This window comes from Pseudoalteromonas luteoviolacea (genome assembly GCF_001750165.1).
GTDB classification, from domain to species: Bacteria; Pseudomonadota; Gammaproteobacteria; order Enterobacterales; family Alteromonadaceae; genus Pseudoalteromonas; species Pseudoalteromonas luteoviolacea_G.
The window spans coordinates 4,780,172-4,837,842 of record NZ_CP015411.1 but is presented as its reverse complement, the minus strand read 5'-3'; the positions used below and the strand labels follow the sequence as shown (position 1 = coordinate 4,837,842).

Annotated in this window: 54 protein-coding genes and 2 tRNA genes; 19 read left to right on the top strand and 37 right to left on the bottom strand. The window is 43.9% G+C overall.

Annotated elements, in window-relative coordinates; all coding sequences use genetic code 11:
- Positions 1-18 precede the first annotated feature (18 nt).
- Genes S4054249_RS20570 through S4054249_RS20560 form a run of 3 tightly spaced genes read left to right on the top strand, consistent with a single transcriptional unit; the run spans position 19 to position 4,428 of the window.
- Entirely contained in the window at positions 19-1,278 is a 1,260-nt protein-coding gene (locus tag S4054249_RS20570; protein ID WP_046354864.1) for an efflux RND transporter periplasmic adaptor subunit, read from the top strand.
- Between the two features lie 22 nt (positions 1,279-1,300).
- Complete coding sequence (locus S4054249_RS20565; protein ID WP_046354865.1) at positions 1,301-2,002, top strand: ABC transporter ATP-binding protein; 702 nt, start codon at positions 1,301-1,303, stop codon at positions 2,000-2,002.
- A gap of 14 nt (positions 2,003-2,016) precedes the next feature.
- Entirely contained in the window at positions 2,017-4,428 is a 2,412-nt protein-coding gene (locus S4054249_RS20560; protein ID WP_046354866.1) for an ABC transporter permease, read from the top strand.
- 36 nt (positions 4,429-4,464) lie between these two features.
- Here S4054249_RS20560 and S4054249_RS20555 read toward each other — a convergent pair whose 3' ends face one another.
- Positions 4,465-5,364 (bottom strand): aspartyl protease family protein, encoded by a 900-nt coding sequence (locus S4054249_RS20555; protein ID WP_046354867.1) that lies wholly within the window; start codon positions 5,362-5,364, stop codon positions 4,465-4,467.
- Between the two features lie 256 nt (positions 5,365-5,620).
- Between S4054249_RS20555 and S4054249_RS20550 the strand changes: the two genes are divergently transcribed.
- From S4054249_RS20550 to S4054249_RS27190, 5 genes are all read left to right on the top strand, one after another.
- Positions 5,621-6,397 (top strand): DeoR/GlpR family DNA-binding transcription regulator, encoded by a 777-nt coding sequence (locus tag S4054249_RS20550; RefSeq protein ID WP_046354868.1) that lies wholly within the window; start codon positions 5,621-5,623, stop codon positions 6,395-6,397.
- A 30-nt stretch (positions 6,398-6,427) separates the two neighbouring features.
- Positions 6,428-8,248 (top strand): glutamine--fructose-6-phosphate transaminase (isomerizing), encoded by a 1,821-nt coding sequence (glmS, locus tag S4054249_RS20545; RefSeq protein WP_046354869.1) that lies wholly within the window; start codon positions 6,428-6,430, stop codon positions 8,246-8,248.
- A gap of 414 nt (positions 8,249-8,662) precedes the next feature.
- Positions 8,663-8,950: a helix-turn-helix transcriptional regulator gene (locus S4054249_RS20535; protein WP_046354871.1), complete on the top strand. Its 288-nt coding sequence runs from the start codon at positions 8,663-8,665 to the stop codon at positions 8,948-8,950.
- Between the two features lie 4 nt (positions 8,951-8,954).
- Positions 8,955-9,497, top strand: a complete 543-nt coding sequence (locus S4054249_RS20530) for a hypothetical protein (protein WP_230851894.1) — start codon at positions 8,955-8,957, stop codon at positions 9,495-9,497.
- Positions 9,498-9,637: 140 nt separating this feature from the next.
- Positions 9,638-9,769: a hypothetical protein gene (locus S4054249_RS27190; RefSeq protein WP_256370538.1), complete on the top strand. Its 132-nt coding sequence runs from the start codon at positions 9,638-9,640 to the stop codon at positions 9,767-9,769.
- A gap of 445 nt (positions 9,770-10,214) precedes the next feature.
- On the opposite strand, the gene S4054249_RS27025 is transcribed toward S4054249_RS27190, so the two are convergent.
- The 5 genes from S4054249_RS27025 to S4054249_RS20505 form a co-directional block, all read right to left on the bottom strand.
- On the bottom strand, positions 10,215-11,855 hold the full coding sequence (locus tag S4054249_RS27025) for a hypothetical protein (protein ID WP_052960871.1): 1,641 nt from the start codon (positions 11,853-11,855) through the stop codon (positions 10,215-10,217).
- A gap of 551 nt (positions 11,856-12,406) precedes the next feature.
- On the bottom strand, positions 12,407-12,760 hold the full coding sequence (locus S4054249_RS20520) for a hypothetical protein (protein ID WP_046354872.1): 354 nt from the start codon (positions 12,758-12,760) through the stop codon (positions 12,407-12,409).
- A gap of 113 nt (positions 12,761-12,873) precedes the next feature.
- Positions 12,874-13,002 (bottom strand): hypothetical protein, encoded by a 129-nt coding sequence (locus tag S4054249_RS27185; protein WP_256370537.1) that lies wholly within the window; start codon positions 13,000-13,002, stop codon positions 12,874-12,876.
- Positions 13,003-13,996: 994 nt separating this feature from the next.
- Positions 13,997-14,581 carry a hypothetical protein gene (locus tag S4054249_RS20510; RefSeq protein ID WP_046354874.1) on the bottom strand — a complete coding sequence of 195 codons (585 nt, stop codon included), beginning with the start codon at positions 14,579-14,581 and terminating at the stop codon, positions 13,997-13,999.
- Between the two features lie 607 nt (positions 14,582-15,188).
- Entirely contained in the window at positions 15,189-15,437 is a 249-nt protein-coding gene (locus tag S4054249_RS20505; RefSeq protein ID WP_046354875.1) for a helix-turn-helix domain-containing protein, read from the bottom strand.
- Between the two features lie 278 nt (positions 15,438-15,715).
- Between S4054249_RS20505 and S4054249_RS20500 the strand changes: the two genes are divergently transcribed.
- Positions 15,716-15,994 carry a helix-turn-helix domain-containing protein gene (locus tag S4054249_RS20500; RefSeq protein ID WP_046354876.1) on the top strand — a complete coding sequence of 93 codons (279 nt, stop codon included), beginning with the start codon at positions 15,716-15,718 and terminating at the stop codon, positions 15,992-15,994.
- An 85-nt stretch (positions 15,995-16,079) separates the two neighbouring features.
- Here the strand turns inward: S4054249_RS20500 and S4054249_RS20495 are convergent, their stop codons facing one another.
- The 15 genes from S4054249_RS20495 to S4054249_RS20430 form a co-directional block, all read right to left on the bottom strand.
- The gene (locus tag S4054249_RS20495) at positions 16,080-16,904 is read right to left on the bottom strand and encodes an energy transducer TonB (protein WP_046354877.1); all 825 of its coding nucleotides are present in this window, start codon (positions 16,902-16,904) and stop codon (positions 16,080-16,082) included.
- Positions 16,905-17,324 carry a biopolymer transporter ExbD gene (locus S4054249_RS20490; RefSeq protein ID WP_046354878.1) on the bottom strand — a complete coding sequence of 140 codons (420 nt, stop codon included), beginning with the start codon at positions 17,322-17,324 and terminating at the stop codon, positions 16,905-16,907.
- A 1-nt stretch (position 17,325) separates the two neighbouring features.
- Positions 17,326-18,036: a tonB-system energizer ExbB gene (gene exbB, locus S4054249_RS20485; protein WP_080928286.1), complete on the bottom strand. Its 711-nt coding sequence runs from the start codon at positions 18,034-18,036 to the stop codon at positions 17,326-17,328.
- A gap of 138 nt (positions 18,037-18,174) precedes the next feature.
- Positions 18,175-18,369: a hypothetical protein gene (locus S4054249_RS27020; RefSeq protein WP_155401345.1), complete on the bottom strand. Its 195-nt coding sequence runs from the start codon at positions 18,367-18,369 to the stop codon at positions 18,175-18,177.
- A 286-nt stretch (positions 18,370-18,655) separates the two neighbouring features.
- Positions 18,656-19,939, bottom strand: coding sequence for an HlyD family type I secretion periplasmic adaptor subunit (locus S4054249_RS20480; protein WP_046354879.1), 1,284 nt, complete (start codon positions 19,937-19,939; stop codon positions 18,656-18,658).
- The gene (locus S4054249_RS20475; RefSeq protein ID WP_046354880.1) at positions 19,936-21,645 is read right to left on the bottom strand and encodes a type I secretion system permease/ATPase; all 1,710 of its coding nucleotides are present in this window, start codon (positions 21,643-21,645) and stop codon (positions 19,936-19,938) included. The genes S4054249_RS20480 and S4054249_RS20475 overlap by 4 nt, the downstream gene beginning before the upstream one ends.
- Positions 21,645-23,537 carry a choice-of-anchor tandem repeat GloVer-containing protein gene (locus tag S4054249_RS20470; protein ID WP_052960872.1) on the bottom strand — a complete coding sequence of 631 codons (1,893 nt, stop codon included), beginning with the start codon at positions 23,535-23,537 and terminating at the stop codon, positions 21,645-21,647. Before S4054249_RS20470 ends, S4054249_RS20475 begins: the two co-directional genes overlap by 1 nt.
- A 55-nt stretch (positions 23,538-23,592) precedes the next feature.
- Positions 23,593-24,210 carry a heme acquisition protein HasA gene (locus tag S4054249_RS20465; protein ID WP_046354881.1) on the bottom strand — a complete coding sequence of 206 codons (618 nt, stop codon included), beginning with the start codon at positions 24,208-24,210 and terminating at the stop codon, positions 23,593-23,595.
- Positions 24,211-24,339: 129 nt separating this feature from the next.
- Positions 24,340-26,268 carry a hypothetical protein gene (locus S4054249_RS26825; protein WP_063881447.1) on the bottom strand — a complete coding sequence of 643 codons (1,929 nt, stop codon included), beginning with the start codon at positions 26,266-26,268 and terminating at the stop codon, positions 24,340-24,342.
- Positions 26,269-26,289: 21 nt separating this feature from the next.
- Positions 26,290-28,797: a TonB-dependent receptor gene (locus S4054249_RS20455; protein ID WP_052960873.1), complete on the bottom strand. Its 2,508-nt coding sequence runs from the start codon at positions 28,795-28,797 to the stop codon at positions 26,290-26,292.
- A 111-nt stretch (positions 28,798-28,908) separates the two neighbouring features.
- The gene (locus S4054249_RS20450; RefSeq protein WP_046354882.1) at positions 28,909-29,871 is read right to left on the bottom strand and encodes a FecR family protein; all 963 of its coding nucleotides are present in this window, start codon (positions 29,869-29,871) and stop codon (positions 28,909-28,911) included.
- A gap of 15 nt (positions 29,872-29,886) precedes the next feature.
- Positions 29,887-30,390: a sigma-70 family RNA polymerase sigma factor gene (locus tag S4054249_RS20445; RefSeq protein ID WP_052960874.1), complete on the bottom strand. Its 504-nt coding sequence runs from the start codon at positions 30,388-30,390 to the stop codon at positions 29,887-29,889.
- A 472-nt stretch (positions 30,391-30,862) separates the two neighbouring features.
- Positions 30,863-31,393, bottom strand: a complete 531-nt coding sequence (locus S4054249_RS20440) for a TlpA disulfide reductase family protein (protein WP_046354884.1) — start codon at positions 31,391-31,393, stop codon at positions 30,863-30,865.
- A gap of 170 nt (positions 31,394-31,563) precedes the next feature.
- Positions 31,564-32,058: a YbaN family protein gene (locus S4054249_RS20435; protein ID WP_052960875.1), complete on the bottom strand. Its 495-nt coding sequence runs from the start codon at positions 32,056-32,058 to the stop codon at positions 31,564-31,566.
- Entirely contained in the window at positions 32,048-32,740 is a 693-nt protein-coding gene (locus S4054249_RS20430) for a biliverdin-producing heme oxygenase (protein WP_052960876.1), read from the bottom strand. Before S4054249_RS20430 ends, S4054249_RS20435 begins: the two co-directional genes overlap by 11 nt.
- Positions 32,741-32,956: 216 nt before the next feature.
- Between S4054249_RS20430 and S4054249_RS20425 the strand changes: the two genes are divergently transcribed.
- The 3 genes from S4054249_RS20425 (at position 32,957) to S4054249_RS20415 (ending at position 36,739) form a co-directional block, all read left to right on the top strand.
- Positions 32,957-34,144: a cellulase family glycosylhydrolase gene (locus S4054249_RS20425; protein ID WP_046354885.1), complete on the top strand. Its 1,188-nt coding sequence runs from the start codon at positions 32,957-32,959 to the stop codon at positions 34,142-34,144.
- 254 nt (positions 34,145-34,398) lie between these two features.
- On the top strand, positions 34,399-36,417 hold the full coding sequence (locus S4054249_RS20420) for a methyl-accepting chemotaxis protein (RefSeq protein ID WP_230851892.1): 2,019 nt from the start codon (positions 34,399-34,401) through the stop codon (positions 36,415-36,417).
- Between the two features lie 103 nt (positions 36,418-36,520).
- Positions 36,521-36,739 carry a TIGR02450 family Trp-rich protein gene (locus S4054249_RS20415; RefSeq protein ID WP_046354886.1) on the top strand — a complete coding sequence of 73 codons (219 nt, stop codon included), beginning with the start codon at positions 36,521-36,523 and terminating at the stop codon, positions 36,737-36,739.
- Between the two features lie 2 nt (positions 36,740-36,741).
- On the opposite strand, the gene S4054249_RS20410 is transcribed toward S4054249_RS20415, so the two are convergent.
- Positions 36,742-37,938: a helix-turn-helix domain-containing protein gene (locus tag S4054249_RS20410; protein ID WP_052960877.1), complete on the bottom strand. Its 1,197-nt coding sequence runs from the start codon at positions 37,936-37,938 to the stop codon at positions 36,742-36,744.
- A gap of 190 nt (positions 37,939-38,128) precedes the next feature.
- Between S4054249_RS20410 and S4054249_RS20405 the strand changes: the two genes are divergently transcribed.
- Together S4054249_RS20405 and S4054249_RS20400 are read left to right on the top strand one after the other, a co-directional pair.
- Positions 38,129-38,842, top strand: a complete 714-nt coding sequence (locus S4054249_RS20405; RefSeq protein ID WP_046354887.1) for a DUF2306 domain-containing protein — start codon at positions 38,129-38,131, stop codon at positions 38,840-38,842.
- Between the two features lie 161 nt (positions 38,843-39,003).
- The gene (locus S4054249_RS20400) at positions 39,004-39,816 is read left to right on the top strand and encodes an SDR family NAD(P)-dependent oxidoreductase (protein WP_046354888.1); all 813 of its coding nucleotides are present in this window, start codon (positions 39,004-39,006) and stop codon (positions 39,814-39,816) included.
- Here S4054249_RS20400 and S4054249_RS20395 read toward each other — a convergent pair.
- On the bottom strand, positions 39,813-40,703 hold the full coding sequence (locus S4054249_RS20395; RefSeq protein ID WP_046354889.1) for a LysR family transcriptional regulator: 891 nt from the start codon (positions 40,701-40,703) through the stop codon (positions 39,813-39,815). The genes S4054249_RS20400 and S4054249_RS20395 overlap by 4 nt on opposite strands.
- Before the next feature lie 98 nt (positions 40,704-40,801).
- On the opposite strand from S4054249_RS20395, the gene S4054249_RS20390 reads away from it, so the two are divergent.
- Positions 40,802-41,794, top strand: coding sequence for a zinc-dependent alcohol dehydrogenase family protein (locus S4054249_RS20390; protein WP_046354890.1), 993 nt, complete (start codon positions 40,802-40,804; stop codon positions 41,792-41,794).
- A gap of 316 nt (positions 41,795-42,110) precedes the next feature.
- Here the strand turns inward: S4054249_RS20390 and S4054249_RS20385 are convergent, their stop codons facing one another.
- From S4054249_RS20385 to S4054249_RS26670, 5 genes are all read right to left on the bottom strand, one after another.
- On the bottom strand, positions 42,111-42,494 hold the full coding sequence (locus S4054249_RS20385) for a hypothetical protein (protein WP_046354891.1): 384 nt from the start codon (positions 42,492-42,494) through the stop codon (positions 42,111-42,113).
- Positions 42,491-43,087 (bottom strand): hypothetical protein, encoded by a 597-nt coding sequence (locus tag S4054249_RS20380; RefSeq protein ID WP_052960878.1) that lies wholly within the window; start codon positions 43,085-43,087, stop codon positions 42,491-42,493. The genes S4054249_RS20385 and S4054249_RS20380 overlap by 4 nt, the downstream gene beginning before the upstream one ends.
- Positions 43,088-43,277: 190 nt before the next feature.
- On the bottom strand, positions 43,278-44,654 hold the full coding sequence (locus S4054249_RS20375; protein WP_046354892.1) for a class II fumarate hydratase: 1,377 nt from the start codon (positions 44,652-44,654) through the stop codon (positions 43,278-43,280).
- Between the two features lie 8 nt (positions 44,655-44,662).
- A complete protein-coding gene (locus S4054249_RS20370; protein WP_046354893.1) occupies positions 44,663-45,034 on the bottom strand; it encodes a hypothetical protein in 372 nt (123 codons plus the stop codon).
- Between the two features lie 95 nt (positions 45,035-45,129).
- On the bottom strand, positions 45,130-45,300 hold the full coding sequence (locus S4054249_RS26670) for a hypothetical protein (protein WP_155401346.1): 171 nt from the start codon (positions 45,298-45,300) through the stop codon (positions 45,130-45,132).
- 197 nt (positions 45,301-45,497) lie between these two features.
- Between S4054249_RS26670 and S4054249_RS20365 the strand changes: the two genes are divergently transcribed.
- Positions 45,498-46,088: a DUF938 domain-containing protein gene (locus tag S4054249_RS20365; RefSeq protein ID WP_046354894.1), complete on the top strand. Its 591-nt coding sequence runs from the start codon at positions 45,498-45,500 to the stop codon at positions 46,086-46,088.
- On the opposite strand, the gene S4054249_RS20360 is transcribed toward S4054249_RS20365, so the two are convergent.
- Genes S4054249_RS20360 through S4054249_RS20345 form a run of 4 tightly spaced genes read right to left on the bottom strand, consistent with a single transcriptional unit; the run spans position 46,068 to position 51,694 of the window.
- Positions 46,068-47,219: a GNAT family N-acetyltransferase gene (locus tag S4054249_RS20360; protein ID WP_145925093.1), complete on the bottom strand. Its 1,152-nt coding sequence runs from the start codon at positions 47,217-47,219 to the stop codon at positions 46,068-46,070. The two genes, S4054249_RS20365 and S4054249_RS20360, sit on opposite strands and share 21 nt — an antisense overlap.
- Entirely contained in the window at positions 47,215-48,486 is a 1,272-nt protein-coding gene (locus tag S4054249_RS20355) for an alpha/beta hydrolase (protein WP_046354896.1), read from the bottom strand. Before S4054249_RS20355 ends, S4054249_RS20360 begins: the two co-directional genes overlap by 5 nt.
- Positions 48,462-51,212 (bottom strand): ATP-binding protein, encoded by a 2,751-nt coding sequence (locus S4054249_RS20350; protein WP_046354897.1) that lies wholly within the window; start codon positions 51,210-51,212, stop codon positions 48,462-48,464. Before S4054249_RS20350 ends, S4054249_RS20355 begins: the two co-directional genes overlap by 25 nt.
- Positions 51,213-51,232: 20 nt before the next feature.
- Complete coding sequence (locus S4054249_RS20345) at positions 51,233-51,694, bottom strand: Lrp/AsnC family transcriptional regulator (RefSeq protein WP_046354898.1); 462 nt, start codon at positions 51,692-51,694, stop codon at positions 51,233-51,235.
- 137 nt (positions 51,695-51,831) lie between these two features.
- Here S4054249_RS20345 and S4054249_RS20340 point away from each other — a divergent pair, with 137 nt between their 5' ends.
- Both S4054249_RS20340 and S4054249_RS20335 read left to right on the top strand, forming a co-directional pair.
- Complete coding sequence (locus tag S4054249_RS20340; RefSeq protein WP_046354899.1) at positions 51,832-53,025, top strand: PrnB family protein; 1,194 nt, start codon at positions 51,832-51,834, stop codon at positions 53,023-53,025.
- On the top strand, positions 53,015-54,124 hold the full coding sequence (locus S4054249_RS20335) for an aminotransferase class V-fold PLP-dependent enzyme (RefSeq protein WP_046354900.1): 1,110 nt from the start codon (positions 53,015-53,017) through the stop codon (positions 54,122-54,124). The genes S4054249_RS20340 and S4054249_RS20335 overlap by 11 nt, the downstream gene beginning before the upstream one ends.
- Here S4054249_RS20335 and S4054249_RS20330 read toward each other — a convergent pair.
- The 4 genes from S4054249_RS20330 to S4054249_RS26665 form a co-directional block, all read right to left on the bottom strand.
- A complete protein-coding gene (locus S4054249_RS20330; protein ID WP_046354958.1) occupies positions 54,113-54,865 on the bottom strand; it encodes an MBL fold metallo-hydrolase in 753 nt (250 codons plus the stop codon). The two genes, S4054249_RS20335 and S4054249_RS20330, sit on opposite strands and share 12 nt — an antisense overlap.
- 155 nt (positions 54,866-55,020) lie before the next feature.
- Positions 55,021-55,113, bottom strand: a tRNA-Ser gene (locus S4054249_RS20325).
- Between the two features lie 18 nt (positions 55,114-55,131).
- Positions 55,132-55,222 (bottom strand) — tRNA-Ser (locus S4054249_RS20320).
- Between the two features lie 200 nt (positions 55,223-55,422).
- Positions 55,423-55,572 (bottom strand): hypothetical protein, encoded by a 150-nt coding sequence (locus tag S4054249_RS26665; protein ID WP_155401347.1) that lies wholly within the window; start codon positions 55,570-55,572, stop codon positions 55,423-55,425.
- Positions 55,573-55,859: 287 nt separating this feature from the next.
- On the opposite strand from S4054249_RS26665, the gene S4054249_RS20315 reads away from it, so the two are divergent.
- Positions 55,860-56,702, top strand: a complete 843-nt coding sequence (locus S4054249_RS20315) for a diacylglycerol/lipid kinase family protein (protein ID WP_155401348.1) — start codon at positions 55,860-55,862, stop codon at positions 56,700-56,702.
- Here S4054249_RS20315 and S4054249_RS20310 read toward each other — a convergent pair.
- Complete coding sequence (locus S4054249_RS20310; protein WP_046354902.1) at positions 56,677-57,603, bottom strand: DMT family transporter; 927 nt, start codon at positions 57,601-57,603, stop codon at positions 56,677-56,679. The genes S4054249_RS20315 and S4054249_RS20310 overlap by 26 nt on opposite strands.
- Positions 57,604-57,671: the final 68 nt, after the last annotated feature.

Below are 57,671 nucleotides of genomic sequence, written 5' to 3'. Positions count from 1 at the left end.
GCCAAAGGAGCTGATACCATGGACAAAAAAATAACTAGAACAACACCTCGCCGATTTGTAAAACCTGCTTTGGCAACCGCTGTTGCACTGCTGATCGGGTTTGGTGCTTACAGCATGACTTTCTCAGCCGAGCAGGGCCAATCTCAAACGGTGAACCTTGCAGGGTTAACGGTTAGCAGTGTTGTCAGTGGTGAGTTTAAAAATGCCCTGAGTGTGCGTGGTCAAGTGGTTCCCAAAACCACCATTTTTTTGGACACGGTATCGGGTGGCCGTGTTGAAGCGAGGCTGATTGAACAGGGCACATTCGTAGAAAAAGGTCAGCCGTTGGTACAGCTGTCAAACACCAATTTGCAATTGGATGTTATGAGTCGCGAAGCCCAGGTGACTGAGCAATTAAATTTCTTGCGTAACACGCAAATGGCCATGACAACGAATGCACTGAACTTAGAACGTGATTTGTTAGACATTGAGTTAAAAATTAGTCACTTAGAGCGAAAGTTAATACAGTCAGAAGCGCTGTTGAAAAAAGGACTCGTGAGTCAGGAAGAGGTGGATGAAATACGTGAAAATTTGCAGTACAACCGCGACATACATAGCCTGACAATTGAGCGTCAAAAGCAAGAAAATAGTATTCGTAAAGTGCAATTGGCTCAGCTAGAAGACAGTGCTGAGATGTTGCAAAGTAATCTGGAGTTTGCACGTAAAAATCTTGAAAGTTTGCAAGTGACAGCGCCAGTATCTGGGTACTTGAGTGAGCTAGATGTGCAAGTTGGAGAATCGAAACAAGCAGGCACTCGCCTTGGTCAAATTGATATCCCTGATGAATATAAGTTGTCCGTGAGTTTGGATGAGTTTTATTTAAATCAAGTATCTTTAGGCATGATGATGGAGATCACACATGGAGGGCAAACGCTGCGCGCAGCAGTGACAAAAATAGACAGCCGAGTAACCAATGCGCAATTTCAAATTGAAGCTGAATTACCGGCAGGCACACAAGGCATTAAACGCGGTCAGGGTCTAGATGCACAATTGATGTTTAGTAATGAACAAACGCAGGCAACATTATTACCGCGCGGTGCTTTTTTTAGTACCAGTGGGGGGCATTGGGTATTCGTAGTTGGCAATGACGGTAAGCAAGCGCAACGCAAAACGGTTCGGCTGGGCAAGAAAAACCAGCATTATTACGAAGTATTGTCAGGGCTTGCACCTGGTGATCGCGTGATCACTTCTCACTATGGCAATTTTGATAACGCCCATGTTTTAAAGCTAAGTAACTAATAAAAATATAAAGGACAGTACAATGATAAAGCTCTCTCAATTACACCGTGTATTTAGAACTCATGATGTGGAAACAACAGCGCTGGATAATATTAATATAACGGTAAACAACGGTGAATTCGTTGCGATTATGGGCCCTTCAGGGTGTGGAAAATCGACTTTGCTTTCTATTTTGGGGCTATTGGATGGTCCCTCTAGTGGCAGTTATGTATTCGATGGAACAGAAGTGGCTGGCTTTACTGAACAGCAAATGGCGACGCTGAGAAAAGCGGCGATTGGCTTTGTTTTTCAGAGTTTTAACCTCATAGATGAACTGACCGTATTCGAAAACGTGGCGCTGCCTTTACAATATCAAAACGTCTCAAAATCTGAGCGAAAGCAACGGGTTGAAGCAATTTTAAAACGCGTGGGTATCGATCATCGAGCTGACCACTTGCCTCAGCAGTTGTCTGGTGGTCAACAGCAGCGTGTAGCTGTGGCCCGAGCATTGGTGATTAATCCCAAACTGATTTTAGCCGATGAACCGACAGGGAACTTGGACTCGAAAAATTCACAAGAAGTCATGACGATGTTACGTGAGCTAAACCGGGAAGGCACAACCGTGATCATGGTGACGCATTCTGAGTCTGAAGGTGAGTATGCCGACAGAGTGATCCGCTTGCTCGATGGTCGAGTTTTGGTTGATAAGGCCAGTCAAGTGACTCAATCAAGTCATGTTGCTTAAGCGAAGGAGGTTTTATGTTTTCAAGTTATATCACTACTGCGCTGCGTGCTTTTGCCAAACATAAACAGCATTTTGCATTGAATGTAATTGGTCTAAGTATCGGTTTAGCTGCTGCGATTATCGTCGCTTTATTTGCGGCATATGAAATGTCTTTTGATCATCAACACCCAAATGCAGAACGGGTTTACCGTGTCCACACTGACTACCGTAGCTGGGGCTTACAGCTCATTGGTAATGCAAGATCACAGCACCCAATACAAATGATGCAGCAGAGCCAAGTAGAAGATGTATTAGTGCTTGCTGATGCTGAGAGCCTTGAATATAACGGTGGCTCTTTGCCGCTGACTGTCAAGTTGGCTGATAGGCAAGTGCAATTGCCTGACTTTTATGCTGCAAGTAGCAATTTACAGGATTTTGTTTCGCTGAATGTCCTGTCAGGCTCGATACAGACGGCGGTTACAGCGCCAAACCATCTGGCAATAAGCCAAAGTACAGCGGTCCGCTTATTTGGTCATGACAATGTGGTGGGAGAGCGCTTGATCCATGATGCTGGCACTTATACCGTTGCAGGGGTGTTTGCTGACTTGCCTGATAATACCCATTTTTACTTCCATACGTTGACCGCAATTCCCGCCAATGCACAAAATAATGTCAGTGGCTATGTGTATATGCGAATGGTGCCAAATGCCAATGTCGATGATATTCAAGATGACTTAAATCAATTGTTTACAGAGCATTCTACTGGTCGTGATAAGACGCTTTCTCTGCATTTGATCCCCTTGCTAGATGTTCATTTTAATAGCCGAGGTCCTTTTGAAATGAAGCAAGGGGGCTCACAGCAAGTAATGATGGTGAGTGTTGCTTTAGCTTTGATATTACTGCTGGTGGCAAGTACCAATTTTATCAATTTAAATATCGCTGCGGCAGCTAAGCGCGCAAAAGAAGTGGGTGTACGAAAAGCACTAGGCGCCAGTCGTTTTCAGCTTATCCAGCAATTTTTAACCGAAGCGCTGCTGGTTGTTGGCTTTGCTGGGCTAATTGCGATGGCGCTTGTCGAGTTGTCATTGCCTGCGGTAAACCAGCTCTTAGACAGGTCCCTGAGCTTGAGCTTTTCAATGTGGTTTTTAGGCGCCGTTGTTGGGGTTGTTATATTAGTTGGCGTGTTATCAGGCCTTTATCCTGCGCTGTTTATTTCTTCATTTAGTGCAAAACGCGTATTAAGTGGTGATTTACAACGAGGCCAAACCGCAATTTGGGTGCGTAAATTAACTCTATATTTCCAAAGTGTGCTCTCAATTGCACTGATCATTTCTGCTGTTGTGATTTATAAGCAAATGGCTTTGGTTAATACGTTAGATGTCGGGTATGCAAAAACAGACAGGTTATTGGTCCAGGACTTACCCGCAGAGTTGATATATAAAGCAGATAATAATCGCCTATTTGCAAGTATACGCACGCTACCGGGCGTATCATCAGTGACAGTGAGTAATACTAACCTCACTGTAGATATGAATGCGGGCTTACATCTTACTTGGCCAAATGGAGAGCAACTACACGGTACACAACCAACAGTTTCAACCGGTTATCATGCAGCAGAAACATTGGGATTAACGCTGATTGCTGGGCGTGATTTTTCGCCACAATTTGGTACAGACTGGTTTCGTCGTGACGAACAAGATATTCACCGTTATTCGGTATTAGTATCTGAAAGTTATATGAAAATGGCGGGGTATCATGATCCTGAAGAGGTGATTGGTAAGCAGGCTACATCGCACAATGGTCGCACACAAGTGACCATTGTGGGAGTTGTTGCTGATGTTAAAATCGGCTCTGCTAAGCAGCAAGCATTGCCAATTTCTTTTCGTGCTGGTGTCATTAGCCGCCCATTTGCTGACATTGTTGTGAAGTTGGATGGGACGATGCCTGTAGAAGAGGTGTCTGAGCAAATCAGAAGTTTAGTTGTAAACCAATTGAAATTACATGAAGTATCAATTACTCGCATTGAAGATGAATACGAGCGAGCACATATGAGTGAGCGGCGTATACAGCAGTTGGTGCTATTTTTCAGTGCCTTGGCTGTAGCATTGACCTGCTTAGGGGTATTAGGCTTGGCGTCATTCTCGGTATTGCGCAGACAAAAGGAAGTGGCTGTACGTAAAGTATTGGGGGCATCGCGCACGAGTATTGTAAATTTATTGGCAAAGGAATACGTGGTGCTGATTGCCGCCGCGGTATTACTGGCTTTTCCACTGAGTTACTGGGTCTTGGATGGGTGGTTAAATCACTTTAATGAACGTATTTCTCAGGCGCTTTGGGTGTATTTATTCAGTGCGGGTTTTGTGGCGCTAAGTACTTGGTTGACTGTTGCTCTGTTGGCTTTTAGGGCTGCGACAATACGACCGTCTTTGATTTTACGTTACGAATAACCTAATAAAGCCAGCGCCGAGCGCTGGCTCTGAGGTTTAAAGTTTCTTCTCTGGCACACCCACATGTAGGTTGCCGTTTTTTAAATCCATGGTCATGACAAAATGTTTGAACACGTCATAACCTACGATGCCGCTTACTCTCACACCTCTAATCTTACTTTTAGTATGGCGGTATTGGCTAGAGACATTGACCTTACTGCCTTCTGCAGGAAACGCCACATGCACGTTAGAGAGTGTAAATGGGCCAAATTTGACTTCTTGAGCTTTTACATTTTCCATTTTCTCTGTGGTATTGGCTCCTGCAAAATAGCTTTTTGGATTTTGTTTCTTTAACCAGCCAAAGCTTTTTGCAATGCGGCGTTCGATTAGCATTCCACCTGTAAAACCGGTATCGAGTAGCACCCACATCGATTTATTTTCTAATGTAACTTTCACGATAGGTTGTTTAGATCCTTTTTGCAGTTTGAAATCGATATTTTCATACTCTTTAATATTGAGGTGGTCATGCGTAAGTAGGCGCATGCGCTTATTTGGATAATCTATTTGTGTATTAAAGAGCTTAAAAAAACCTTGGCCAAACAACACGGCATTGTTAGGCATACTGACATCCAGTGAAGGTAGCCTTTCTAGGTGTGTGTCTATACCAAAAAATGAGACCGGTACTTTTTGATAGATTTTGTTGCGCTTTGTTTCAAATGCCCCTTCTATTTCAATATTACCGGTGTGGTTATATTTAAGGTTATGCTTGGCGACAAAATTTTCGTTAATGGCGTTAGTGTTTGCGCCTGTGTCTAAAACGGCGTAGCTGTCTATGTTGGAAACTTTGACTGGAATTGTGATCAGCCCATTTTGATAGGTGAAATCTAACCAAGGAGATACCGCAGCGTAGGAAAGGGGGCTAAATAGCAGCCCAGCAACTAGTGTCATAAATTTCATAAAATCAGGCTTAATTGTGTTATATGTTCTTTGTTTCTATTTTAGGCAATTTAAACGTGTGTCGCAATGTGGTTTTGTAGGTTTTGTGTAAGATTACCATGCTAATTTAAATCCTTTTTAATATTTTGTTATGATTATGGAGTAGGAAATGTGGACGCAAGCTGTAAATTATTTAGCCAAATTTACACTTGAACAATCTTCAATGTTTCGACTAGAATACACATAAATTTCGAATCGAAACTTATGTGAAAGATAAATGACAAAACGTAACACTCAACAGCGCCGCCACACCATAGTTAGTCGAGTAAATAGCGAAGGTGAGGTTAGCGTAGAGGCGCTGGCTGCTGAGTTCGAAACATCAGAAGTTACGATTCGAAAGGATTTAACCGCTCTTGAAAAAAGCGGCCTATTGTTGCGCCGTTATGGCGGTGCAGTTGCGCTGCCAAAAGAGATTGTTGCAACGGGGATAGATAAGCAAGACCCGCTGCGCAAAGTCGCCATAGCCAGCGCCGCCGCGGCTTTGATCCGTGACCATAATCGCATCATTATCGACAGTGGCAGAACAACCGCTGCCATGATCCCAGAGCTTGCGACCAAGCGGGGGTTGGTGGTGATGACCAATGCCATCAATATTGCTAACCGCTTATTGTCACTTGAGAATGAACCTACCTTATTGATGACCGGAGGGACATGGGATCCGCATTCTGAGTCCTTTCAAGGCCAAGTTGCTGAACAAGTGCTACGCTCTTATGACTTTGATCAACTGTTTATTGGTGCCGATGGCATTGATGTGGCGAGGGGAACCACCACTTTCAATGAGTTGATAGGGTTGAGTAAGGTGATGGCAGAGGCCGCAAGAGAAGTCATAGTACTGGTTGAGTCTGAAAAAATTGGTCGCAAAATTCCAAATTTAGAGCTGCCATGGCAGCAAGTCACCACCTTGATCACCGACAACAACTTGGCACCTGAGATGCGCCAAGCGATCGAGGCACATGGCGTAAACGTGATCTGTGCAGAGATCACACAAGAGTAAACACACAAACGTGCAACGAATGGAGAGATTATGTGTGGCATCGTAGGAGCTGTGGCAGAGCGCCCAGTTAACCGAATTTTAATTGAAGGTTTAAAACGTCTTGAATACCGTGGCTATGATTCAGCCGGTGTCGCACTGAGCAGTGCAGGCACACTAAACACGGTTAAAGCAGTAGGTAAAGTGGCTAATTTAGCCAGTGCACTTGAACGTGCAGAAGTTAAAGGTACAACGGGTATTGCGCACACGCGCTGGGCTACACATGGTGGTGTAACCGAAGCGAATGCTCACCCACATTTATCTAATGAGCAAATTGCCCTCGTGCATAATGGCATCATTGAGAACCATGAAGCATTGCGTCACGCATTAAAAGAAGATGGCTACACGTTCTTATCGGATACAGATACAGAAGTGATGGTGCACCTTATCCATCAACTTCGTCAGCAGCATGGTAGCTTGCTTGAGTCAGTACAAGCAGCGACTAAGCAGCTTGAAGGGGCGTACGGTACGGTTGTTTTTGATAAAGAGAATGACAATGAAGTCATCGTGGCCCGCTCAGGCAGCCCGTTGGTGATTGGTCTCGGCTTGGGTGAAAACTTCATTGCCTCTGATCAGCTTGCATTATTGCCTGTGACACGCAGTTTTATCTTCCTAGAAGAAGGTGATGTTGCACGTATTACCCGCGATACAGTTGAGATTTTTGATGTGAATGGCAATCCGGTTGAACGTGAAATCGTCGAGTCGAACATCACGCAAGATGCCTCAGGCAAAGGCGAATACCGCCATTACATGCTAAAAGAAATTTACGAGCAACCACTGGCTGTACGCAACACGTTGGAAGGGCGTCTTGAAAACGATCGTGTGACCGTGGATGCGTTTGGTGACAGTGCAAACCAAATCTTTAAAGATGTGAAGCATGTGCAGATCATTGCCTGTGGTACGTCTTATCACTCAGGTATGGTTGCGCGTTACTGGCTTGAGCAATTGGCAGGGGTAAGTTGTAATGTCGAAATTGCCTCAGAATTCCGTTATCGTGAGTCGTTTGTACACGAAAATAGCTTATTAGTAACGATCTCTCAATCTGGTGAAACAGCGGATACGTTAGCGGCATTACGCTTAGCAAAAGAGCAAGGTTACATGGCATCTATGACCATTTGTAACGTACCTGGCTCTTCACTGGTACGTGAGTCTGATTTGGCGTTTATGACCAAAGCGGGCGCTGAGATAGGCGTTGCTTCAACCAAAGCCTTTACAACGCAACTTGTTGGCTTATTAATGCTAACAGCCTCTATCGCGCAAGAAAAAGGTCGCGATCAGAGCGTGATTGTTAATGCCATTAAGACCTTGCCTAACAAGTTAGAAGAAGCGCTAAGCATGGCTGAAGGCATTGAAGCATTGGCAGAAGAGTTTGCAGACAAGCACCATTCATTATTCCTTGGCCGTGGTTCACAATACCCAATTGCAATGGAAGGCGCACTTAAGCTGAAAGAGATCTCTTATATTCATGCAGAAGCTTATGCAGCTGGTGAGTTAAAACATGGTCCACTGGCGCTGATTGACGCAGATATGCCAATCATTGTTGTGGCACCAAACAATGAGCTACTCGAAAAGCTGAAGTCTAATGTCGAAGAAGTACGTGCGCGCGGCGGCATCATCTATGTATTCGCTGATAAAGACTCTGCATTTGCATCAGATGATACGATGCGTGTCATGAACGTAAACCACGTTGAAGACATCATTGCGCCAGTTGTCTATACAATCCCGTTACAGCTGTTGTCGTACTATGTGGCAGTGATTAAAGGCACCGATGTTGACCAACCGCGTAACCTAGCAAAATCGGTCACGGTTGAGTAATCGGGTTAAAAGAGTTTGATAAAGGTGTGGCTTAGGAATAAAGATATACCTACTCTAAAAACATAATCAAGCCTAATCTTGAGAGCTTATTCTTTCATTGAGTAAGCTCTTTTTTAATAGTGCACATAATGTTGCAGTTACCATCAGCAGCATTGATATTTTCATAAAGAGTTCCATCCATTTTGGCCTACATTTGTTCGCCAGAATCACACCTTTTAGCCAGTGGTAGTTTTGCTTTTTTTTGCATCCCTCACTTGACTCAAACTTACTGTTGGGCTTTACCATAATACATTTTTATTATTTTATGAACGTATTTATAAATTGCTAATTTAAAAGGTTTTTTGTTAAGGTTATGTTGATTTTTAAAATGGGTACTGATAACTTTATGCCATGTATTAAGGAGGAGAAAATAATGTGGTATCTAGTTCACGAAGGATAAAAACTGAAAACTTTAGAGCCTATGTCCAGCGTTCAATGCGGCGTTTAAGGAAAGAAAAAAAATGGACTCAGGAGCAGCTTGGAAAGAAGCTTGGTGTCGACCAAGCGACCATCTCAAATTATGAGTCGGGTAAAACGGATATGACATATATTCATCTCTTTGAGCTATTTTTAATTTTTGGAAAGGACTTTTCGAGCGTATTTCAAATGTCAAATCCATCCAGTGTTGAATCTCAAACAGATATAAAGCAAGAAAAGGAGTAAGGTGATGATGAAAGAAATATATGCAATTGTAGACTTCATGCCCTTAGTGGTCATTGCTTTTACTTTAATTTTGACTTGGAAGATCCCTACTGCTAGATGGTTTTTATTGTGTTACGCAATGATAGATGTAGTGAACATTTTACTACACCCTATCACGATGCAATGGAAGACACATTATTATGTGGTTGATCTTTTTCTGTATCTTGTCTTTATTTTACCTATCGTTTATCGTAGACAACTAGCCTTATTTTTATACGAAAAGACTAATTTGGAATATTTTTCACTCGTATATAAAAGGCAAGTTCTTTCGATGCAAGAGTGCGCTATTGGCTTAGTAATTGCCTTGGGGTGCGTTGTAAATTTGGTGACTTGGGTGGAAGTTTTAGCCTACAAGTACTATTGGATTGACGTTCCTTATTTCAAACTCTATGCACGTAATAATTTGATGATGCTGATCCATATTGTTTTGTGTGGAATGATGTTTAGCTACGCGATAAATGCAGAAAAACGGGAAAAGGAGGGTTTAAAATATGATGCAGTTGAATGAAAGTGAACTGAAAAAAATATATGGTGGCGGCGGTGTTGATGCGCCAGATCTTCCTGAGAGAGAGTAGTATATTGTTTTGTGTGGAATGATATTAAGCTACACAAAAAATGCAGTAAAGCGGGAAAAGGAGGGTATAAAATATGATTCAGTTGAGCACAAAAGATTTTAGAAATGTACGTGGTGGCACTGGAATTATTAACGGGCCTGGCGTTCCAGAAAGAGATCAATCTCAACAAGTTTCTTTTGAAGTGCCATCTCTGCCGAAATTATAAATTAAAAAGAAGCGCTAATTGCGCTTCTTTTTATGTATAAATTTATAAAATTCTAAGCTAACTCTAAGGTATTAAGTTTCAGTTTTTTCTCGATAAAGACTTGAATAAATCATATATTCAGCAACGTACTAAGCGACTAGATAAAGTCGACGGGCACAAACGAGGTCTGATTTACGTAAAGCAGCTTATTAACTCTACTCATTTGAAACGCAGTGAAAAATAGAAATATTCGAGTTCGAGAAACGCTTTTGGTTTGAAAAGTAGATCCCTTGGCAGATAGTCACTGAACAAGAGATCTTATAAGTGGTAAAACTCGAATGCTAAATGAACTCACCTCCAGCAAGGCGAGTGAGCAATAACGTGTCACCCGCTATTAAAGTTTCATTGCAACTTGGGCTTTTGGTAATTTTCTAATTGAAAATATTCCCAGCAAGAACGAAGTACATTACCTATCATAAATAACCACTCTGGTCTTAACGTGCGGGTGTGACATAAATGACAACTTATACTTATCGGCGCCTATAAATGCAGGACCATAGACTCCATTATTACAATTAGGGTGGACATAGTTAAATGCCCAAGCCCAACCCCATGGATCAAAAATATGGTATCTGTGTCCAGCACTTAACCCTAAATTAAAGTAATATTCTCCACCGCCTTCTTGTCGTGTGAAGCCTGCAACCCCAGTATTGTTGTTATTTGAAAGCGCGCCCTCTAGATAAACATGTTCATCTATTGTTCTCACTTCATCGGTACCACTAATTTCATGCTGCAACAATAATCGGATGGTACATCCATCACCATCAGCACAATGATTTCTAATATCTTTTGTTACACAGGCATAAGTGGTTGTGTCATTGTTGTAGACATCAAAGACCATAGGCTGGGTTTGTTGAATAATACCCGCAGATAGGGCGGCTATTTTGCTGTCAACGTAGGCTTTATTGGCGGCATCATTATTTTGTGTCGGAGGCGCTATCCCTGTGATTTTTTGATTATTGGCGTGATTACTGCTCGCTAATATCTCTGCCAAGCTTTGGCTAACGACGACGATGTCTCCTTTTTCACCTTGAGGGCCTTGTGGACCAGTCGCTCCCTGCGGGCCTTGCGCGCCCTTGTCACCTTTGTCGCCCTTTAGCCCTGGAATACCTTGGGGGCCTCTCTCTCCTTGAACACCCGCAATGCCTTGTAACCCTTGTGCACCGACATCTCCTTGTAGGCCTTTCTCACCCTGAGGCCCTCTAAATTCGCTCCATTGTTGACCGTTGCAAACCATGGCAGAGTCTAAGTTTTCATCATAGTAAATACTGCCACGGCTGATCTGTGAGCAAATAAAAGGTTCCGCCAGTTTTGGTGTTAACAAAATTGCCCCATCAATGGTTACATTGCCAGTAAACGTATTTTGTTCAGAAGAAAGCGGTGGTACCGAGTTTATATCGAGGGGGTCAAAGCCAGTTTTAATTTCGTATAGATTGGCAAAACCATCATCATCACTATCAAAATCCGCATCGTTTAAATGACCAGTCGGGTCTTGACTAAATGGGTTGTTTGGATCGGAATTTAATAGTGTTATTTCGTCGTTATCGACAATGCCATCATTATCAGAATCTGCAAGCGGCTCTTGCAATACAGCTTGTACGGCATCCGCAATAATAAATCCGTTGGCATGCTGATTTGAAAGTATTACGACAGAGGGCCTATCAAAAATACCAAGCGATACCCACTCGCCATTTCGATGTTGCTGGTTAACCTGTATCACGTGGCGACCATTGGTATCTGTGACCTCATAACTGGCGTTACTGGCTCGATTAGGGTGCGTTGTCCATCTGGCAAATACCTCATAAGTCGCGTTAGTGCTAATGCCTAAATGCCATTGAACTTCGCTAACGGTGTCAACATTTCCATCATGCTGATAATCGTTACCTTGATATCCTGCTACTGACGTACTCTTAACCCAGTCACCGGAAAGCACTGAAAAGTGTGTAGATTCATTGTCTATGACAATGGTTTCAGCCTTCGCTGATAGCGTAGTTAAAGAGAGCAAGCTTATATAAATACAAGATGTGAGTGTGGCAGTATGCTTCATAAATCCTCCATGCATATTTTAAAACAACCAAATAATTAAAAAGTAATTCGGTCAGTTAATTTAGATCCTTTGGTCGGCTTTGATAGTCTTTCAAACCATCGATAATTCTTTGTGACCGAAAACACCGCTTCTTACGTTAGTGGGTGGCGCTTCAGTCGTGCTATAGGCACATTTAATGTAGTTCACTATCTCAACAGCGTCGCTATCATGACTATTACCAATTCGACGTATATGCGTTATTCGTTGCTTTTGAGTGGCTACTTTAATGTCAGTGTCGAGTTGGAGCACATTGCTGCTTGGCATATTGGCGTGACTGTCTATCGCTGATCTGTCTAATTAGGTAAAGAGTTATGCTATTTGTACCAAGCCGCTATGGCATATTCGATATACGGGAGAATAACCCCTAGAGACATAAGGAGGCAGTAGGCGTTTATAGGTAAATTGTGTGGTGCAGGTATGTCACTTTAGGTCGCAAGAGGAGGCTGAGTTAGTTACCGCAGTTTTGGCGCTCATCTTCTGTGCTCGGATAACTTAAGGTGTATATCTTTGATTTATTTAGTTTGATTGACATTTGAATAGGCAATGTCTGAAATGACTTCGGGGGTGACATCTTCTAATTCTCCCAGTTTATCGAGAATGTCTCGAACCTCTCGCGACGAAGCGTTTAATGCGTGTATGGTCTCTTCTCCAAGGTCCTCTTTGAGCTTTTCAGAGTGATTAATGATTAAAAAGTTGCTCTGTAGGTTTTTGACGAGGTGATTCACACCCGCTATGGTCTCACGATAAATTTGGATTTTCTCCAGCTCTTTTTCCAAAGCAACTTGCTTGGTTAGCTCGCTAAAGTACTTGATGGTGAGTAATGCACAGGCCAAAATTGCGACTAATGCAATACCACGATTAAACATGACCTTCCAGAGCTCTCCGCCGCTTGGTGAAATATAAAAGGCGAAGATGGTTAAACAAGAACCAAGTACGGCTAACGTAAGGGTAAATCTAGTATTTTTTGCCCATAAAGAGATTAAGTTGGAATGATATGCGGGACGCCCCCCGCAACGCCTAGTGGGATTTGTGCATCAATCGCAAACACCACGGCCATGGCCAAAAAAGAAATAACAATAACTAAATTTTTATGATTGCTCTTTTGCATGATCTAGTCAGTCTATCCCTATAAAACATGCCATCATTTGGGCAACTAATGAGGCAGTGTCTGCCTACATTGAATGAAGAGATAAATTAAGATTAGCCCAATTATTACAAACCTGCCGATTTTCAATTTAATCACTTGTCTATACAACATAAAAAAGTGCTGTGTGGATGAGATTTTATTATTTTATTTAATTAATCAGTTGCTTATGGCTTTTGGTTTATGGCGAATTTGATATCTTTGGTAAGTAAGCCTGAGTTTGATGAAGGGTAAGTAGATGATTTTTCAAGCCAGTTGGCGAAGGCGATTTGCCCCATTTGGCTTTTACCAAGGGCGATCTACAGGGCGCTTTTGCAATTTAGGTTTTTGGTGCTCTGTGTTTGTATCATTATCGATACAGTATGGCCTAGGCTCAGCACATTTATGGCCACCAAGCGCTTAGACACTGCGTGTGTCAGTAGCATAAAAAGTAAGGTGTTACCCAACACGTAAGGGCCGCTTACTGGTGGCTTTGAATCAATGGAGTGCGCCATGCTCAAAGGATTTCCAAGCGCCTTTTCTGAGTGTGGTTTCCCTACAACTCATTGTCCATTGAGTATGATTGACATAACGAGTTGCTGAGCAAAGTAAAAAGGTGATGTTTTTGATGGAAACAGCACAGGTTTTGGCGAGTTAGTTTATGACGTGGTGAATGGCCAGAGGCAGCAGTGCGATGTAGGGAGCACTAGCGTTTGAAGGTCCTTGTTAACTATCTGAAATTAAATATAAATTGTTCTATGTGCGACTGGGGTTGGGGTGATGCGTTTTCGCCGCAGAGGGGTTGTTCTTGAGGTATTGAAAAGTGGGTAACAAGTCTAAATACAGACAATTAAAGTAGTACATGGACTTAAATAGTAAGTGCCAGAGGGTCTGGCACTTATTTTTTTAAGCTATTTTGCTAGTTGATCACAACAATGCATGTAAATATTCATTTTTACAGAGAAAAATAAGTGAGGTTTTAAGTCAATTGCTTATTTTTTAACTGTATGATCACCATGGTAAGCAGTAAGCCACAGGTCACAGCAATGAGTGCATATCCAAACGTTGGATAGATGTCATAAAAAAATGTTAGAGATAGCCAGCCAAGGCCATTTCTCAAAGCATTTTCAATCAGGGCCAAGATATTCATAAAACTTGCTGCAATGAATACCCAGTGAAAAAGGCCATCAAAGTCGGTGAGTATTATCTTGCTTGAACTTGAAAAAAGCCGTGATATTTGCACTCGAAAGATAAACAGTATAATGGCAAATAGGTTGATTAATAGCTGTATACCAAACACTACGGTACCAACAACCAAATAATTATCATTATTTTTCCCTAAGTTTACAAGCCCATATGAGAATATAAGATGCTCACTTATAGCAATTAAAAATAATATAATTGATATGTGATAAATGTTAGGTTCGTTTTTATATATGCCAAAAGTAAAGCAGAATGCTAATGTTGAAATATACAAGTGTATGACTTTACTTGGGTTGTCAATTTGAATATAAAAAGCCGTGAGGGCAATTACTGTCGCAAATATAAGATGTGCTAATTTCATAGTTTTAATTGCTTACTCTAAATTTTAAAGTTGAATGTATCGGTTAAAATTTGTAATTGACAAAAGCCTAATATGGTCCAATGTACGAGTCAGTTTCTTTTCCACGTTGTTGGCAGTGATACTTAGCCTTTAGTCGAAGGTGAAACGCAATTACTTGGGAAAGTAATTTTTTTTACCGAATGAGGTCGGTTTGGTCTATATACAGAGCCCCCAACAACTTTATTGAAACACGCTGGGTTAAGTAATATCATAATTATTCCTTTCTTTAATGTCTTTGTGAACGGCCAGATGCTTTGAGTTAATGCCTATTTTTATCGACTGTTATTGTTGTATATTTTAATAATTTTTGTTTTTCAGGGTAGGTTGGCTTCCATATAGAGCCCCCTACTACTTTATCGAGTGACACAGGGTGAAGTGGTGTCATAATTATTCCTTTCTTTAATGTATTTGTGAACGGCCTATTGTATTCAGTGAAGCGCGTATTTAGAGGTCGTAATTATCCATCATATTTATTTTTTTATAACTTTTATTACATGAGGATGGTTTGGTTTCCACATTGAGCCGCCAATGACTTTTTTGAGAGATGCTGAATTGAGTGGTGTCATAATTATTCCTTATCTTTAATATCGTTCTTATCGGCCAATTTGTTCGATACATTGTTAATTTGTATCATCAGTGGGTTAATGTCAATTTTACAATAAGCGAGCCATTTGAAAAAATGACTAATCCGTGGCTCACCGACCCCAAGCTCATAATTACTCACGGTTTCTCTGGTGATATTGAGCTTATCGGCCATTTGCTTTTGCGTGAAGCCTGCTTTTTTGCGCATAGCTTTGAGGTCGTCACCGCTTATCACATTTGATTTCCTTTTGGATAAATATCAAAGGTTTTGTCTAATAAAACTATATTGGTCGTTACCTATGTCGTAGAACCGCTCTAGTTAGAATAGCTATATCAAGCCTTGAATTTTGACAAAAATGCTGGAGGTAAGAAAATTTCTCATAAATAGTCCTTTTTATAAAATTCGAAGATTTTTCCACATTAAGCACCTTATATTATTAACAATGCATTTTCATAAGTAAATAAGAAAACAGTTGTGAACGCAGCTTTTTAGTGATGTTTTCGAGGGAAACGATGAAAAATAATGTCATAAGACGAAAAATTAAAGTAAATAACTTAATGTCTGAGGTTCAGCATAATTTACGCGGACTTAGAAAAAGGAATAATCTGACTCAAACTCAGCTTGGTGCAAAGTTGAGTGTAGATCAAGCGACTATTAGCAATTTTGAAACTGGCAGGACTGTAATGACAGTAGCCCAACTTTATGAGATATATTTGATTTTTGGTGATGACTTTGATTGTCCGTTTATAAAGTATACTGGAAAAGAAAATAATATAGCGTCTATTTACTAGTGTTTTAAATGGGGGTTAATATTGCGCTATGGCCTGTTTAAGGTATGAGTTGCGTATTTTATTATGTCGGCGTGTTTCTCACTTGTTAAAGTAAATAAAATCTGACGGGCACCATAACTTTATTGTTTAACATATTCTCGGGTGGTAAGGGCAGAGGTTGTGCGCGTTTAACGACGCTTTTTGCTTCCTTGTTGAGCAGTGGATAGCGAGATGCCTGTACCACTTCTATGTATTGCGCCTGTCCTTTGTCATCAATGACAAAGCTCACCATGACTGTGGCTTCTTGGCGTCTTTTACGTGCCATTGTAGGATAGCGCTTTTTCTTTGCAAGGTGAGCAATCAGCTGAGCTTGCCAGTTTTGTGCAGCGACCAAGGCCAGCTGGGTGTCTTGGCCTTGCTGCTGGGCTTGATTTTGCTGTGCAGGGGCATCGGCTTGTATTTCTTTTGCGGCACTGGCGATACTCTCTTGCTGTTCAGGTTGATCAGTCACGTGTTTTGGTATGTCAGGCTGCTGAATCGGCTGGGGCTTTTGAGGCGCTAACTCGGCCGTTTTTTTAGGCGCACGTTGTTTTTGTGTTTCTGGCTTTGGTGCCGGATCTACCGCTTTTGGCTCTGGTTTTTTAGCTATGTCGAGCCGCCCATCATGTGCCAATCCAATATTAGTCGCCGTGGTATTTTGGGGCTCCAGCGGTGTAGGTATGCTGGCTGATTGCGCTTGCGAGCTGTGCAGCTCTTGAGACTGACTGGCGGCTTTGGCCAAAGGTGCCAACTTAACGACAAAAGGGGCTGTGGATACGTTGGGCTGAGCTGGCGTGTGTGGTTGCCAGCCCCACATCACAATGCCCAAAATAGCAAGGTGTAGCCCAAGCGCCCAAATAAATCCGAACAACCAATCACGCCGAGTGAGCACCTAATTTAAGTCCTCTTCACCGACCAAAGAGACATTAAGGTAGCCAATGTCTCGGAGTGTGTTTAACGTGGCCATTAAATTGCCATAATCGACTTGTTCATCCGCACGAATAAATACGATTTTATCTGGGTTATGTTGGCTTGCAGCATTCAGTGCAGCTGCCAACTCTGAGTGCGATACGGCTTGGTCGCCTAAAAAGAGTTGTAAATCTTTATCTAGGGACAAAATCAATTGATTTTGATCTAAGGTATGCGCTTGTGCTTTGGCACCTGGCAGTTCGAGCGGCACTGACACCGTAGATAAGGGCGCTGCAACCATGAAGATGATCAGTAACACTAACATCACATCGATAAACGGTGTCATGTTGATCTCATTATTGAGTGCAAACTCGTCTTGGTCACCGTCATTCATCATCGCCATATCAACGCAGCTCCAGTTGGCGGCCTGCTAAGACTAACAGTTGGTTTGAAAATGCATTAAGTTGCTTGCGATATAGTGCGATATTACGAGTAAAATGGTTGTACATGAGTACCGCAGGGATTGCGGCCACTAAGCCTAACGCGGTGGCCAGCAGCGCTTCTGCGATGCCCGGTGCAACAACGGCCAAATTGGTGCTATTGGTTGCGGCAATGCCGATAAAGCTATTCATAATGCCCCAAACGGTGCCGAACAAGCCGATAAATGGTGCGGTTGAACCAATGGACGCCAAAGAACCAGTGCCTTGAGTTAAACCATCCGTGAACTCGTCGACACGGGTTTTCATGCGCTGTAGAGCTCGCTCCTTAACCCCTTCAGCTGTGGCATTATTTTTTGCGCCCCAGTCCATTTCGATTAAAACTTCTTCGACTAGTTGCGCTTCCAATGCATGTGACTTGTTTAGTTGAGTGAGATCGTCCTGCTGACGGCTTTGTGCTAACAAATGTGCGAGTCTTTCGCGTGCTGCTTTAATCTGTTTTTGCTTAGTGATGAACACGGCCCAGCATGCGATAGATGCGGCGACCAACATTAACATCACACTTTTTACGACCCAGTCTGCTTGCATAAACATCGCATAGGCAGTCAGAGAGCCTGTTCCAGCGGCTGATGCATTAAAAGCCAGTGACAGTGCTAAAAAGGCGAAAGCTTTTTTCATTTGTTATTCAACCCTGATTTATCTTAAAACGAACCCCTATATTTAAAGAACGGATGAGATTAAAAAAACCATAATGATTTTTTAAAATTTTTTATACGGTGCGCTTGGCGTACGTGTGCCGCCTACTTTTTTGTTCTACTAATGTCCATGCACCGGTGCCAGTCCCCACATACTTGGTGCGGTGTCATCTCGATATCCAGCAAGAGATATTCCGATGAGTTGATCTCGTTCAGCGTTATACATGGGTGGGGGAAAAGGCCTCCCAGCACTTGGCCAACCGACGGGGCCGGTATAGTGTAAAGAGGTTAAGTTATTAACGCTTATTCCTTCCACTGCGGTGGTGGCAAGGCTTGGAAATGTAACCGCACAAAATAAACGACAGAGTTTTTTCTTGGAGACCTATGATTGTGAAGACGTTTGGTCAATTAGGCTGGGATAAAAAGTTCGCTGTTGATACACCATACATATAATGCACATGCATCGAATGCATGGCATCGTCAGTATATTGAAACGTGCAGAGTGCGTGTCAAAATAGGCCCGCCTATGATACAAAATTGCATCGGGGAAACGGCGGGCACTATGACCAAGTTCGATAAGTGTATCAAAATAGGTACAAACATTAAATATCTGCCATGGCATTTGGAATGCGATCGGTGAGTGGTTTGAGTAGGTAACTGAGCATGGGGCGCTCACCGTTTTTCACAAACGCTTGCACCGGCATGCCTGGTTGCAGCACTAATTTTTCTGTTAGTGCATCTTGGTTTACGCGAATGGCAACTTGATAATAAGGCTGCCCAGTGCGCTCATCGTTGATGGTATCTTGCGCTAAGCGTTCAACCTGTCCTTTCACCTTCGGCGTGGTGCTGGTGTTAAATGCACTGAACAACAGGTCCACATCTTGTCCTAACGCAACACTGTCGATGAGATTGCTGGGGATCCGTGCATTGACAATCAATCTTTGTCCTTTGGGGACAATTTCCATTAAAAGCTGCGATTGCGATACTACATCACCGAAGGCGTCTAAGCCGATGACTTGCCCTGCGACAGGCGCTCGAATTTCACTGTTGTCTAAGCTAAATTGTGCAGCCGTCATTCTTTGTTTAAAGTCGCTGATGCTAGATTGATTTTTCGCTCTTTGCTGACTGACTTCTTGACGGTAGCCTTTGAGCGTTTGTTGGTGCTGCGTATCTAGTTCTAATAGACGAGCTTGTTGAGACAATAGTTCTGAGTGCGCATTTGCTAAGTCTGCACGGATCTCTGCGGCTTGCGCTTTGAGTTGGTACAGTTGTTCTTGCGACTGAAATCCTTTTTTCACCAGTGCTTGGGTATCATTGACCCAATTTTCATAAACGTCAGCGCGTTGTTTGTGGCTCGCAACAACGTGCTCAAGGCCCTCAATACGTGATTGGGTCGTGTGTTTAGTGTCTTGCATCAGTTGCAACTGTGTGTGCAGTGCAGCGCGGCGTTGCTCAAATAACTGTTGATTTAATGCCATGGCTTGCTTTGCTTGGGGTAAGTGCACATTGGTGAGCACGTCTGAGTAAAGAAGCTGTTTTGCATCCTGCAACTCAGCATCCAAGCGCTCTTTTTCTGCCAGCGCCATATAGTATTGTGTGGTTGCTGCAGCGAGCTGGCTTTTTGCCACCTTGCTGTCTAACACAAGTAACGGCTCGTCTTGATCGACCCACTGACCATTTTGTACCAGTAGTGCTGAGATCACGCCGTGTTGTGGTGCTTGTATTTGTTTTTTATGCCCAGATACCGCGACCTGTCCATCTACAACAACGCCTTTGTCTAGCGGTGCGAAAGCGCCCCAAACTAAAAATATACCAAGGCTGAGCGCGATCACCGTCCAGCCGAGACGAATGTGTTTGCTGCCGGCAATGTTTTGTTTTGTACTCATGCTGCAACTCCTCTGTGGCTTTGCTTAGCTTGCTGCATGGCCGCAAGTACGTTTTCTTTGGGCCCGAAGGCTTGCATATTGCCTTTATTCAGCAACAAGATTTTGTCACTTAAGCCTAAAATATTGGCTCGATGTGTAATGAAAATAACACTACAACCGGACTGTTTGAGTGTTTTGATGGTGGTTGCGAGCGCCGCTTCTCCGGCATCATCTAAATTGGAATTTGCTTCATCTAAAATCACCAATTTAGGGCTGCCATACAGTGCTCTGGCTAAGCCAATGCGCTGCTTTTCGCCACCAGAGAGTCCCATGCCGCCTTCACCAAGTACGGTGCTATACCCTTTTGGTAATTTCAATATCATGTCATGCACGCCAGCCAAACGGGCGGCTTTGATGATGGCTTCATCATCAATTTTGCCAAATCGCGCGATGTTTTCACTGATGGTGCCAGCAAATAAGCCCACATCTTGCGGTAGGTACCCCAAGTGTGGGCCTAGGCTCTGCTTATTCCATTGAAAAATATCGGCACCGTCTAGGCGTACTTTGCCTGCGCGTGGTGCCCAAATACCTGTGATAAGGCGTGCAATTGACGATTTCCCTGCACCAGAAGGGCCGATGATCGCTAATACCTCACCGGCATTTAGCTCAAAATTGATATTATTAAGCACGGGAGTTTGTGACATGGGCGGGATCAAAGTCGCATTTTCGACGGTGAGTTTTCCATTTGGTGATGGCAAATCCAGTCCTACTTCAAGCGCTGGGTATTGGTGCAATAACGCATCAAGTCGTTGACGAGATAACTTGACGCTTTGCCATTGTTTAAATGCGCCAACAAGTTGCTCAACAGGTGATAGCATGCGTCCGGCCATAATTGAACCTGCGATCATCATGCCTGCGGTGATCTGGCCATCAACAGCCAACCAAGCACCCGCACCTAAAATGACAGACTGCAACGCAAGGCGGAGAATTTTACTGATGGCGGTTAATACCGAGCTTAAATTACTCGCCTCACTTTGGTGACTGATACTGGCTTGATGTTGTGCTTGCCAGCGAGATTGTAAGTTGTGTTGCATGCCCATAGCATGCGCCACCTCAGCATTATTGATGATCCCGCTTGCTAAGCGTGTGGCATTGGCGGTGGCGCTGGAAGAGGCTTGCAGCGGCTTTTTAGCCCAGACCTCATTAAGTAGTGCCAAGATAAACAGAATAACGGTACCGACTAACGCGATGGTGCCTAGTATCGGGTGGAAGAAGAACAGCAACAGCAGAAAGAGGGGGGCCCAAGGGGCATCAAAAAAGGCAAAGACTGCGGTGCCCGTCATGAACTGACGGACTTGATTTAAGTCGTTAATTAGCTGACTTGGGTTGGCGTTTCCAGCTTTGAGTTGATGTTGATAAACAGCATCAAATACACGGGCATGCAAATCATTGTCAAAGCTTTCGCTAATACCGATCAATACGCGGCTACGTATCCACTCTAAAGCACCCATCAGCATGAAAAATCCAGCGACGATGAGGGATATCATTAATAAAGTGTCTAAGTTTGAAGAGCTTAAAACACGGTCATAAACTTGAAGCATATAGATTGCGGGGATCAACATCAATAAGTTAATCACAGCGCTAAATCCGGCGACGTGTATTAAGCTACGCTTTTGTTTGTTTAATGCCTGTTTCAAGGCTTCATTTGGGACTGTAAAAGGCTTCATTATTTGGCCTCTTTACGACGCGATCTTGTCATGCCCAAGGCGCTTAATAATGCCAGTATGCTCCAGTGCAACGTACCGCCATTGCCATAGTTGAGCGTTTCACTTTGTGTTACTTTTGGCTCTGCATTGACATATAAAGTGGCCAGTGAGCCCAATCGAGCGCCAACATCGGCATCGTTGCAGTTGATAGAAAAAGTGTACACGCCAGTTTCTGGCGATATTTTAATGCTGCCTTGGGTCGCAATGGCTTCGTTAGGTACCCAATCGCCACTGGCTACTCCACCTGTCGCAACACAGTCTTCTATGTTATTACCTGCCCAAGTGACCTCTGCTTCTTCACCAAGTTTGATGGTGCCTGGGGTAATGCTCAGTGTCACCGAGCCGGTTGGTTTCATGCCACTGAGGTCGACTTCGAATACAGTGCCAAAAATATCGTTTTCCCATTCCCAACCCGCTTCATCAATAAAGCTGCGGCCACCGTGTAAGGTGGTACCATACATACGGCCATTTTCTGCTAAGTTCAGACCTGTGGGCACTTTGCCATCGACATCTTCGCCGATGCCGCCTTTAAAAGAGTGCACATGTTCAAAGCCACTTTGTACCACATCGCCATTTTCAATCTTAATCTTGTTTAATTGAACACGGTATAAGGTCCCATCTCCTGACATATTTTGCGCTTGAGATGGGTATGTATCGCCTTTACGCACTTTAATTAATTCACTTTTATGCGTGCCTCCACTCATGGTGGTGCCATACAGGAAGCCTGTATCTGTGATCACCATTGGCCCTCTTGGCTGGCTGCCATCTTGGCCGTTAAATGTATGCAGTAGGGTAAACTCTGAACCGTCTTTTTTTAGTCTAAATAGTGAACCATGTGGGTTACTGCCATCGTAATGAGGGAATTCTGTATGGATGAGCTGAGCGGCATCCTGCATGTTTGAGTAATGCATATATTTCCCCCCGCATAAGCCATTGGCATAGACGATAGGTTGTCCGGTAAATGTACTTATACCCTGTGTTTTACAGGTGCCAACTGAGGTTGAGCCATATAAGTAACCAGCTTGATCTTCCGCTAAATAAGTTGCGATTCGGTTCTCTGCATGGCCACCTGTATCCCAAGGTACTTCGCCTTGGTTGAGTGTGAATTCGTGAATTAAATTGATATCAAGGAGAGAGTTGTCTCCGAGCTCTGCTGCGTAAATCGCTCCTACAACAAAATTGTCATCGCTCGATTTGGTATTGAAAAATGGAAAGCCTCTGGGGTAACCCAAATAGCCGTAAAGTGTATTACCACTGAGGAGCATACCACCTGCGGCAGTAAAATCACCGTGAGGATTTTGCGTGAATTGGTGTAATTCTGTGAGTGTATTATCGCTTTCAAGACGCATGAGTCTTGAGTATGTTTTGTGGTCTGTATCGATAAACAGGAGGCGTGCTTGGTCATCAAAAATAGGGTGGACATTTGGGTATTGATTGAGCGTGCTATCAGCATTATCGAACACGATGGTTTTATTGCTGCCATCCGAGTGTACGTAAAATATATTACCCAAGTCATCAATGCTATACAGTCTATCTAGTGTTGGGTGCTGCACAAAACCCACGAACCCCTTGATGTCTTTTGCTAATGCAAAATAATGTCCTTGTACTGGTGCTAATCCCCACATACTGGGCGCTACAATGTCACTGTCATAACGTCCCACGGTCGAAAGACCGATTAGTTGATCCCGCGTCGCATTGTAAACAGGGGGAGCGTAAGGTTTACCTGCACTTGGCCAACCCTCTGGGCCGGTGTAGTGAAGAGATGTGAGGTAATTCACGCTGACACCGTCGACAGCCGTGGTGGCAAGGCTAGAGAATGATAGGGATAACAAGCAGATACAAAGTTTTTTCATAGTAGACTCAATAGATTGCAGATAGCACTGCAGCGAAGCTGCAGTGCTTAATGGGTTAAGCGACTAGGTCAAAATCAGCCAAGCCTGCTACACCAACTGTGCCAATAGTGTCGTTTAGAGTTAGATCGATGCCCTGTTGTGTTAGTAGATCTGTGAAGTAAGTAAACTCAGAGTCTTTTAAGCCATCAACAATGTTGTGTGTTGTGTTAGTACCTTCATGGCGACCAATTACACCCCCTGTTGCATCAAAGCCAGCATTTAGACCAATTGTGTCTAGGCCATCGAAGCTCACTAGATCTTCTGCGAAGCTGTATTCACCATTTGCATTTTGCGTTAGGCCACGACCGAATGAAATTGAAGCAATTTCACCGTACATTGTGTGTGAAGGACCTGCGAAGAATGTGTAGTCTACGTATGAACCGTCAGCGGCTTGGATGATAAAGCCTAGGCTTTCAGTACCTACTTGACCTTCTTGAACATATTGAGTACCAGAAAAAGTACCAAATAGTCCCCAGAAGCCCAGATCTACAGTTGGATTTGGGTTCTCTGCACCAGCAAAGCTACCGATGTTTTCATTGTAATCGGTGTTTTTGAAGAAACGAGTTGCATCTGTGAAGAAGTCGTTTAGGTTACTGAACGTGTAGTTTGCACTGTAAGTTACTTGTATTGACATGGTAATTCCTTAATCGTTAATTATTTAATATTGTTGACCTAAAGGTCGTTGTGAGAAGTACCTGCTGCGCGCCATGCTGATACTTCCGTTGTTATTGGCAAGGGCATGCCCTTGCAATTCGAATTTGGTTTATTGCGCTTTTCGGCGTAAACGGCGACCAATAATCAGTGCACCTAGCGCAAGCATGAAGCCGCCAAATGAACCACTGCTGTCTTTGTCTGCTTCAGGCTCTGGTGTCGGCTCAGGATTTGTGCCGGTATCAGGTTCTGGCTCTGGTTCTGGCTCTGGCTCTGGCTCTGGCTCAGGTTCTGGCTCAGGCTCTGGCTCTGGCTCTGGCTCCGGCTCAGGCTCCGGCTCAGGCTCAGGCTCAGGCTCAGGCTCAGGCTCAGGCTCAGGCTCAGGCTCAGGTTCAGGTTCAGGTTCAGGTTCAGGCTCAGGCTCAGGTTCAGGTTCAGGTTCAGGTTCAGGCTCAGGGTTGACTAACACTTCAAGTGTTTGGGTATACATCTTTTGATCAGTATCCTGACAGGTCAACACATAGGACTTTTCGCCCTCAGAGTCCGGTTCTATAGACTCTTGTCCATTGCTCTCTTTTACCCCTTCCCAATCACCACTGGCGGTACAGTTACTGATATTGATTGATTGCCAGCTTAACTCTAGGCGCTCTCCAACCGTCAGTTCAGTTGTTGCAGTGGTAAAACTTAATGCATGTTGTTTGACGGTAAATTCAAATACGCCACCAGATTCTGTGGTGTTATTACCGTTGGTGGCACCATAGATAGTCTGCTGCTCTTCTAAGAGTGCGCCTGGTGTTAGACCAACAGGTCGGATAGAGGCTTGACCATCAAATTGTTGAACAATTTCAAAGCTATCTTTTGTTTTATCAAGATCTGCGGCGTCTGCGCTTACATTGATACGGAAAAGTACACCCGAGCCTGTTTCATCACCGCCGTTAGAGCGCGTCGTACCATAAATGTTTCCGTCCGCAGCTAACACCAGTGGGCCCGCTGGTAAATGACCATCTTGCGCAGCCGTGATGCCATTTTCTTCGTTGCCAAAGGTATGAAGTAGATTGAAGCTGTTCGCTTTATTTTTATGGAGGCGCCATACCGTTTTAGCTGAAGTACCATATAGCCAGTCTCCATGTTCAACAACGGCGTTGGTTGCCAGCGAATGGTCGTCAATTAACCCATGAAGCTTATTGGTGAAGGAATGAAGTACCGTGACTTCTGAGCTGCCATCTGTCACAACATTGGCCAGATCGACTTTAAATACGGTGCCACTGGCAAAGTCGTCATTGTCCAGCCCGTCATGGCTGCCTGCACCTGCCGAATTCGCATTTTTGTGTGCAAGGCCGTAAATGGCATTGTCGGCTGCACTGAAGATCAAGGCTGCGGGAGATTGTCCTTTGGTATAGATAAACGAACTGCCTGCAGCTTGTTTATATTCATCACGACCGAAGTTGACCAATATGTCTAGTTCACCTTCTGAGCTTAAGCGTAACAAAGCATAAAATTCATCATTGCGCTGTGATGCTGCAAAATAAATATTGTCTTGTGTATCGACGGTGATGAGGCCGTTTATTTCGAAACTGCCACCATTGATATGGCTAATGTCCAGGCCCGATAGCGCATCCTGCATGCCACCTTCTTCGGTCCATACAAATAAGCTTGATTTTGCACCACCAAAGGCTGCACCTAGGCTGTTTACCACGACATTGGTCGTAAATGCACCGATATCATTATTTACGGTATTAATTTGTGTATTAAAATCAGTCAACTTTCCTTCACTCAATTGCGGAGTGAAGTAATAAATTCCTGATTGACCGAGTGTTGTCATCGTGTTGCCAGCACCAGACATCATGCTACCAATCAGCTTACCGCTTTTAGGGTGCAATACCGGTGGCTTGGTGGGCAGCATGCCTTTGTCTCCGCCGAACATAATGGTCTGTGGGTTGCCAAACACATGTAATTGTTGCAGGTTTATTTCAGCGGCAGTTGCCACGTTTGCGCTCATTACGGCGCTACTGATAAGCGCGAGCCTAAAAGCTTTTTGCATGATTTTTACCCTTATCTTAAATTAGAATTTGATGTTGATCCGTCCAATCACACTGCGTCCTGGTGCTACCCAATATGAGGTGCCATTGGCCTCGGCATAATTGAGGTCTTTTAGGTTGTCGACAGACAGACGCAGTTGGAGCTGTGGTGAGTACTGGTAATCTAGCCATAGATCGTAGATTTCCCAGTCAACAACATCTTTATATGCTGAGCCACCTCGACCATCGTTATCTTCTACACGCACGCGCGTACCAAATTTCAATTTGTCTTCGAGTAGCTTGACGCCAATCGTCAAGGCAGCGCTATGCTTTGCAGGCTCGATATAAAGTAAGCCTCCAGATTTTGTTTGACCTAGGTTTGTTTTCGGGAACCCAACTTGGCTGCCCAATGGAAACGGGTCATAGTCGCCTTGGCCTGGGTTAAAGTTCATTTTGGTGTAGTTCAGCTCGGCAAAAATATGCTTTGACTCATAGTCGGCTTGTAGCTCAAGCCCTTCAAAACGAACCTCATCGAGTAAATTGACATAGCTGCGAATATTGCTTCTATCACTGACAGACGTTGGGCTCATGACGGTACCTTGAACAATAAAGTTATCAACCGTATTGTTAAACCAGCCCGCTTTAATCATGAGGTCATGCTTATTGGCTAATTGCATAAACTCAAAGTTGATGCCAACTTCGTTATTGAGAGACTTTTCAGCTTTTAAACCGGGGTTTGGGTAAAATGGGAAGCTATTACCGGCGTGCATACCAAAAAGCAGAGTTTCTGTGATTGCAGGGTGTCTCACCCCTTTGGCCGAGCTTACATACGCCTGTATTTCATCGGTAAAGCGATAGGCTACGCGTACATTAGGCGATATGTATTCGTCATGGCGTGCCACGTCAAAATGAGTAAAAATAAGCGTTTTAGACGGTGTGACGCCCGGCGGGTTGAGGATTGACCCTGAGTTTATTTCTCCTTCACCTTCGATTGAGAAGTGCTCGTAACGCACGCCTGTTTCAATGGATAAATGCTCCCCATATTGCCATTCTGCCTGAGTAAATACGCTGGCAACGGCACGATCGCCACCTGGTGTTGCACCTGTGAACCAAGTTGGATCGCCTGAACCGGGTGTTTGCTGAATCGCTTGAGGTTGTGTCCAATCTCTAAAGTATTCGGTACCGGTATTAAGGATTAATAAAGAGTCAGTCTCTGGCAACCATTGATGTTCGAGACTGAAAAATGCATAGTTTTCTAGCGCCATGCCAACGGTATTGGTCTCAAACTCAAGCGCAAACTCACCGTACGGGTTGGTTTCTTTTCCTGACTCAAAACGGTGCTGTCGCATATTGGTGCGGTTGTAATAAATACTGGCACTTACATCGAGATAATCGGAATTCGGATTCCAAGTATAATCTAATTTAATGGTGTCATTTTTCAGCTTACTGGTTGCACCTGGTGCGCTGTCGGGGTTTGTTTGATCCGTGGTTGAGCCTTCTTCAAAGTCGGCGTAAAAGCCGATATAGCTCAACTTAATTGTTTGTTGGTCATCGATTTTATAACTGGCTTTGAGTAGAGAAGACCATTGATCTTGTTCGGTAAACGCGCTTAACGCATCGAAGTATTCACTTTTACCTGCATTGCCGCCACTTTGACCTGGCTCAAATCGCCCGACGCTTTTTCGGCCAATGGCTGCAACCAGTTCTAAATTCTTTCCCACGCGCACACCCGACGCTAACAGCCCCTGCAGGTGATAGGCATTACTGCCTGTTGCCAAAGAAAGTTTGCTGCCATGCGCTTTCCCTTCGATTGCAAGATCCGCAAACTCAAGCGTCTTGAAGTTGACTACGCCACCAATGGCGCCTGCACCACCGGCATCACCCACTGGGCCTTTGGATATATCGACACTGGACAGTAACTGTGGATCGAGATAAACCGTGCCATTTGCGCCGTGACCACTGCGTTGAAAGTTTTGTCTTGCACCATCAATCATCACATTCACGCGGCCAAAGTCTTGTATACCACGCACGTTGACGGCCACGCCTGGCTCTTGGCGCGATTGTGAGGTGGCCACACCGGGGACATTATAAAAAATATCGGATGTATCTCTCGGTGCGACGCGGGTAAGCTGTGCTTGCCCTAACTTTGTGTCGGAAGAAGCCGATTGATAGATCTCAGTGCGCGCATTAGTACTGGCATAAACATCAAGTGTATCAAGCACAACGGCTTGGTCATCAGCGATTGAACGGATGATGAAACTGCCATTTGCTGTTTTTTCGGCATATAACCCAGTACCAGTGAGTAGCTGATCGAAACCCTCTCTCAATACAAACTCGCCCTTTAATCCAAGCGTCTGTGTGCTGCCAACTTGGTTGGGATCGAATTGCAGTAAGACGCCCGTTTGCAGTGCCAACGTATTCAACGCGTTAGCTAAACTGCCTTTTGGAATATCAAGTTGGTGTGCTTGTTGTGCCAAGGCTACGCTTGGTAAAGCCAGTCCAGTGCACAGCAATGCAGTTAAAATTGAGCGAGGAGTTCGATCGCCTATCATAAATGGTTCTCATTATTATTTAGAGCTACATATAGGACGGGGCAGTAAAAAAAAACAGTACCCAAAAACTAAAAAAATTCGGAATTTTTTTTAGTTTTTGGATTATCTCAATTATTTCAATGAGATAAAGTGGAGGTGATTGGCCACTGATTGATGTTTTATGGTTGGATCTGATGCCAACATTTTCATTGCGAGTTCGATATTGTCAGTCGGGTATACACCAGAAACACGAATATGGCTGAGCTCAGTGCTTTGATACATTAAGATGCCCGGATAATGTGCCTCGAGTGATTCTAATAACACGGTGAGACTAATATCATTGGCAACCAATCGATGGTTTAACCAAGCTAAGCGGATACTCGGGTTGGTTGGGTAAGGGCCTGTTAAGTATCTATCTTCTACTTCCATGGCTTCGCCTTGCTTGCCTGTTACACAGTTATTTTGTGGCAAATAGCACAGTTTTACTTTGGATTCTGTGACGACGACGTAAGTATCTTGTCCGCGTGCTTTGACCGAGAAGCTTGTACCTAGTGCGGTTGCGCTGGTGTCCTGTGTTTGAACGACTAAAGGCCATGATGGGTTGGTGGTTGCGTCTATATGCACTTCACCTTGATGTAGGCGAATTAGGCGGTTTTGGTCATTGAATTCTACATCAATTTGCGTTTGTGCATTTAGGGTTATCACACTGCCATCTTGAAGTGTAATCGTTTGAGTTTGTCCTTTGAGGGTATAGTGATCAGCGGTGATACCGCTAAAACCAAGATGGTTTAATAACAAACCAAATCCCGAAAATAAGGCGATACTGAGAAACGCTTTTGCTGCACCATGACGCTTTGGTGGCTTGTTATCTAACACGTTATTTAAAACGCGCCCATTTAACCCCGTATCGGGTGTATTGAACTCACCCCACAACGCAGTTAATTCATCATATGCTTTTTGATTGTCTGGGTGTAAGTTTAGCCATTGATGATGTGCTTGAATATCTTCGTCAGTTGGCGCGTCCGAATGTAATAAGGCACACCAATCTGCGGCTTGTTTGAGTTTATGTTGGTAGCTAGAGTTTTGTGCCGACATAGTGATCTCTGGGACTTAATCCATCAACTGGCTGTGGCAATGTAAGAGCGTTTGAGCAATATACTTTTGTACCATGCTTTCGGAGACATCAAGCGCAGTGGCGATTTCTTTATATTTCATACCATCTAAACGCGCCATTAAAAACGCGCGTCTAGGTTTATCCGCGAGACCTTCGAGTAAACGAGAAAGGGCTTCTAGTCTTTGCATCGTTTCTAAAACGATTTCACAAGAGGGGGCTTGCGCTTGTGGCAACTCACTTTGCGCCTCGATATAAGCCTGTTCGATGCGTTTTCGACGCGCTTTATCTATGATTAAGCGGTTTGCAATGGTGGCTAAATAAGCGCGAGGCTCTTTGACCTCGAGTAGATCGGTCGATGAAGTCAGGGCCCTGATAAAGGTGTCCTGAGATAAATCTTGTGCATCGTGATGCGAGTGCAGTTTCAGCTTGTTCTGTAAGAACCTCACCAGCCAAAATTGATTATCGCGAATAAACAGATCTATACCAGCGGAATTTGACACCGTTTGTTCCTTACTGTAGTGCATAAATGTAAATAATTATCATTAACAGTACCATTAATAAAGTATTGGAGCAAGCTTAATGTGTCTAAGATAAAAGTTGGCAGAGTAAAAAATTTGCAGGGTTTAAAGTGTGAATTATCACGATAAAAATTAAGTAAAGACGGTTGATTTTGATATCGAGATTGGCCTTTGAATATAGGTTGCATCTGTGGTGATTTGATACTAAAAGTATTGAAAAGTTTAGAAAATTGCTATTTAAAAGCGTGTTTATATTGATGGGAAGTGGCCTTTGTTATTTTTATAAATTAGGCAGTAATAATTATCTAATGATGTGTTCCTTTAGCCATAAGTTGAGCCCTAGTACAATATTAATTATTTAATTTTTTACAATGTATGAATACCTTGAAACCGAGATAAGTGGCAGGGTTTTCAGAAACTAGGTGGATTTATTCTGACAACCATGCGCGTATTGTTATCCTTTATCTTCGAGTGACGTATTACTGGTCAATACTTTCTCAATGGCTTTAAGCATTGGTTGGGCTGTTCGTTCGCTATATCCCGCTTGGGTGTAAGTAACTTGGCCTTGCTGATCTATAACGAGGGTGAAAGGTAACCCGGGTTTTTTTAACTTCCTATAAAGAGTATGCTTTTTGTCGAAAACAAAAGTGACTTGTAGTCCGCGCTTTTCAAATTGTTTCAATAAACTCTTGTATGTTCTTTTTGTTTGACTTAGGTTGCCTTCCTCTCTGGTGTTAACAACAATCACGCTAATTTTATCGTGACCTAATTTGCGTTGTAACCCCTCTAGTAATGGTAGTAATTGTTTACAGTATGGGCACCATGAAGCCCAAAAGGTAACAATGGTAGGCGTGGTATTGCTTCTGTAAATTGGCGTTTCGTGCTGATTTAAACCAAGTACTTGATCAGCACTTATATGCTCTATATTGGCGTTTGCTTTCGCTGTGAAACACAAAATGAATAAAATCAGACTATACCGTAGCATACTTCGCTCCTTGTCATATTAAACCTCAGTCATGGCGATGAATTGTAACGCGTTATAAAAGTAGAACGATATTTTTATGACAAGATAACATGTTGACTGTGTTTTGTTTGTTTATCTCCGGGCCAAGGAGGGAGTGAGGGTGTAGTTGAATAGCTGAGGTGGCTAATGTTTTAGTAGATGGCTGGTGAATACTCAACGAAAAACCAGTAGCACAGTAATAAACAAGAAACCGTGCTGAGCACAATATTTAAACGCTTCTCTTGCTGAGCATTGCCTTGTGCGTTTGGACAGCTGGGCTTGGCAAACAAGTAGTTGCAGATAAAGGCAAACAGCAAAAATAAAGCGATTTGTAACCAACCAAAAGAAAACAGCAAGCCAGATATTATTAGGCTGGCACTCATCCCTGCTGCTGCAAAGTACTTGGCGGGTTTTGGTACAACTTGATATCGTTGCCAATTCCTCAGTATATGGCCGAATCTGGGGTGTGTTAGCAGCCAGTGCTCAAGTCGAGCAGAGGACTTTGAAAAACACCAAAGTGCGATGATCAGAAAAACCGTGGTTGGCATGATTGGCAAAATCGCGCCAATGAATGCAAGTCCAAGTGAAATAATGCCACCGAATAGGTAGGTATATTTCACTAGGTTTTGACGAATGTTACGCGACATGAGCATCTTCTGATTGTGCATAACTCAGCTCAACAAGTTCATTCGCAAACTTAAACGCCGCTTGTGCACCTTCGAGCATCGCTTGTACTTGTGGCTCACTTAGCGGTGCTTCTTCAACACCTTGCATAAATTGACGCCAGTGAGCACCTTGGTTTGAGCCCGCTAAAAATCGAGCGCCAAACTCACTATTTAAGCCTAACTTTTCAGCTTCTTTGGCTAATATGGCGGCTCCAAGTTTTGACCCTTCAATAACATATAGCCAGCCTAGGCTCTCGAACAGGGATGCATCAAGATGTGAGTGTGTTGGTAACGGCTCTGGTTGTGCCATGCCCAAATCTTGAAAGTCTTGTATCAGTTGTGCGCATCGATCTCTATTTTGTAAGTCCGGGATCATGTCAGCAAGTTGCGAATTTTGATATAGCCCAGCCACGTAATCCATTAAGTAATATTGATAGCGCAGAAACTGGCCATAATTGGCTTTGTTCTCAAATGGTGATTGCGCCATGATTTTCTTATCTAACTGATCGTGAACGCTCGATGTTGAAGTTCTTAATTTACTCATTCTTGGGTAGTTGGCAGATCGTAAGTTACTCATTTTATTTAATTTGAATTCATCATATAAATAAGAACGTGCGAGTTGATAAAACCCATAAAACAATTGGTTAATAATTCTTAACCACATGATTTTATTGTTTTTTATGTTTCATGTTAGGTGCGGCTGGTTAAAGACCCAGATAATGCGATAGCAGAATAGGGTGTCAGTAGCGATTTTCAGCACATTTCAAACCATTTTTAATACTTTACGATCAACTTAGTGAAAAATAATAGCCATTTAGATTGGTAACCTCTATATCTCTATCAGGAACAACTATGTAAACAACATGTAAAGGTGAAAGAGATGAAAAAACACTATTTGAGTGCAGTCTCACTGGCGGTAGGGCTGATAGCAAGTCAGGTTTATGCTGCTGATTGCAGCGCCGTAAATACATATCCAGATTGGCCACAGAAAAATTGGCAAGGGCAACCAAGTCATGCTGGTGCTGGCGATAAATTGGTGTATAACAATACACTTTATCAAGCAAAGTGGTGGACAAGTTCTGAGCCTGGAACTGGTTCAGCATGGCAATATTTGGGCCGCTGTGACACAGGTACCCATATCACTCCGGTTGAAAAGTATGGCCGTTTACAGGTGTGTGGCACGGGCCTGTGTAGTGAAGCAAATCAGCGCATTCAATTACGGGGTATGAGTAGCCACGGATTACAGTGGCATGGTCTGGGCAAATGTCTGACGGACAAAAGCTTAGATGTACTGAGTTATGATTGGCAAGCCGATGTGTTGCGATTGAGTTTATACGTTCAAGAGGGCGGGTATGAGACTGATCCAGTTGGGTTTACTAATCAAATGCATACACTTATTGAGATGGCGAGTGCGCGTGGACTCTATGTGTTAGTGGACTGGCACCAACTAGACCCAGGTGATCCAAACTATAATGTGGAGGCGGCTAAAACGTTTTTCACCGAAATTGTCACCAAACATAAGCACCGTAATAACCTCATCTATGATATTGCCAATGAACCCAATGGTGTACCTTGGTCTGCGGTACGTCACTACGCTGAGCAAGTGATCCCGGTGATCCGTAATATTCAGCCTAATGCATTGATCATGGTGGGGACTCATGGCTGGTCTACATTTGGTGCATCCATGTCAGATGGCGATTTACAAGACGTGATAAACGATCCTGTACCATTTGACAACATCATGTATACCTTCCATTTTTACGCCGCCGCACACACGGATTACCACCGTAATATGCTCGATAGAGCGTCGGATATTTTCCCCGTGTTTGTCAGTGAGTTTGGTACGCAGCATTACACCGGTGGCGGTGCAAATGACTTCGTAAGTTCGCAGAAATATATTGATTTGATGGCTAGGAAAAAAATCAGCTGGACTAACTGGAATTACTCAGACGACCCACTCAGTGGTGCGGCATTTAAAGTGGGGAGTTGCGCGTCGCAAAATTTTGCTGACTCCGAACTTAAAGAAGCTGGGGCATGGATCAAAGCAAAAATCTTGGAAGGGCGTTAATTGTCGCGAAAGATGGTTGAGCAGTAGTAAAAGCGTGTGATAACGCGCTTTTACTACTATTTTCTTGGTGGCTTATCAGTGCGACAAAATTTATGGTTATCTCATTCAAATTATTGCTATAAATACACTTTTTTACCTTTTATCGGTATTTTTGGCGTCTTTTTATAAATTCTTTAATTTTCATTTGGATATGACGTGAAAATAAATAATTTTGCAATTGGGTGAGCTGTACTATAGTTTAATTCGTAAAAAAAATGTTTAAGAAAAATAGTGGTGCAGTGATGTTACAAGCAATTGCTCGATTGGTTTCAAGCCATATGACGACCGTTGTATTACTACCATGTTTGCTCTTGGGCGCAGTGATTTTTTACGATGTATCCATGTCGGCTAAACGGATGAATGACGCCTATGATGCAGAGTACAATGCGTTTTTGAGCCATATGGTATTGAGTGTTATTCACGAAACGCAAAAAGAGCGCGGAGCCTCAGCTGGCTTCATCGGCTCTAAAGGTGCAAAGTTTAAAGACAACTTGCGCCAGCAGCGCACACAAACAGACAATTTGATCGCCAAACTCAAACAGGAAAAACTGCAGTGGGACTTGATCCCAGAAATGGCCAAAGAGCTGGCCGAATTTGAGCGCATGTTTGTTAACCTGTCGCAAATCCGCAGCCGTGTCGATGCCTTGTCTATTTCGCTGCCAGAAGCGCTGAAGTTTTACACGGACATTAATCTTAAAGCGCTGCATATGGTGATCACCGCATCGCGGCTGAGCAGCGATCACACCATCGCCACCGAATTAGTGGCCATCTACAACTTTTCTAGCGCCAAAGAATCCTCGGGTATTGAACGCGCCGTTTTATCTAATGTCCTGAGTCGAGATAGTTTTACGCCAGCACTCAAAACCAAACATGTGGCACTGATGACTAAGCAAGATGTGTATTTAGAAGAAGCCCTTGAAGCCTCTCCTCTCGCAATGAAACGCATCTTGGAACAGGCACTGAGTGGCAGTGCCTTTCGTGAAGTGGCCCGTTATCGCAGTGGTGTTGAAAGTAAAAATGACAATTTTGGCCTGGATGCGGAGAGCTGGTTCAAAGCCGCTACAGATCGCATTAACGCACTGAAAGAAGCGGAAGAAAAAGCACTAAACTTGGTGGATGAAACAGCCATTAAAATTCAGCAGCACGCGGTGTGGGTATTGGTCATTGAGTTGATTATTTTAGTCGTCGGCTTGGTGATCACAGCGGCATTGTTTTTTGCGATCCGACTGCGTCGCCGTCAGTCAGCAAAAATTGCTGAAGGCATAGACATTGCCATGTTAAATAAAAACCTCGGCCATGAGATTGGTGTGATTTCTAAAGATGAGTTGGGAAAATCTGCAAATAATATCAACAAATTAACCCGCCAATTTGAAGACGATTTGATTGAGTTTGCGCGGGTGTCTTCCAGCATTGCTAACGCGTCGCAAGAAACGGCAACGGCCATTCAGCAAAGCCAAGAAAATTTAGTGAGCCAGCAATCTGGCATTCAAACAATTGCGTCCGCCTCTGAGCAAATGAGTGCCAACATTCAAGTGATCGCCAATTCTATGAACGAAAATGCGGCGGCAGCAAAAACGGTCACCCAAGAGTCATTACAAGGCCAGCAAGTGGTGGCCGATGCAGTACAAGTGATACAGCAGGCCTCAGATGATATGGCACGCTCTGCACAATCGGTTGACGCACTGAATGAGCGGGTCGGCAGTATTTCTTCCATGGTTGAAATGATAAAAAGCATTGCAGAGCAGACTAATTTGTTAGCGTTGAATGCCGCCATTGAAGCGGCCCGTGCAGGTGAGCAAGGGCGGGGTTTTGCAGTGGTGGCCGATGAGGTGCGCAGCCTTGCCAGTCGCACTCAGAAGTCGACGGAAGAAATATCCGCGTTAGTGAGTGAGTTACAAACCAGCTCCTCAGAGGCATCTGATGTCATTACACAAGGCAAAGAGAATGCGCTTGAAGCGGCGCAGCGTGCAGAAGAAATAAAGCGTGCCCTTGAGCAAATTGTTGAACAGGCTCAACAAGTTGAATTGGTGACCGAGTCTGTGTCGAGTAATACTCAACAGCAAAGTAATGCCATTGATGAAGTGAGTAAAAACATCAATGGGATATTCCAAAAAGCCACTGAGAATGTCAGCGGGGCGGAGCAAATCAACATTGCTGCCACAGACATTGCCAGAGCGGCGCAAATGATGGATAAGTTAATCGCCGAATACACAGTGAGTCAGTCTGTACGTTAACCTTTCATGGGCATACCATGGGTGAATGGTATGCCAATTGTTATTTTGATCTGGCATGATAACTTTGACGTATTAAGCGTTAAATCAATCCAAAACCAACTTTATGCAGTATACACTCACGCCTAAAAAATTGCTCCACAGTAAGTGGACATCAGTTAGTCCAGAGCACAAAGAAAAACACTTTATGGTCACGTCAGTCGAGTTTGATGAAGATGGCAAAGTAATTGAGTGCATGATTGAAGCGCTGATGACGAAGCGCGAAATTGCCATTAATTGGCGTACACTTAAAGACCCTAAAGTATGGAAGATGGGCTGGAAGTAGCCCTAATCCGTGCTGTTTTGTTGCCGATAGGCACTGGGGGTCATGCCGGTGTGTTTTTTAAAGGCGGTGTAAAATGCAGACTTAGAATTAAAGCCAACCAACATGGCCACATCTAAAATGGTTACATTACTTTCCTCGAGACTGTGTTTTGCCGCATCGATACGATGTTGATTTACGAAATCGAAAAAGCGGGTATTCAGTGTTTCATTCAAGGTTTGAGAGATGTAATGGCTCGGCGCCTGAATATGTGCCGCGAGCTTTGGCAAAGATAAAGCAGCGTCTAAATAGAGCTTATCATCTTGCATGGCATGCTGTAATTTGGTGGCAATTCTTTGTGCTTGCTGGGCATCTAAAGCCGAACGCTGATACTTTTCATCACTGCTTGGCATAGGCTCAGTTGATAGAGATTTATCAACGTCATAACACTCTGCAAAGCCAGGCTTTTGCCTTAACCCCCATAGTGACAAACTATACACGAGCAGTAATATCAAGATGGCATGCAAATATGGGCTGAGTGGAATTGGCGTGAGCAGGTTATCAAACACTAAATTAGTGGCGATGAATAGCCATACCCCGCCGACTGAACTTAATAACCAAACTAACCAATGTAGTTCTTTTTGCTCGGTTGATGCAAAGACATCCTTGAGTTTGGCATGATAATCACGCAGCTGTTTAATTATTTTGTAGCAGTACCAAGCAGATTGCAGCACCCAGCTGAGCACAGCAATAAACGTGATGATCAATAAGCCATAGATTAATGTTTGCAGCAGGTCTGGGGCTTGTTCAATCAATGCAAGATCGTCGTTGACCAAAATTGCGTGCTGATAGTGTGTGGGTAAACACAGTGCGATGAATGTAATCGTGCAGCCAATACATGCTGGGAGCAGGTGTTTAATATCATGACGTGAAAGCTGCCATGGTGCATTACTGGTGAGTGCTTTGGTGTATAGCCATAGGCTGGGTGCAATCAATAACAGAGCGGGCAATGACATCAAAAGGTTGATAACTTGCCACTCGATAGAGAGTAATACTTTGCTGACGGGCAACATGGCAATGAGCCCAATGGCGAGCAAACAGACTGCCAGTGGACAGTACACCTGATATGTTCGTACCCGTAAAATTAGCTGATGCACACTGAAAATGATGACACAGAGCGTGGCCACATTGAGGGCAAATAGATCGGGTTGTTCAACAATCATCTGTTTGACAATGACCTTATTGTTGCAAGAAAAATAAGTATATAAAACAAAATAATAAGTAGGTTTTGATACATTGTTTATACTGGGTTTTCTTGGTGTTTTTGTCCTGCCCAATCAGCAAGGACGACCTTTATTTCATCATCTTACATAATCATCGCATCCTTCACCAGATGAATTAAGTAAGTACATAATGCATAGAAAAAATCAACCCACCGCGTTTAATTGGCCTGTGGTCAGTGGCCTACTTTTAATCATGGCGATCCCCGGTTTACCGGCCATCATCATTATTGCGTTAGTGTTGTTGGGGCAAAGTGATGTTTTTGGGATGGCTGATGTCATAAACCCTCAATACTTGGCTGCCCCAGCTGCGATATTAACCCATGCTACGGCGGGGGTGACCTTCTTTTTGACTATGCCTTGGCAGTTTTCACCTCGTCTTCGTATGCGCTACCCGCGCTGGCATATGCGAGCTGGACGCATTGCGGTGATATCGGGCTGCGCGATGGCGTTATCAGGGATATGGTTACACCTTGTGCTATCACCTGATGAACTTGGCGGTCGCTTTGTCTCATTGGTTGTGATGAGTATCGCGATTGTGGGGGCATTTTCAGTCGCGGTTTGGCACATAGTGCGTGGTCAAGTCGACCAGCACAAAAAATGGATGGTGCGCGCGGTAGCAATAAGCTTAGCTGCCATAACGCCACTATTTATCGGCGCGATAGTGCATGTGGTGCTGAGCCATTGGCAAGACACATTTGGGTCACTGCTCACTATTTACCATGACTACGATAGGTTGATTGCTATGTTTATTAACCTACTGGTGATTGAGTGGCTGAGTAAAGAGCCACATCAAACTGGCGTATCAAACGCGGGAATTGTATCTGTGTCACCGCACGAAAAATAATGACGTGACGGGTAAAAAAATGATTCTGAGCGTGATTTGAAGTCTATTATCAATTTATTTTTGAAACTGATTTAAAAATATACACTATTATCAGTACGAGTTAGGTGTATTAAAGTGATAAGCAGATATTTTTGACTCGGCTATCGTGCAAAGGGGAGCGCATGAGTAAAACCATTTTAATTACCGGATCGACAGATGGCATTGGCAAAGCCTGTGCAATTACTTTGTTGATGCAGGGGCATCATGTGTTATTGCATGGTCGCAACCAAGATAAGCTCAATGCATTGTGTGACGAGCTAGCAACGCGCTTTGGCAGTGAGCGTGTTGCAGGATATTGTGCGGATCTGTCTATTTTGGCGCAGGTCTTTGCTTTGGCAAAGGCTGTCAGCGTGGAGCACGCTCAGTTGGATGTATTAATCAATAATGCTGGGGTGTTCAAAACCGCACAAACCTTGACTCCTGATGGGTATGATATGCGCTTTATGGTCAACACCATTGCGCCTTACATCTTGACGCAAGCACTGTTAGACATAGTGCCAGAACAAGGGCGAATCATTAACTTATCATCTGCGGCTCAGTCACCATTTGAGGTCAGTGAATTATTAGTGCCCAGCAACCTCTCATCGGGGGCGGTGTATGCAAAAAGTAAATTGGCGCTGACAATGTGGTCAATGTGTTTAGGTGCACAGTTAAAAGCAAGTGGTCCGTGTGTGGTTGCGGTGAATCCCAAGTCTTTTTTAGGCAGTAAAATGGTACAAGAAGCGTATGGCATGCAAGGCAGTAGCGTGCAACTGGGGGCAGATATTTTAGTTGAAGCGGCTTTATCTGAGCGCTTTGATGAAGCGGGCGGACTGTATTTTGATAATGATATTGGTGAATTTAGTCCACCTCACCAAAGTGCCTTGGATCAAGATGTACAGGTTAAATTAATGGAGGCCTTAGAGCGACTGCATCAACAAGCGAAGTCAGTTTAGTCCCAATAAGGGACTTTTCCGATATACGCTTTGAGGTAATCAATAAACACCCGCACTTTGGGGGCTAACATGCGAGAGCTTGGGTAGACCGCCCACAATGCGGTGTCGTTTACGAGGGGAGACCCCTTTAACACCTGAACCAACTTGCCTTCTTGTAGTGCTTGATAGGCACACCACATTGAGCACAGTGTGATCCCCATACCGCGTATACAGGCATCTCGAATGGCTTCGCCATTGTCTATATGCAAACCACTGATGGGTTTGAATTTGATGTGCTGAGTACCACCTTCAAACACCCAGTGATCTATGCCGGTTAAGTTAATTAAGGGGTGGGTGTTAAGCTGCTCAATCGACTCGGGCGCACCATGCTGGGCGATATACTCAGGCGATGCACATAAAATGCGCTTATCGCTGGCAAGCTTGCTGGCGATCAGTGAAGAGTCGCTCAGTGCGGCATTGCGGATCGCCACATCGAAACCACCTTCAACCATATCAACGATGCTGTCACTCAAACGGAGATCTATCTTCAGTTCTGGGTAGCGCTGTGTAAATTCTGCCAATGCTGGCACGATGTGCATTCTTCCGAATGAGGCGGGCGCGGTGATCCGCAATGTCCCCTGTGGTGTGTGACTTCCCGCACCAATGGCGGCTTTAGCGACTTCAACACTTTCTAGTACAGATTCTGCATGAGGTAAAAAAGCCAGCCCTTCTTCCGTTAAAGCCACTTTGCGGGTGGTGCGATAGAGCAGTTGTGTTTCCAGAGTTTCTTCTAACTTATTAATGTGGGCGCTGGCAACCGCCGCAGAGAGCCCGAGTTCTTTACCTGCTAGGCTAATGTTATGCGTGGCGGCGATTCGGGTGAATAACTTTAAATGTGCAATGTTCATTATCAATCAAATCTAAAAACTGATTGTATTTATATCGATATTATCAAAAGTATAGTTAAAAAATATACTGTTTGTATTCACTGAACGAGGATTTAATCATGAAAGCAATGGTCATCAATGAATTTGGCGGTACGGACGTATTTACACAAACAGAAGTGGCGAAGCCAGAAGTCAGCGCAGGGCAGGTTCGCGTGAAGGTTATGGCGAGCAGTATTAACACGGTAGATATGATGATCCGTGAAATGGGACCAGCACTGCCACTATCACCTCAACTTCCTGCGATTTTAGGTATGGACTTTGCTGGTGTGATTGAGTCAATTGGCGAGGGAGTGGAGAGTTTTCGTGTCGGTGATGAGGTCTATGGTTGCGCGGGTGGACTGGCTGACTTGCCAGGGGCATTGGCTGAGTACATGATTGCCGATGCCAATCTAATTGCACATAAACCGACTTCATTGAGCATGCGTGAGGCCGCAGCACTGCCATTAGTTGGGATCACCGCATACGAAGGGTTGGTGCGTGCGGGTGTTGCACAAGGTCAGCGCGTACTTGTGCATGGTGGTGCCGGCGGTGTAGGGCATGTAGCGGTGCAGATAGCATCACATTTTGGTGCCGAGGTGTATGCAACCGGTTCTAAACCGGATCAACTTGATTTAATAACACGTATGGGGGCGACGCCAATAAACTATCAAACAGAATCGGTCTCCGATTATGTGGCAACGCATACGCAAGGGGCAGGTTTTGACGTGGTGTACGACTCGGTAGGCGGGGCAAACTTATTGAACTCGTTTGAAGCGGCTGCGCTCAACGGCCAGGTTGCGACGACGGTGTCGCTGGCTGAGATTGATTTATCTGTGGCGCATTTTAAAGGGTTGTCTTTGCATGTGGTCTTTATGCTTATTCCCATGCTTCACAATGTGAAACGCGCGGACCATCACCATATTTTGGCGAGCATGGCTGAGATCGTAGATGCAGGTAAACTCAGCCCTGTTTTGGATGCATCCGATTTTAGTTTTGCGCAAGTGGGCAATGCGCATGCGCGTTTGGCCAGCGGCCAAGCCATGGGTAAAGTGGTCGTAAGCAATCATTGGTAGCCATTACAGACCACGATTTGTTGCAGCAATTAAAATTAGGTGCAGATTTAACAATGTACCGCTATGATAAAATTATGTATCTAAGCGTATGAGTTGTCAGTGTCTTTTTATCTATTGTCGTTATTGTTGATGTTTGCGTTATTTGGCGTAGCATCGACTTATTTGTTGCGCTTTATGTATTGTTATTGGATCAAAAAGCGTTTGGTATTGTCTTATTTGGGATCGGCAGGGTTGTGTGTTTTGCTGGTCGTCCCATTGCTGTTACTGAACCACTTTTTGGTGGGGTAGGCAGTGAAAATACTCACTGCCTATCAGGTCATTTTAATACGATGGATTGGCATTCATTGCTAATACACAAGGCTTGCACCGGTAATACGGGTTCGCAAATCTCGCTGGCAATTTTATTTTGGTTTTCAGATTGCTCTGCTAAAGTGACGGCTTTCGCTGCGCGTTCAACGTCTGCTTCATTCACATTCCGTGACGAATACACCAGATAGCGGCTCGGTCCGCCACAAGTCAACCGTTCTCCAACAGGGATCACTTTACATTGAAAGCTGGCATCACACCCTTTGTCTGCAATTATCTGTTCAAGCGAATCGCCGGAATGGGCCGCGGCAGATTGTGATCCTGAGTCGGTGGCTACACAGCCTGTCAGAAACATCAGTGATAGACCAAAAGCAATGCCGAGTTTACACTTCATCGATAGTCCCTAGTTGGTGATTTATTAGTACCACCTAGTGTAACACAAGTATTTTCAACACATTGAGTTGTTGGCTGACGTAAATGCTCACAAATGCTGATCATGCCGTGTTTGGCATTGTACTGCGCCTCGCTATCGGTGAGTTTCTTAGCCAGTTCGTAAACTTTGTTTTGATCCGCGGTTTTTGTTGAGAATAACAAGTAGCTAGAAGGCCCACCGCATGCGCGGCTACCCACAGGAATGGCCAAACATTGGCTGTTACTGTCACAGCTTTTGTCTTTGGTAATGAAGTTTAAATATTTGTGTTGATTTTGGATCCCAGCTTGAGAAATTTCATCCTCGTTATAATGGGCAATGGGCTCCGCTTTGGTGATCATTTTAGCCGGGGCGGGCTTGCCATGGCCGGTATCATGTCGTACCGCTGATTTAGTTTGTAGCTGCGCCGGTGCCAGTTGTTTTTTATTTTGCTTAACCGGTTGTTCTGCAACTTGTGGCTGCGCTTGTTGTGACTGAGATGTGTCAGAGCCGGCCTCTGTACTGGAACATCCTGAAATAACCAATAGGCTAGCAAGTGTTAGCTTAAATGCGTTCATAATCTATCCTGTTTTTTTTTAACAGTGTGCCGTGCTTTGTGCAGAGATACAAGCGCGGCACGCTAGGGGTTGAGCAACTAATTGAGTGATAACTGACCTAATTTAGTGGGCCACAGCTCGCCTGTATCATGGCTGAATAGCCTCAGGCGAGTGTTGCACAAACCCTGTATAAGATTAGAGCGCTTTTTGCTTATAGACCACCCTCGGTCAGTTTTTGTGGATCAAGCAGTGTTTTAAGCTCATCTTCACTCAGATCTGTGTGCTCTGCAGCCACTTCAATAATTGGACGACCTTCTTTGTAGGCTAATTTTGCAATCGCTGCGGCTTTTTCATAGCCGATCACCGGATTTAGCGCAGTCACTAAAATTGGGTTACGCGATAGTGCACGTTGAATGTTCTCTTCGTTTACCTTAAATGTTGCGATGGCTTTATCAGCGATTAAACGAGAGATGTTTGCCAACAGCTCAATGCTTTGCAAGATGTTGTAGGCAATCACAGGTAGCATAACGTTAAGCTCAAAGTTACCTGACTGGCCACCAACCGTGATTGTGGCATCATTACCGATCACCTGTGCGCTAACCATTGCGGCCGCTTCAGGAATAACTGGGTTCACTTTTCCTGGCATGATTGAAGAGCCAGGTTGCAGTGCTTGCAGTTCAATCTCTGCCAATCCTGCCAATGGACCTGAATTCATCCAACGCAAATCATTGGCAATTTTCATATTGGCAACTGCTAATGTCTTTAATTGGCCAGACAGTGCCACGATGGCATCTTGTGAGCCAATGTTGTAGAAGAAGTTTGGACTCGGGTTAAAGCGAATACCGACGTTGCTGCTTAAGTAAGTATTAAATGATGCTGCAAATTGCTTGTCTGCGTTCACACCAGTCCCTACCGCTGTGCCGCCTTGGCCCAACTGGTACACTTTTTCTAGAGATGACAAAATGCCTTCGTACGCTGAGTCAATTTGTTGTTGCCAACTGCTGAGTGTTTGGGCAAAAGTCACAGGCATCGCATCCATCAAATGTGTACGACCTGTTTTTACATGATGGCCTACTTCTTTGCTCTTTCTTTCAATAGTTTGTGATAAATGTTTCAGCGCGGGTAGTAGTTCATAGACCGCAGAAGTTGCACTACTGACATGAATCGCCGTTGGGATCACATCATTAGAGCTCTGCCCCATGTTCACATCGTCATTGGGGTGGATACTCAAGCCACTTTGCAGGCTGGCAAGGGTGGCGATCACTTCATTGGCATTCATGTTTGAACTGGTGCCAGAGCCGGTTTGAAATACGTCGACTGGGAATTGGTCTAGATGAGCACCATCAATGATTTGTTGACATGCCGCCGCAATCGCTTTGGCTTTATCTTGATCTAGATGACCTAGTTGCGCATTCGCTTCTGCTGCGGCTTGCTTGATATAAGCAAGTGCACGCACAAAGCTGGTTGGCATGGTTAAGTCGCTGACTGGGAAGTTATTCACTGCGCGCTGTGTTTGTGCTTGGTACAGTGCGGTTTCTGGTACTTCTAAAGTACCCATGCTATCAGATGCGGTGCGGTAAGTGGTCATACTGACTCCTAGTTAAAAGGATTAAATTCGTGGCTGATGATCCTAGCTTCGCGTTCTAGGCGGTAAAAAGGCGCCATAGAGCGATGTTGTTTTTTATAAAAACGTTTTAGTGCTAGAAGCGGTTTATGAAGTTGCTCAAAGCACTGTTGTCGAAAGCTCTGATGAACAAGCGGATCTGCAATATGGTTAAGCAATTCAAAAAAGACACGTCGTAAATAGAGTTCTTGCAATAACACGCATGGTTTTTTTTCATACCATTTTGCCAGCTTGAATCCATCTTCGATAAAGTTGGCCACGTGCACAGGGGCATCTAAGTAAGGGCGTTGACATTGTGTATCTAAGCGGGGTTGAAACTGACATAGAACTTGCGGTGTAACCATGACGTATTATATTTTAGTGTAACGATAATTATTATCATTACACTAAAATAGGAGATTGGCAACCCTTATGCGGATTGGGAGTGATGGTGTTATTGTCAGTTGTAGCCCAAGATAAATTGTTCTGTGGTTTGATCTTTTTCCTGCTCCTTACTGCTGAGCATATCGGCGACTTCTTGTTGATAGGTTTGTTTGGACTCAGCGGTTTCTTGCTCAGGGATATGGCCTAAGCTTTGATTGGGCATATGTGTCACTTTTGAATACTTCATATTGGTATCTCCATACAGGGTTTTTGAACGGGTACACTAGGTACTTATAGTCAATACCAATGTTTTTTGCATACCATATACCAAATTTTTTTTATTCATATTTATCAGCGTAGTAAATAGACATTCAGAGTCACTCACTGCAAAATGAGAATCATATTGCGCCAACTCGGCGCGGAAGTGTTCTATTTAGGTGCAAAATGACAAAGCCATACTCGCAAGCATGTGAAAATAATAAAGGGCCAATTTTAGCGTATTTAGCGCCTTTCATCGGTGAGAAACGGAGTGTATTAGAAGTTGGATCCGGTACTGGCCAACATGCGGTGCATTTTGCCAAAGCACTTCCCCATGTGGTCTGGCAAACCGCAGATCTGCCGTGTAATCATGCGGGAATTATCAGTTGGTGTGAAGAAGCTGCGCTTGATAATTTACGTCTCCCCCTCGTACTTGATTTAAATCTGCAATGGCCCGTGGCACAGGTGCCCGTGATTTATACGGCGAATACGTTGCACATTGTTTCTAAAGCACTGGTAGAGCGCTTTTTTGCAGGTGTTAAGCGTCACCTTGCGAGTGACGGCAAGGTGGTGATCTATGGTCCATTTAACTACCAAGGTGCATTTACGTCTCAAAGCAATGCCCAGTTTGATGCATTTTTAAAGTCTCGTGACCCAGACAGTGGGATCCGTGATATTGAATGGATCACGGAGCTGGCCGCAGCAGCACATCTTAAATTGGTGGCTGATCATGCAATGCCAGCCAACAACCGACTACTATGTTTTGAACGGCAGTAGTGTCTTGCACTGGTGTGCGTAATGAGCAATTTGGCTGCGCTCGGTATTGATAAAGTCATCAATCGCTTGGCTGAATAAAGGGTGGCAGATGGTGTGATATGAGCGCGTAAACACCGGCTCAAACCCTCTCAGGAGTTTGTGCTCTCCTTGTGCACCAGCATCAAATCGGGCCAGATTATGTTCAATGGCATAGTTGATCCCTTGGTAGTAACAGAGCTCGAAGTGTAAGTGCTCACTATGTTCTAATGCACCCCAATACCTACCATATAATGTATCGTTGTCTTGCAGATATAAGCTTGCAGCAACCAATTCCTGTGTATCGGATTGGCCGTTTTTCCGGTAGGCACAGCATAGTTTTACTTGCTCAGGGATGGCATTGAATAACAGCTCGAAAAAGGCCCGTGTTAAGTAGCCATTATGTCCAGAGCGTTTACGGTAGGTATGACAGTAGCATTGATAAAAGAAATCGATGATATCTTTATTAATGTTTGACGTATCAAGCCAGACAATGGAGAGATCTGTGTTTTTAACCTTATCTCGCTCTTTGTTTATCATTTTGCGCTTACGTGCTTTCATCGTCGCTAAAAACGCATCAAAATTTGCATAATTCTGATTGTGCCAATGGAATTGCACCCCATGGCGCTCGAGTAGCTGCGTGCTAGACCAAATCTCCTCATTGCGCGGGAAATTGACATGCCAGCCTGACCAAGCCTGTTGTGCAGCTTCGTCATCGAGTACAGATTGAATGAATTGATAAAGTGCTTCAGTGGGCGTTTCACATAAAAGTCGCGGACCGACGACTGGCGTAAATGGTACACCGGATAACCACTTGGGATAGTAATCTAGATTATGGCGCTCATACGCTTCGGCCCATGCCCAATCAAATACATACTCTCCATATGAGTGACTTTTAATATACCCAGGCAAAATGGCAACTGGGTGTGTGGTGTCGTGCTGGTATATCACTAAATGATAAGGCTGCCAGCCTGTTTGACGGCTTACACTGCCGCTGAGTTCAAGGGCTGACAACCAAGCATAATTAGTAAATAAACTATCACCGGCCAAATGCTGCCAATGTGCTTGCTCTATGGCGTTAATGCTGGTCACAAACTGATGGCGATACGGTTTAATGGACATGATGATTTAAGAACTCACTCAATTGCTTAACCAAGCCCGCGTAATCAGGGTTAAAAGTCACTCGCGCGAATGGCATATGTGCGGATTTATTGGTGCTGTGGTGTTCGCCAAATATGATTTGCGCGGCTGATTTACATGTTTGATAGGCGGTGGCATCTTCAAAATAGCTGCCGCAATGGCGATATGCGCCTTGTTCACCATAGTAAGGGTGATTTTGTGGTATGAGCAAACCAACGTGAGACATATCGATGACCTTGTCTAGCTTATCAATGCGTGTGAGTGTAATACGTTGGTCAAGCTCAATGGGATTATTAGCATATAGTCTTAATGCGAGTGGGGCACGATGTGTTTTTGCCCATCGCGTGAGCAAATTCAATGTGGCTTGGCTGACTATGGTGGCATCAACATCACTCATGATTGTCAAGATGGGCAGATTTTCTGGCACGTTACTTTGCATCATATCGACCATGACATTATGTACCAAAGTCGCAGCGGCAAGTGGGAAAGACTCATACTTGGCAAAATCAAGGTCTGCATCTTCGTCTAGCCAATTCATAAATGGTAGCCAGTCTACCCACTGTGCCATCCAACTGTTTTTGTTATGCGACTCTGTGGCAGGGGCTACCAATGTCAAGGCTTTTAGGTTAGATGGTGTGCGCTTTTCAATCTCAAGGGTTGCTAATGCGCCACCAGTGGAAAACCCCATGATGGCAAAGTGTTTGAAATCTTGGCTGGTACGTTCAATGGCATAGCGTACATGGCGTTGCCAGTCGCGATTGGTCACGCGTCTTAAATCATCTGCTCCAGTGCCGTGACCAGGTAATAGCACGGTTCTAACGTTATAGCCTTGATGATATAAATCTTGCGCGATGGCATTAAAAATATAGGGAGAGTCAGTTAAACCATGGATCAATAAGATGCCTTTGTCTTGATTGCTATGTAACAACTGGTAAGGGGCGATATGATCAATGACTTGAGTTTGCTTCGCTTGGGCGGGCACCACAGAAGCCAATGGGCAGGGCAGCTCTGCACGTTTGTTACGCTGTAAGATTAATGCTCTGGTGGCATTGATGTAATCAGCATACGGCATATTTTTTGTCAGCGTTAGGGCGGCGGGGCCGACATTCTTGGCATAACGGTACTCGCCTGTCTGTATACCTTCTAAGTATTGTTGATGATCTGCGGGCAGTGTTGTGCAGTCTTGTGCTGTTGCACTGACTACCCACAGGGTTGAGATTAAGCCGATGAATCTTTTGAGCATATTTGAGCGTAATGAGCCAGACATGCTCCTAGCTTATCGCGATCAAGGGGTTTTGCAAGGTGGCTGTTAAATCCAATGGCCAACGCATAGGCTTTGTCCTCAGGCATGACATCTGCGGTTAAAGCCACGATGGGTAAAGTGTGTTGGTCAAATTGCTGCCTGAGCGTTGAAGTGGCTTGATAGCCATCCAATATGGGCATTTGGCAGTCCATCAAGATCAAGTCAAACTTACCTTGTTGGGCGGCTGCAATGGCTTGCTGACCATTGGCAACCAATTCGTATTTTACGCCAAATGACTCTAACATTGACTTGATCACGATTTGATTCACAGGGTTGTCTTCGGCCACCAAAACACAGAGCCTGGCAATGTGCGTTTCATCAAATTTAGGTGGCGACGGGCTGATGGCTTCGCCAAATGGGCAGCGAAGTGAGAAGTGGAAATGGCTACCGATATCCACTTGGCTATCTACGCGTAAACTTCCGTCCATTCTGTCTGATAATTCCTTACTGATTGCCAAACCCAATCCGGTACCACCAAAGCGCCGAGAAGTAGAGTTATCTGCTTGTACGAAAGGCGAAAAGATATGTTCAAGGTGCGCTTTATCAATGCCAATTCCCGTGTCGGAAACACTAAACTGTACACGATAATCAGACTCACTTTCCGTCACTTCGCAGTGCAAACTGACTTGACCACTTTCAGTAAATTTAATGGCATTACTGCATAAGTTGATCAGCACTTGTTCTATTCTCAGCTCATCGCCTTTGAGCCAAACGGCATGATCGACATTACTGTATATCCGCCAACTTAACCCCTTTTCTTTTGCACTATTAGAAAACAGGTTGTCCATATGCCCAAGCAGCTTTTGTAAGTCAAAATTGTGCTGTTCGATATGTAGTTTATTGGACTCGATTTTAGTAATATCGAGAATATCATTGACCAGCCCTAACAAGGTTTTAGCAGACATATTGATGTGCTCAATATATTTTTTTACTACCTCTAAAGACTGTGAGGTTTGTGTTAAAGAAGCGAAGCCGATCACCGCGTTGAGTGGCGTACGGATCTCATGACTCATATTGGCAAGAAAGCGGCTTTTAGCTTGATTAGCTTGTTGTGCATCTTGCAGGGCAACATTGAGTGATTCAGTGCGCGCAGCAACCAAGTGGTTGAGGGCGATATTTTGATAATTGTAGAGCAATACAATAAAGGTGATCAGGGCGCAAATACACAACTGCAGTGTTAACAGCCAAATCGTTTGCTGGTGGTTTAAGTGGCTAATATAACTGTCTTTGATAGCTAAAGTTAAGCGCCAGGTTTGGCCTGCAAAGCGAATCTGTGTGCTGTAGTGAGTATCTGTATGATATGGGGTTTGCGCAGTATCATAATTGCTAAAAAAGGGCGTTTCACTGTTACCATCGTAAAAGGCGAGATCGTAGTTGTTGGCTTGTGTCATTTTGAGCACAGAGGTCAGTAAAACGTCGGTTTGTACCACCCCAATGGCATACCCTATGATATCGGCGTTGAGCGTTTGTTGTTGTGTGTCGTTGTGGCGAAATACAGGCGAAAATAGCACATAGGCTGGTTTCGCAGGTTGAGTCTGCACCAGTTTTACAACATTGGTAGCTCTTGGTTGCAAAATGATTTCAGGGTCTTCTAACGCAGCTTTACGATTCGCTCTTGAGTAAATATTGAAGCCTAAAGAGGCAAAGTTCTCCGCTTGTGGGGAGACGTATTTCACCACAACCATGGGATCGGTGTCATTAAGCGATGGGCCATGCAATGAAACTTCTTTGCGATAGAGCGTATCGAGCTCTTTTTGTAAGGTATGTGCCTCTGATTGTGGTATACGCTGCCCCCAAGAAACGGCAAACAAAAATGGATAACGTGACCTTTGTTGCTGTGCAATTTGCATAAATTTGCTGTGATCAAACTGAGGTTGGGATTGCAACTTGGCAGCAACCCCTTGTACCGCAAGCATACTGAGATTGACGTGCCGCAATACCACATTTTCGATGATATTGACTTCGCGTTGCGCTTCTCTTTGCGCGGCTTTTAAATTACCTTGATTATACAAGTAAGTGGTTGACGTTGCAGAAATAAATAGAATTGAACAGGTCGCAAATAAAATCCGTTTATGCTGGTAGCCGCGCGGAGTAAACACGGTCAAGTTTAAAAGCATCAGTAGCAAAGGCGTAAAAATTAAAATGCCCAAGCTGTCACCCAGCCACCAAGCAATGACATTTTGCCAGTGCTGTGAAAAAGCATATTGTGGATTAAACAGGCTCAAAGCGAGCATACCGATATTGGCTGACGTGACATTGGCAAATATGCCAACCAAAAGAACATAGTAGGCAATATTCTTTCTTGAACGCATCAATAGCGGGTCGCCAAGCCATAACCGCATTAAATATCCACCGAATAAGCCCTGTATAACCGCGCCTAATGCAACCACCGTCACTTGGATAATGTCGCTGTAATGCGCGATGTGTGTTTGCAGTCCAAAGTAGGTGGTCCAATTAAACAAGACTGACGCAATAAATATGGCTGGTGCAAAGCGCCACCCCCATAAAAAACAACCGACTAGGGCAATGCCTGCAGGCAGCCAAATGGGCAGGACTTGGTCTTGAAATGCGATAAGCGTGAAGAGTTTCCCAAAGCCAAAATAACCCAGTGCTAAGCCGATATAGGCAAAAGCATGATGCAGTGGCGAGCGGAACTGAATGTGCATAAGTTAAATGCCTTTAAAATTCATAGTGGCACTCCGCGTTTGTTAAAGGTCTGCTTCAACACAATGGTTGATTCAACAGCTGCAATAAACTCTAAAGAGGCGAGGCTATGTTTAACAAAGTGCTCATAACTAGGTAAATCCTCAGCGAGGATTTCCAACAAGTAGTCGTGGCTACCTGATACGACGGAGCAGCTTCTGACTTGTAGCAGTGCATCGACATGATTTTCGAAGCTTTCTGCTGCTTTTACTGAGTTTTTAGTCAATCGAATAAATGCGTAAACAAGCACAGAATAGCCGACAGCTGGCGGCGATATATCGGCATGATACCCCAAAATCACGCCATCTTGCTGAAGTTTTTTTACTCGGCGTAAGCAGGGGGTATCAGATAAACTAGCTTGCTCTGCAAGTGCGGCATTACTCAGGCGGGCATTTTGCTGTAATGCGCTGAGTAAAATTCTATCTTTATTATCAATGTCAGGCATATTAGTTAATTCTGCTATTTTTTTGCGTTTAAAGTCGATATTCCACTAATTGAGTTTAACGATTAATAAATAATTGGCAAATATCCCTTCTGATGTTTTGTTAGCCTGTCATTAATGCACTTTTCAGGATTTAAATCATGACAAAAAAAACAAAAAACTTTGATGACTGGATAAGAACTGAGTTTGTCATGCTGAACGATAAGTTAGAGGCACTCTATCGTGAGCAAGATGATCCGGCCAACGTGGAAGGGGTTGGTGATGAAACAAAACAGCAGTTGCTGTTGCAGGGCCAACATTATATTGAAGCTTTACTTAAAGAGGGTAATACCGACGAGGGCTTTGATAATGCGTTTGACCTACTTGGTAATGTTGGCTTGTACATGGCTTCATGTCGTCGTCATGAGTTGACAGAGCCAAGTAGAGAGCGACAATCCCCTTTAAAAGCGGCTTCGGCACTAGCAATGCATATTGGTTCATCTATAGGTGTGACGCCAAGATTTGCAACAGCACATCTAACAACACACAATACGGCAATTAATGGTATATACAAGCGGTTTACCAGCGATCCGGCAGAGAAGCTTTTTATCGACTATAACACCCGTGGTATTTTGGCTTATAAGCGTGCCGCAGAGGCGTTGTTAAAAGTACAGCCGCTGGGGATTTCACACCCTATGGCACCGATGTTGCTGGAAGAGGTGAAACGCGCGTTAGTGGATGTCATTAAGTCAAATCAGGCGCTGTTTCAACAATTAGACACGGCCTCATTTTTCTATGTTGTGAGGCCATACTACAAACCTTATCGAGTGGGTAAAGAGATCTACCGAGGTGCAAATGCGGGAGACTTTGCAGGGATCAATGTCATCGATATGATGTTGGGGTTATGTCAGGCAAATGACGTCGATTATGCGCAAATCTTAGTTGAAAAGCTGCTTTATATGATGCCAGAAGATCAGGCGACACTAAAAGAGTGTATGCGATTGCCAAATTTGCTCGATGCATTTTTGGACGCGCAGCAACATAGCCATGAAAATTGGTATCAAGAATCACTGAAAGTGTTTTTACAAGCGTGCAAATTACACGGCGATACGGCCATTCAGCACCACAATCAATTAGTAGAAAAATACATCTGTGGCCCAGCTAAAAACTTAGCTAATCAACATCTCGATAAAGTGACTGCCAGCGGGCCACCGCTACAAGTGCTATTAGGCCAGCTTGAAACCTTACGAGATAAAAGAGCCGCTGCGAAACGCACTGATCTTGAGACGCGATATGTTGATTTAAACAGATTACGTCAGTCTTTGAAAAACGCTGAGGTAGACCATGCAAGCTGATGACTTTTTTATGCCACAGGGCACTTATTTATTGAGTCATTCTGTTGGGAGAATGCTTAAAACGGCACCTGCGTATTTTACTGAGCAGTTTGTTACTCCGTGGCAGCAGCAAAATCGCGAGCCTTGGGCACAATGGTTGGAAGGTGTAATGCAGTTTAATCAGGCATTGGCGCAGTTATTCAATAGCCATGCGGATAATTTTTGTCCTCAGTCTAACTTGTCGAGTGGCTTGACAAAATGGTTAATGAGCCAAGCATCATTTCAAAACAGGCGGGTACGGGTGTTGCTTAGCGAAGAAGATTTTCCGAGTATGGGGTTTGTATTACAACAAGCACTGGATGACGTTGAGCTATGTTTTATTCCGATGGGCCAAGACATGAGTGATATTGCTAGTTGGCAAGCGCATTTAAATCAACACTACGATTTGGTATTTGTCAGTCATGTTTACTCTAACACCGGTCAGCTAGCGCCCGTTTCAGACATTATCCCAATGGCGAAACAATGGGGCTGTAAAGTGGTTGTGGATATTGCGCAATCTGCTGGCATATTGTCGGTAGATTTGTCCGCATGGCAAGCTGATTGTGTCATTGGGTCTTGTGTAAAGTGGTTGTGCGGTGGCCCTGGGGCTGGGTTTATTTGGGTGCCTTCTGCATCTTTGGCTGAGTGCCAACCAAAAGACGTGGGTTGGTTTTCCCACCAAAACCCATTTGAGTTTGATATTCATCATTTTGCAGCACATGAAACGGCATTGCGCTTTTGGGGCGGCACACCTTCAGTTGCACCTTATATTATGGCGGCCAATAGCATTGAAAGATTAGGACGTTTTGGCGTTTCCAAGATCCGCGAGCACAATCTACAGTTGCTAGAACACATATGGCAGGCACTGCCACAATATTGTATTTCACCAACCGATGCTGACTTGTGCTCAGGCACTGTGATTATCAATACCGGAGACAATCTCAAGCAATGCTTGACTGTTTTGACTGAGCATAATATTGCAGTGGATTCGAGGCGATATGGTTTGCGCGTTTCACCTCATATTTATAATACCGAGATTGAGATTGAGCAGTTCATTCGTGTCGTAAAGTCAGTTATTTAATCCGAGTGCTTTTTTGGTTTTAGCCTTTATAGAGCGCCAGTGTGTTACTGGCACTGTCGGCGCTAATTGCTCTAAACGTGTAAAGTCGATTTCATTGAAGGGGAGCTCCCCTTGGTGAGCCAAAATAATATGTGTGGGTTTGATCTCTTTGATCCGTTGTAATGAATTGCGATAGCGATTGGGGTAGAAAACTGGGTAAGGCGGTATACATTGACCTTTGACTTTGACAAAGAGATCGGCCACATACAGCTGTTGTGTGGTCTGGTTATATAGAGAAAGATCTCTGTCAGTGTGTCCTGGAGTGTGTAGCACTTGCCACTGCGAAAATTCCGGCAGGAACTCTTTATCAGATAGGTAATAATCTGCTTGGAGCTTCCTGTCATACCATAAGTTTTTACGTGCTTTGTTTTTTCGTCCTGCAACCCATAGGGCAAGAAAAATATCGGACCAATGCATTAAAATACCGTCAATACCGCTATACCAGTGACCGTCAATGTTGGCCGTGGCTATTTTAGCGCCTGTGCGCGCTCTTAAAATATGGGCCCCGCCAGCATGATCTGGATGCATATGTGTGACGACGATCAGTTTGAGATCGGATAATGATCTTGAAAGTTGATTACGGATATAGTCACATACCACGTCAACATCTGCGCGTGTACAGCCATCAAGTAGGAGTAACCGATCTGGATATTCAACCAAGTAGATCTGTTGAATGTAGCCTTCGATAAAGTGAATTTGCATTTGAGTCATCAAGTTCGCGAATGATAAATATATACATAACACATCTGACCAGTTTGTGAAGCGCAAAAATAAATGCGTTGATAAGGTACTTGAAATGAGGCGGTAAATTTTAGGCATAAAAAAACCGTCCATTGGACGGTTTTTTTACAAGATAATGGCGGAGGGGGAGGGATTCGAACCCTCGATAGGGCTACAAACCCTATACTCCCTTAGCAGGGGAGCGCCTTCAGCCACTCGGCCACCTCTCCGACGCAAAACTTTAAATATGGCGGAGAGATAGGGATTTGAACCCTAGATACGCTATTAACGTATGCCGGTTTTCAAGACCGGTGCTTTCAACCACTCAGCCATCTCTCCATGGGCAACGATAATACTTATGGAATGGGTCGCTGTAAATAGTTTTTTAATCGTTTGCTGAAAAAACAATCAAAAAAGCGAAGTTATTGAATTGTTTGCCTGAAATTTATACTTTTTGATATGGTGAGGTGAAGTTGTTGGCTAAAAATAAACCGAGATGACCATCATTGCATGGTCATCTAGTTGAGTGGAGTCACTATTTACTTATACATCACCGCATGACTAAGACTAAGTGCTCGTCCGATTTTACTCAACCAAGCCATCCACTGGATCTGAGGCTTTGTCGTTATGGTATTCACCGTTTCGTGCGCGGTCTGTGTATTGCCGCATGTTGCAGCTGAATTAAGCATAGTTGTACTCCAAGTAATTGACATTGTGATAATTTACTTGGCTATTTTGCATCCATAATGCGCAAAATTAAAACGATAAAAATTACCGCCGAAGCATTAAAAAATCTAATGAATAAGATATTCTTTAAGATTTAAATTTGAGCTAGTGGATATTTATTCAATGGTTTAATCATTGTTTTTTGGGTTTTGTGGGTTTAAAAGTGATCTAGTGAATATTTATTCAGATTAAATATATTTGGGGTTTTGTTTTGTTAGTTGTCTATAAGCCGCATCGCGGCAAACAATTTTTGTCAAATAAAGTATGGCTTGAGAAAACAGCCTTAAAACGGAGAGTCGCATTGCAATGGTATGCAACTTGTGGCTGTTTTGATGAGGATGTGATGCAAATAAAACGGCTGTTGATACATCACCAACAAGTGACAGTATTGGGCGGAGATGGCACGTTAAATCTGGTGGTGAATGCGCTGCTCAATGGTAATGAGCTTGATCAGATTGAAACACCAAAGAGGATGGCCATATTACCATGCGGTACCGGCAATGATTTTGCTCGCGCACTTGGGTATTCAACCAAGCAATGGCGTGAATCTATCTTTTCAGGGTGTGCTCGTCATATTGATGTAGGGAAAGTGAATACACGGTATTTCATTAATATGGCAGGTCTTGGTTTTAATGCTGAAGTGGTAGCTGCTATGGCAGGGAAAAAGCGCTTTGGGGCATTGAGTTATACGTTATACGGGGTAGCAAAGTTATTCACTTATCGAGGCGTGACTTTGAAGGTAAATGGATTTGAGCAAGAAGTCATGATGTGTCTGTTCGCTAATGGTCGACACTTTGCTGCGGGGCTTACGCCTGCGCCAAGTGCGCGAGTAGACTGCGGTGAATTGCAGATGCTCACAATATGTACGCTATCTTTATCTAAGCGATTATTGTGTTTTGCATTGATGTTATTTGGTGTGCATACCAAGCTACCTTGGGTAAAGGTCTGTCATGGGCGACATTTTGACATAAGTACTGAAGGCGTCAGTATTGAGGCTGATGGAGATGTGATCGCAGCAACACCGGCGAAGATATCTGCTCTTGCGGCATCGCTGCGATTGAATATACCTAGTGCGGGTGGTGATAGTGCTTAGCCGCAGAAAATGGCATGTATTTGGTCAATATCTGTTTGGGCAGCAGTACTAATAGATTCCCTGCGCATATCAGGCCAAAGCCGATAAAGGTATTAACCTGCCAGGTGAACCCTTCAAATAAGGTGCTGAGTATCACTGCAACGATAGGAAATAAAACAATGATATAACTGGCTCGTTCTGGGCCAATATTTTTGAGTAACGAGAAATAACACGCAAAGGCGATCACAGTGCCAAAAATGGCAAGATATAACAGAGACGCCCAGTAGCTGGTATCTGCTTCAATGACAAAAGACAGTGGACTAAAAAGCGTATATGCGCCCAGTAATAGGCTGCTATAAAGCATGCCCCATGCGTTACCCTCTAATACACCAATTTTGCGATTTGAGTTACGAATACTCACCATATTACCGAGTGAGGCGGCAAACGTACCGAGCAGAGCCAATACTAATCCGATTAATGTGGCTGATGATAAATCCGTGCCTCCAAGCTCATGCCAAAATAGACAGACGATCCCTGTTACGCCAAGACCTGCACCAACATAGCTTTTGAATGCGATGGGTTTGGCAAAAAAGAGTCGTGTGTTGATCATATTTAATATCAACATAAACGAGAATGCGATTGAGGCCATGGCAGAGGATAATGTGCCCTGTGCCCAATACAGTAGTAAGTAATTGAGACCAAAATTACCAATGGCTAGGAGGATAAAAAAGCCATGATCAGTGAGGTTAAATTGCATGGGTAATTTTCGCCATAGCACAAACCCCCACATGCAGATCGCCGAAATAGCAAAACGGTAGAAAAGGGAAACAACTTCATTGACTTGACCTAATTGGAATTCGATTGCCAGCCAAGTTGATCCCCAAATAAGAACGGTCATTATGTATAACAGCCAATTTCTCATTATTGGTCCTTGTATGATTGGATTATTGCAGCAAGTAGCAGTTTACTCGGATAATCTGTGTATAATAG

Excerpts from the sequence above, each read along its gene's own strand:
- S4054249_RS20570 (WP_046354864.1), top strand. The coding sequence starts at position 19 with ATGGACAAAAAAATAACTAGAACAACACCTCGCCGATTTGTAAAACCT.
- S4054249_RS20565 (WP_046354865.1), top strand. The coding sequence starts at position 1,301 with ATGATAAAGCTCTCTCAATTACACCGTGTATTTAGAACTCATGATGTG.
- S4054249_RS20560 (WP_046354866.1), top strand. The coding sequence starts at position 2,017 with ATGTTTTCAAGTTATATCACTACTGCGCTGCGTGCTTTTGCCAAACAT.
- S4054249_RS20555 (WP_046354867.1), bottom strand. The coding sequence starts at position 5,364 with ATGAAATTTATGACACTAGTTGCTGGGCTGCTATTTAGCCCCCTTTCC.
- S4054249_RS20550 (WP_046354868.1), top strand. The coding sequence starts at position 5,621 with ATGACAAAACGTAACACTCAACAGCGCCGCCACACCATAGTTAGTCGA.
- glmS (WP_046354869.1), top strand. The coding sequence starts at position 6,428 with ATGTGTGGCATCGTAGGAGCTGTGGCAGAGCGCCCAGTTAACCGAATT.
- S4054249_RS20530 (WP_230851894.1), top strand. The coding sequence starts at position 8,955 with ATGATGAAAGAAATATATGCAATTGTAGACTTCATGCCCTTAGTGGTC.
- S4054249_RS27190 (WP_256370538.1), top strand. The coding sequence starts at position 9,638 with ATGATTCAGTTGAGCACAAAAGATTTTAGAAATGTACGTGGTGGCACT.
- S4054249_RS27025 (WP_052960871.1), bottom strand. The coding sequence starts at position 11,855 with ATGAAGCATACTGCCACACTCACATCTTGTATTTATATAAGCTTGCTC.
- S4054249_RS20520 (WP_046354872.1), bottom strand. The coding sequence starts at position 12,760 with ATGTTTAATCGTGGTATTGCATTAGTCGCAATTTTGGCCTGTGCATTA.
- S4054249_RS27185 (WP_256370537.1), bottom strand. The coding sequence starts at position 13,002 with ATGCAAAAGAGCAATCATAAAAATTTAGTTATTGTTATTTCTTTTTTG.
- S4054249_RS20510 (WP_046354874.1), bottom strand. The coding sequence starts at position 14,581 with ATGAAATTAGCACATCTTATATTTGCGACAGTAATTGCCCTCACGGCT.
- S4054249_RS20500 (WP_046354876.1), top strand. The coding sequence starts at position 15,716 with ATGAAAAATAATGTCATAAGACGAAAAATTAAAGTAAATAACTTAATG.
- S4054249_RS20490 (WP_046354878.1), bottom strand. The coding sequence starts at position 17,324 with ATGGCGATGATGAATGACGGTGACCAAGACGAGTTTGCACTCAATAAT.
- exbB (WP_080928286.1), bottom strand. The coding sequence starts at position 18,036 with ATGAAAAAAGCTTTCGCCTTTTTAGCACTGTCACTGGCTTTTAATGCA.
- S4054249_RS20480 (WP_046354879.1), bottom strand. The coding sequence starts at position 19,939 with ATGAGTACAAAACAAAACATTGCCGGCAGCAAACACATTCGTCTCGGC.
- S4054249_RS20475 (WP_046354880.1), bottom strand. The coding sequence starts at position 21,645 with ATGAAGCCTTTTACAGTCCCAAATGAAGCCTTGAAACAGGCATTAAAC.
- S4054249_RS20470 (WP_052960872.1), bottom strand. The coding sequence starts at position 23,537 with ATGAAAAAACTTTGTATCTGCTTGTTATCCCTATCATTCTCTAGCCTT.
- S4054249_RS20465 (WP_046354881.1), bottom strand. The coding sequence starts at position 24,210 with ATGTCAATACAAGTAACTTACAGTGCAAACTACACGTTCAGTAACCTA.
- S4054249_RS26825 (WP_063881447.1), bottom strand. The coding sequence starts at position 26,268 with ATGCAAAAAGCTTTTAGGCTCGCGCTTATCAGTAGCGCCGTAATGAGC.
- S4054249_RS20455 (WP_052960873.1), bottom strand. The coding sequence starts at position 28,797 with ATGATAGGCGATCGAACTCCTCGCTCAATTTTAACTGCATTGCTGTGC.
- S4054249_RS20450 (WP_046354882.1), bottom strand. The coding sequence starts at position 29,871 with ATGTCGGCACAAAACTCTAGCTACCAACATAAACTCAAACAAGCCGCA.
- S4054249_RS20440 (WP_046354884.1), bottom strand. The coding sequence starts at position 31,393 with ATGCTACGGTATAGTCTGATTTTATTCATTTTGTGTTTCACAGCGAAA.
- S4054249_RS20435 (WP_052960875.1), bottom strand. The coding sequence starts at position 32,058 with ATGTCGCGTAACATTCGTCAAAACCTAGTGAAATATACCTACCTATTC.
- S4054249_RS20430 (WP_052960876.1), bottom strand. The coding sequence starts at position 32,740 with ATGTGGTTAAGAATTATTAACCAATTGTTTTATGGGTTTTATCAACTC.
- S4054249_RS20425 (WP_046354885.1), top strand. The coding sequence starts at position 32,957 with ATGAAAAAACACTATTTGAGTGCAGTCTCACTGGCGGTAGGGCTGATA.
- S4054249_RS20420 (WP_230851892.1), top strand. The coding sequence starts at position 34,399 with ATGTTTAAGAAAAATAGTGGTGCAGTGATGTTACAAGCAATTGCTCGA.
- S4054249_RS20415 (WP_046354886.1), top strand. The coding sequence starts at position 36,521 with ATGCAGTATACACTCACGCCTAAAAAATTGCTCCACAGTAAGTGGACA.
- S4054249_RS20410 (WP_052960877.1), bottom strand. The coding sequence starts at position 37,938 with ATGATTGTTGAACAACCCGATCTATTTGCCCTCAATGTGGCCACGCTC.
- S4054249_RS20405 (WP_046354887.1), top strand. The coding sequence starts at position 38,129 with ATGCATAGAAAAAATCAACCCACCGCGTTTAATTGGCCTGTGGTCAGT.
- S4054249_RS20400 (WP_046354888.1), top strand. The coding sequence starts at position 39,004 with ATGAGTAAAACCATTTTAATTACCGGATCGACAGATGGCATTGGCAAA.
- S4054249_RS20395 (WP_046354889.1), bottom strand. The coding sequence starts at position 40,703 with ATGAACATTGCACATTTAAAGTTATTCACCCGAATCGCCGCCACGCAT.
- S4054249_RS20390 (WP_046354890.1), top strand. The coding sequence starts at position 40,802 with ATGAAAGCAATGGTCATCAATGAATTTGGCGGTACGGACGTATTTACA.
- S4054249_RS20385 (WP_046354891.1), bottom strand. The coding sequence starts at position 42,494 with ATGAAGTGTAAACTCGGCATTGCTTTTGGTCTATCACTGATGTTTCTG.
- S4054249_RS20380 (WP_052960878.1), bottom strand. The coding sequence starts at position 43,087 with ATGAACGCATTTAAGCTAACACTTGCTAGCCTATTGGTTATTTCAGGA.
- S4054249_RS20375 (WP_046354892.1), bottom strand. The coding sequence starts at position 44,654 with ATGACCACTTACCGCACCGCATCTGATAGCATGGGTACTTTAGAAGTA.
- S4054249_RS20370 (WP_046354893.1), bottom strand. The coding sequence starts at position 45,034 with ATGGTTACACCGCAAGTTCTATGTCAGTTTCAACCCCGCTTAGATACA.
- S4054249_RS26670 (WP_155401346.1), bottom strand. The coding sequence starts at position 45,300 with ATGAAGTATTCAAAAGTGACACATATGCCCAATCAAAGCTTAGGCCAT.
- S4054249_RS20365 (WP_046354894.1), top strand. The coding sequence starts at position 45,498 with ATGACAAAGCCATACTCGCAAGCATGTGAAAATAATAAAGGGCCAATT.
- S4054249_RS20355 (WP_046354896.1), bottom strand. The coding sequence starts at position 48,486 with ATGCTCAAAAGATTCATCGGCTTAATCTCAACCCTGTGGGTAGTCAGT.
- S4054249_RS20350 (WP_046354897.1), bottom strand. The coding sequence starts at position 51,212 with ATGCACATTCAGTTCCGCTCGCCACTGCATCATGCTTTTGCCTATATC.
- S4054249_RS20345 (WP_046354898.1), bottom strand. The coding sequence starts at position 51,694 with ATGCCTGACATTGATAATAAAGATAGAATTTTACTCAGCGCATTACAG.
- S4054249_RS20340 (WP_046354899.1), top strand. The coding sequence starts at position 51,832 with ATGACAAAAAAAACAAAAAACTTTGATGACTGGATAAGAACTGAGTTT.
- S4054249_RS20335 (WP_046354900.1), top strand. The coding sequence starts at position 53,015 with ATGCAAGCTGATGACTTTTTTATGCCACAGGGCACTTATTTATTGAGT.
- S4054249_RS20330 (WP_046354958.1), bottom strand. The coding sequence starts at position 54,865 with ATGCAAATTCACTTTATCGAAGGCTACATTCAACAGATCTACTTGGTT.
- S4054249_RS26665 (WP_155401347.1), bottom strand. The coding sequence starts at position 55,572 with ATGCTTAATTCAGCTGCAACATGCGGCAATACACAGACCGCGCACGAA.
- S4054249_RS20310 (WP_046354902.1), bottom strand. The coding sequence starts at position 57,603 with ATGAGAAATTGGCTGTTATACATAATGACCGTTCTTATTTGGGGATCA.